Origin of the sequence: Flavonifractor sp. An100, from assembly GCF_002161175.1 — a bacterium.
Lineage (GTDB): Bacteria > Bacillota > Clostridia > Oscillospirales > Oscillospiraceae > Lawsonibacter.
The window spans coordinates 54,565-96,899 of the sequence record NZ_NFMA01000009.1 but is presented as its reverse complement, the minus strand read 5'-3'; the positions used below and the strand labels follow the sequence as shown (position 1 = coordinate 96,899).

Annotated in this window: 35 protein-coding genes and 1 tRNA gene (1 of these 36 running past the window's edge); 33 read left to right on the top strand and 3 right to left on the bottom strand. The window is 56.8% G+C overall.

Annotated features, from left to right (window positions below; all coding sequences use genetic code 11):
• The first annotated feature begins 75 nt into the window (after nucleotides 1-75).
• The 3 genes from B5E43_RS07200 (at nucleotide 76) to B5E43_RS07190 (ending at nucleotide 1,912) form a co-directional block, all read left to right on the top strand.
• Nucleotides 76-480, top strand: a complete 405-nt coding sequence (locus B5E43_RS07200; RefSeq protein ID WP_343214281.1) for an acetyl-CoA carboxylase biotin carboxyl carrier protein subunit — start codon at nucleotides 76-78, stop codon at nucleotides 478-480.
• A gap of 15 nt (nucleotides 481-495) precedes the next feature.
• Nucleotides 496-1,662 (top strand): sodium ion-translocating decarboxylase subunit beta, encoded by a 1,167-nt coding sequence (locus tag B5E43_RS07195; RefSeq protein WP_087395059.1) that lies wholly within the window; start codon nucleotides 496-498, stop codon nucleotides 1,660-1,662.
• Between the two features lie 173 nt (nucleotides 1,663-1,835).
• A tRNA-Arg gene (locus B5E43_RS07190) sits at nucleotides 1,836-1,912 on the top strand.
• A gap of 120 nt (nucleotides 1,913-2,032) precedes the next feature.
• On the opposite strand, the gene B5E43_RS07185 is transcribed toward B5E43_RS07190, so the two are convergent.
• Entirely contained in the window at nucleotides 2,033-3,328 is a 1,296-nt protein-coding gene (locus B5E43_RS07185) for a MarR family transcriptional regulator (protein WP_158098990.1), read from the bottom strand.
• Nucleotides 3,329-3,578: 250 nt separating this feature from the next.
• On the opposite strand from B5E43_RS07185, the gene B5E43_RS07180 reads away from it, so the two are divergent.
• The 10 genes from B5E43_RS07180 (at nucleotide 3,579) to B5E43_RS07135 (ending at nucleotide 17,309) form a co-directional block, all read left to right on the top strand.
• A complete protein-coding gene (locus B5E43_RS07180; RefSeq protein ID WP_242964754.1) occupies nucleotides 3,579-4,955 on the top strand; it encodes a sodium/glutamate symporter in 1,377 nt (458 codons plus the stop codon).
• Between the two features lie 45 nt (nucleotides 4,956-5,000).
• The gene (locus tag B5E43_RS07175; protein WP_087395051.1) at nucleotides 5,001-6,416 is read left to right on the top strand and encodes an amidohydrolase; all 1,416 of its coding nucleotides are present in this window, start codon (nucleotides 5,001-5,003) and stop codon (nucleotides 6,414-6,416) included.
• 65 nt (nucleotides 6,417-6,481) lie between these two features.
• Nucleotides 6,482-7,654 (top strand): amidohydrolase, encoded by a 1,173-nt coding sequence (locus B5E43_RS07170; RefSeq protein ID WP_087395048.1) that lies wholly within the window; start codon nucleotides 6,482-6,484, stop codon nucleotides 7,652-7,654.
• Between the two features lie 213 nt (nucleotides 7,655-7,867).
• Nucleotides 7,868-9,016, top strand: coding sequence for a galactose ABC transporter substrate-binding protein (locus tag B5E43_RS07165; RefSeq protein ID WP_087395045.1), 1,149 nt, complete (start codon nucleotides 7,868-7,870; stop codon nucleotides 9,014-9,016).
• A gap of 157 nt (nucleotides 9,017-9,173) precedes the next feature.
• Nucleotides 9,174-10,673 carry an ATP-binding cassette domain-containing protein gene (locus B5E43_RS07160; protein WP_087395042.1) on the top strand — a complete coding sequence of 500 codons (1,500 nt, stop codon included), beginning with the start codon at nucleotides 9,174-9,176 and terminating at the stop codon, nucleotides 10,671-10,673.
• Nucleotides 10,674-10,688: 15 nt separating this feature from the next.
• Nucleotides 10,689-11,747, top strand: coding sequence for a beta-methylgalactoside transporter (locus tag B5E43_RS07155; protein WP_087395036.1), 1,059 nt, complete (start codon nucleotides 10,689-10,691; stop codon nucleotides 11,745-11,747).
• Between the two features lie 124 nt (nucleotides 11,748-11,871).
• On the top strand, nucleotides 11,872-13,479 hold the full coding sequence (locus B5E43_RS07150) for a response regulator (RefSeq protein WP_087395032.1): 1,608 nt from the start codon (nucleotides 11,872-11,874) through the stop codon (nucleotides 13,477-13,479).
• 80 nt (nucleotides 13,480-13,559) lie between these two features.
• Complete coding sequence (locus tag B5E43_RS07145) at nucleotides 13,560-15,323, top strand: sensor histidine kinase (RefSeq protein ID WP_087395086.1); 1,764 nt, start codon at nucleotides 13,560-13,562, stop codon at nucleotides 15,321-15,323.
• Nucleotides 15,320-16,273, top strand: a complete 954-nt coding sequence (locus B5E43_RS07140) for a substrate-binding domain-containing protein (RefSeq protein ID WP_087395026.1) — start codon at nucleotides 15,320-15,322, stop codon at nucleotides 16,271-16,273. The genes B5E43_RS07145 and B5E43_RS07140 overlap by 4 nt, the downstream gene beginning before the upstream one ends.
• Nucleotides 16,233-17,309, top strand: a complete 1,077-nt coding sequence (locus tag B5E43_RS07135; RefSeq protein WP_087395023.1) for a galactose ABC transporter substrate-binding protein — start codon at nucleotides 16,233-16,235, stop codon at nucleotides 17,307-17,309. The genes B5E43_RS07140 and B5E43_RS07135 overlap by 41 nt, the downstream gene beginning before the upstream one ends.
• Before the next feature lie 52 nt (nucleotides 17,310-17,361).
• Here the strand turns inward: B5E43_RS07135 and B5E43_RS07130 are convergent, their stop codons facing one another.
• Nucleotides 17,362-18,405: an aldose epimerase family protein gene (locus B5E43_RS07130; RefSeq protein WP_087395020.1), complete on the bottom strand. Its 1,044-nt coding sequence runs from the start codon at nucleotides 18,403-18,405 to the stop codon at nucleotides 17,362-17,364.
• A gap of 140 nt (nucleotides 18,406-18,545) precedes the next feature.
• Between B5E43_RS07130 and B5E43_RS07125 the strand changes: the two genes are divergently transcribed.
• The 4 genes from B5E43_RS07125 (at nucleotide 18,546) to galT (ending at nucleotide 23,557) form a co-directional block, all read left to right on the top strand.
• Nucleotides 18,546-19,580: a LacI family DNA-binding transcriptional regulator gene (locus B5E43_RS07125; protein ID WP_087395017.1), complete on the top strand. Its 1,035-nt coding sequence runs from the start codon at nucleotides 18,546-18,548 to the stop codon at nucleotides 19,578-19,580.
• 131 nt (nucleotides 19,581-19,711) lie between these two features.
• Complete coding sequence (locus B5E43_RS07120) at nucleotides 19,712-21,013, top strand: galactokinase family protein (protein WP_242964753.1); 1,302 nt, start codon at nucleotides 19,712-19,714, stop codon at nucleotides 21,011-21,013.
• A 29-nt stretch (nucleotides 21,014-21,042) separates the two neighbouring features.
• Nucleotides 21,043-22,032 (top strand): UDP-glucose 4-epimerase GalE, encoded by a 990-nt coding sequence (gene galE, locus B5E43_RS07115; RefSeq protein ID WP_087395014.1) that lies wholly within the window; start codon nucleotides 21,043-21,045, stop codon nucleotides 22,030-22,032.
• 31 nt (nucleotides 22,033-22,063) lie between these two features.
• Nucleotides 22,064-23,557, top strand: a complete 1,494-nt coding sequence (gene galT / locus B5E43_RS07110) for a UDP-glucose--hexose-1-phosphate uridylyltransferase (RefSeq protein ID WP_087395010.1) — start codon at nucleotides 22,064-22,066, stop codon at nucleotides 23,555-23,557.
• A 71-nt stretch (nucleotides 23,558-23,628) separates the two neighbouring features.
• Here galT and B5E43_RS07105 read toward each other — a convergent pair whose 3' ends face one another.
• Nucleotides 23,629-24,585 carry a LysR family transcriptional regulator gene (locus B5E43_RS07105; protein ID WP_087395008.1) on the bottom strand — a complete coding sequence of 319 codons (957 nt, stop codon included), beginning with the start codon at nucleotides 24,583-24,585 and terminating at the stop codon, nucleotides 23,629-23,631.
• Nucleotides 24,586-24,744: 159 nt separating this feature from the next.
• On the opposite strand from B5E43_RS07105, the gene B5E43_RS07100 reads away from it, so the two are divergent.
• From B5E43_RS07100 to B5E43_RS07025, 16 genes are all read left to right on the top strand, one after another.
• Nucleotides 24,745-25,671: a fumarylacetoacetate hydrolase family protein gene (locus B5E43_RS07100; RefSeq protein WP_087395005.1), complete on the top strand. Its 927-nt coding sequence runs from the start codon at nucleotides 24,745-24,747 to the stop codon at nucleotides 25,669-25,671.
• A gap of 28 nt (nucleotides 25,672-25,699) precedes the next feature.
• Complete coding sequence (locus B5E43_RS07095) at nucleotides 25,700-26,560, top strand: hypothetical protein (RefSeq protein ID WP_143382967.1); 861 nt, start codon at nucleotides 25,700-25,702, stop codon at nucleotides 26,558-26,560.
• A 399-nt stretch (nucleotides 26,561-26,959) separates the two neighbouring features.
• A complete protein-coding gene (gene aroF, locus B5E43_RS07090) occupies nucleotides 26,960-27,991 on the top strand; it encodes a 3-deoxy-7-phosphoheptulonate synthase (RefSeq protein WP_087394998.1) in 1,032 nt (343 codons plus the stop codon).
• A 14-nt stretch (nucleotides 27,992-28,005) separates the two neighbouring features.
• Nucleotides 28,006-29,064, top strand: coding sequence for a 3-dehydroquinate synthase (gene aroB / locus B5E43_RS07085; RefSeq protein ID WP_158098989.1), 1,059 nt, complete (start codon nucleotides 28,006-28,008; stop codon nucleotides 29,062-29,064).
• Nucleotides 29,061-30,308: a 3-phosphoshikimate 1-carboxyvinyltransferase gene (locus B5E43_RS07080; RefSeq protein WP_087394993.1), complete on the top strand. Its 1,248-nt coding sequence runs from the start codon at nucleotides 29,061-29,063 to the stop codon at nucleotides 30,306-30,308. Before aroB ends, B5E43_RS07080 begins: the two co-directional genes overlap by 4 nt.
• A complete protein-coding gene (gene aroC, locus B5E43_RS07075) occupies nucleotides 30,289-31,395 on the top strand; it encodes a chorismate synthase (protein ID WP_087394991.1) in 1,107 nt (368 codons plus the stop codon). Before B5E43_RS07080 ends, aroC begins: the two co-directional genes overlap by 20 nt.
• 34 nt (nucleotides 31,396-31,429) lie before the next feature.
• Nucleotides 31,430-32,581, top strand: a complete 1,152-nt coding sequence (locus tag B5E43_RS07070; protein ID WP_242964752.1) for a bifunctional chorismate mutase/prephenate dehydratase — start codon at nucleotides 31,430-31,432, stop codon at nucleotides 32,579-32,581.
• Nucleotides 32,582-32,583: 2 nt separating this feature from the next.
• On the top strand, nucleotides 32,584-33,813 hold the full coding sequence (locus B5E43_RS07065) for a shikimate kinase (protein WP_242964751.1): 1,230 nt from the start codon (nucleotides 32,584-32,586) through the stop codon (nucleotides 33,811-33,813).
• The gene (gene aroQ, locus B5E43_RS07060) at nucleotides 33,810-34,241 is read left to right on the top strand and encodes a type II 3-dehydroquinate dehydratase (RefSeq protein ID WP_087394988.1); all 432 of its coding nucleotides are present in this window, start codon (nucleotides 33,810-33,812) and stop codon (nucleotides 34,239-34,241) included. Before B5E43_RS07065 ends, aroQ begins: the two co-directional genes overlap by 4 nt.
• A gap of 138 nt (nucleotides 34,242-34,379) precedes the next feature.
• Nucleotides 34,380-35,753: an MATE family efflux transporter gene (locus tag B5E43_RS07055; RefSeq protein WP_087395075.1), complete on the top strand. Its 1,374-nt coding sequence runs from the start codon at nucleotides 34,380-34,382 to the stop codon at nucleotides 35,751-35,753.
• Nucleotides 35,754-36,100: 347 nt separating this feature from the next.
• Nucleotides 36,101-38,470, top strand: coding sequence for an endonuclease MutS2 (locus B5E43_RS07050; RefSeq protein ID WP_087394986.1), 2,370 nt, complete (start codon nucleotides 36,101-36,103; stop codon nucleotides 38,468-38,470).
• A 227-nt stretch (nucleotides 38,471-38,697) separates the two neighbouring features.
• Nucleotides 38,698-38,961 carry an HPr family phosphocarrier protein gene (locus B5E43_RS07045; RefSeq protein WP_087394982.1) on the top strand — a complete coding sequence of 88 codons (264 nt, stop codon included), beginning with the start codon at nucleotides 38,698-38,700 and terminating at the stop codon, nucleotides 38,959-38,961.
• 82 nt (nucleotides 38,962-39,043) lie between these two features.
• A complete protein-coding gene (gene uvrC / locus B5E43_RS07040) occupies nucleotides 39,044-40,900 on the top strand; it encodes an excinuclease ABC subunit UvrC (protein ID WP_087394979.1) in 1,857 nt (618 codons plus the stop codon).
• On the top strand, nucleotides 40,891-41,448 hold the full coding sequence (gene rsmD / locus B5E43_RS07035; protein WP_087394978.1) for a 16S rRNA (guanine(966)-N(2))-methyltransferase RsmD: 558 nt from the start codon (nucleotides 40,891-40,893) through the stop codon (nucleotides 41,446-41,448). The genes uvrC and rsmD overlap by 10 nt, the downstream gene beginning before the upstream one ends.
• Nucleotides 41,445-41,942: a pantetheine-phosphate adenylyltransferase gene (coaD, locus tag B5E43_RS07030; protein WP_087394976.1), complete on the top strand. Its 498-nt coding sequence runs from the start codon at nucleotides 41,445-41,447 to the stop codon at nucleotides 41,940-41,942. Before rsmD ends, coaD begins: the two co-directional genes overlap by 4 nt.
• A gap of 3 nt (nucleotides 41,943-41,945) precedes the next feature.
• Nucleotides 41,946-42,335, top strand: the 5' portion of a protein-coding gene (locus tag B5E43_RS07025) for a hypothetical protein (protein WP_087394974.1). The gene runs 132 nt beyond the window's last position; the window shows 390 of its 522 coding nt (coding positions 1-390); its start codon is at nucleotides 41,946-41,948; the stop codon falls past the right edge of the window.

The following is a 42,335-nucleotide window of genomic DNA, read 5'->3' as shown; positions in this document are numbered from 1 at the left end:
GCTCCCGCCCCTGCCCCCAAGCCGGCCGCGGCTCCCGCCGCCCCCGCTGTGGATGAGGGCGAGCTTGTGGCTGTGATGATGGCTGCTGTGGCGGAGGAGTCCGGGATGTCTCCCAACTCCTTCCGAATCACCAATATCGCTTCCGCTCCTGCTGCTCCTGTTGCGGCCCCTGTGGCTGCGGCTCCCGCAGCTGCTCCTGTTGCGGCTCCTGCTCCTGCCCCCGCTCCCGCCCCTGCGGCTCCTGCCCCCGCGGCTCCTGCCGCCGGTGAGACAGCCGTGAACAGCCCCATGCCGGGCAATGTGTTCAAGGTGGAGTGCTCCGTGGGTCAGCCGGTAAAGGCCGGCGACGTGCTGGTGGTGCTGGAGGCCATGAAGATGGAGATCGAGGTCTCCGCTCCCGTGGACGGCACTGTCAAGTCTGTGGCCGCTGTGGTGGGTTCCACAGTCAACACCGATGACCTGTTGGTCACCATCGGTTGAGAGGAGGGGTGAAGTATGAGTTTCTTTACTGAAGTATTAGTTGCGATTTTCGGAGGCTCGGGCTTTGCCTACCTGCCCACTGACTGGCGCCAGGTTATTATGCTGGTCATTGCCTGTGTCCTGCTGTATTTGGGCATCGGCAAGGGGTTTGAGCCCCTGCTGCTGGTCCCCATTGCCTTCGGTATGCTGCTGGCTAACCTGCCCCTGACCGGTCTGTTCAATGAGCCGGTCTACGACGCGGCCACCCATAGTGGATCCGTAGGCTTTATGTGGGTACTCTATCAGGGCGTTCAGTATGCCATCTATCCGTCCATTATCTTTATGGGCATTGGCGCCATGACCGACTTTGGTCCTCTGCTGGCCAACCCCATGTCCCTGCTGCTGGGCGCTGCCGCTCAGCTGGGCATTTTCACCGCCTTCCTGCTGGCCGTTCTGGTTCTGGGTTTCACGCCCGCCCAGGCGGCTGCCATCGGCGTCATTGGCGGCGCGGACGGCCCGACCGCAATTTTGACGGCTTCCAAGTTGGCCAGTTCCATCTTGCCGGCTATCGCAATCGCAGCCTATTCGTATATGGCGCTGATTCCTCTGATTCAGCCTCCCATTATGAAGCTGCTGACCACCAAGGAGATGCGCAAGGTCAAGATGACCCAGCTGCGTGCCGTCTCCAAGACGGAGAAGATTATCTTCCCCATCGCCGTGACCATCTTCGTCATCCTGCTGATCCCTGATACCGCTCCTCTGATCGGTATGCTGATGCTGGGCAACCTGTTCCGGGAGTGCGGCGTGTGCGACCGTCTGTCCGACACCGCCCAGAACGCTCTGATGAACATTGTGACGATTCCTCTGGGCCTGTCCGTGGGCTTCAAGGCCACCTATGACAGCTTCCTGACTGGTCAGACCCTGGCCATTGTGTTCCTGGGCCTGTTTGCCTTCATGCTGTCCACTGCTGGCGGTGTTCTCTTTGGCGATGTGATGTATGTCCTGACCAAGGGAAAGGTCAATCCCCTGATTGGCTCCGCTGGTGTGTCTGCCGTTCCCATGGCCGCCCGTGTGTCTCAGGTGGTGGGACAGAAGGAGAACCCCGCCAACTTCCTGCTCATGCACGCTATGGGCCCCAATGTGGCCGGTGTTATCGGCTCCGCTGTGGCTGCCGGCTTCATGATCAAGGTGTTCGGTGGCTAATTGTAAGGTTGCAACTATGTTTGCCCATGGGTGTGCCGATGAATATCGGCACACCCATTTTTAATTGGCAATGGGCTAGAAAAAAATTCAAAAAATTCAAAATAGTACTTGCATTTTCCAAATGGGCATGCTATAATAACCAAGCTGTTAAGAGGAACGCCTCTTCCCAGTATGCGGCTGTAGCTCAGTTGGATAGAGTGTTTGGCTACGAACCAAAAGGTCGGGGGTTCGAATCCCTTCAGCCGTACCAAAATGGAGCAAGCGAATGTTCGCTTGCTCCATTTTTTTTGAGAAAAGACTGATCAATCTAATTTTCTCTAGCGTGAAGAAAAGCCACACCGAAAAATGGTGTGGCTTTTTGTTTTAGTTCTTATACAGGCTCTGATGGTTCAACCAGCGCTGCTTTGAAGGGATTGGAAAGAAAGTGGAAGCGGTGCTGTGGCCGGCCCTTACGCTCTCCGTTCGGGGTATCAGTAGCAGGACGAATCAAGCCAAGCTCATGGAGTTTCAGGAGAATCCGGCTGGCGCTGCGGGGTGTTATATTAAGAAGGTGGCTAATGGAGGAGGCAGTAAGGACAGCGGACTGATCAGCCTGGAACAGGCCAACCAGTTTTAATAGGTTTGCTTGGCTGATTCCAATTTTTCGTCCCAACATAATTGCTTTTTCGTTGGAATAACTATAGGTAGGAAGGGAAGGGGAGGAGAGGGGACCAGTAAGAGTCTCGTTGTCTCCCCCAACAAAAAAGCCATCATTTGCACCATGGCGGGTGGCCTCCAAAAGGGCTCGTTCAGCCAAATAGTGACAGCGATCCTCATTGGTGTGCAGGCCAATACCGACGCGAAAAGGAAAATTCAGGCTGCTCTGCAGGCGTAGAATTAAGTTCCGCATATGTTGGGGGGAAGCAGTTTGAGTGGGGCGTTGAGCCGTAAGTTCAAACTGATTTGTGCCAATGGAGATAGAGAAGGAGCGTGCAGCATCCCGACGATAATCCACTAAAAGCTTGTAGAGAGTTGCTTTTCGGTATTCACGCTCTTCTTGCGGACAGTTTTCACCGAAGGGGAGTCGGATCATGACTACAATGTGCTCCATGGGTTCAATTTGATTCAGGCGCAAATCATTCAGGGCCGTTTCAATGGATTCCCGAATCATCACTTCAGAGGGAAATACAGCCAGATAGGGGATGTGCATTTCGTCTAAACGGGGGAGATTATTGATGCTCCGGCTGATGACCAAATCAATTTTTCCCTCATCCCATAACTGCTGTGTACGCTTTGTGATGTGAGCATAATCATAGATGCTGTCCTCGAAGAAAAAAGGCATGTCCTGGGGATCAATGTAGCGCTGCATGTCCATAAAATTGTTTAACGGGGTTAGAAAATCCACAAATACCCGGTTGAGGGGAGTATCTGGATACTGTATTTTGAATTTTAATAAAATAGAGAGGATATCTTTTGTTCCATATGCGGTGAAGGAGCAGGGCAGCTGAATATCGGGGAACCGTTTTCGGATGTAGTGGTACCCCAGTTCTCCAGAAAAGAAAATGACGTCACAGGAGTCTTTACAGTCTGCGTAAATCCAGTCGATGTCCGAAAGTTCATTGTAAATATATTTGTGGAACTTACAGCCAAAATCGTGCTCCGCAATTACCTTATTGATCGGTTCCATAGAGCGGCTTGGGCTGACAATGGCAACAGTAAACATAGATTTTATTACCTTCTGTTCAAGAATTGTTGGGAAAAAGGGATGTTTTGCCCATCATAACATATATTTTTACCAGCGTCAAATGGTGGAAGGGGGCACAGGGTTGACTTTTTCGACAAAAGGTGATATTATGAACAAAGAGTTAAGGACTTAACTAGCGCATGTCCTTAAATGTGAGCTGTGAGAAAGGAAGGTAGAAATTATGACATCAGCAATGCTTACTGATCTCCTGAAAAGTCTGGCTTTGTTGGGCGCGTTCCTGGTTTTGGGCGTGTTCCTGCGTGCCAAGGTGAAGGTACTGCAGAAGACCTTCATTCCTGCCTCGGTTATTGGCGGCTTTATCCTCCTGTTGTTGGGGCCCCAGTGCTTCAACGTGCTGCCCGTTCCGGCCGAGTGGTTTTCCGTCTACTCCCTGCTGCCCGGCGTTTTGATCGTGCCTGTGGTAGCTGCAGTGCCTCTGGGCCTGCGCATCGGCGGCGGTGCCAGCTCTGACACCGATCCCGGCTTCCTGAAGAATGTGGTTCCCCTGATGTTCATTGGCCTGGGTGCCTCCATGTTCCAGTTTGCTGTGGGCTATGGTACTCATGTAGCGTTTTCCGGCGCTTACGATCTGTATGATGTGTTCGGCATTGAGCTGGCCATCGGCTTCGTGGGCGGCCACGGCACCGCTGGTACCTTGGGCAACATGCTCTCTGAGTTGAACCTGCCCTACTGGGAGACCTCTCAGGGTGTTGCCACTACGACCGCCACCTTTGGCATTGTAGGCGGCATCCTCATCGGTATCGCTCTGATCAACTGGGCTGCCCGTCATGGTCACACCGCCCTGCTGAAGAAGCCTGCCGACATTCCGGAACCCATCCGCATTGGCTATGAGCGGGACATTAACAAGCAGGCCTCTGTGGGCCGTGAGACCACCATGTCCTCTTCTATTGACACTGTGGCCTTCCACGCCGCTCTGATCTTCATCGCCTGCGGTCTGGCCTACCTGGTGCTCAAGCTGGTGGCTGGTATCCCCGTTCTCTCTGACATCTCCGTGTGGGCTTATGGCATGATCATGATGTTCATTATTTGGGGCATCATCTGCAAGCTGAAGGTAGACTATCTGGTGGACGGCAAGATCAAGAGCAAGATCTCCAGCTCCTTTACCGAGTTTGCCGTAATCGCTGCCATCGCCAGCCTGCCCATCCAGGCTGTGGCCACTTACATCGTTCCCATTCTGGTCATGGTGGTCCTTGGTTACATTGTCACTACCGCTGTTTTGTTCTTCCTGTGCAAGCGTCTGCTGAAGGGCTACTGGTTCGAGCAGATGATCGGTACCTACGGCATGGCTACCGGCGTGTTCCTCACCGGCGTGCTGCTGCTGCGTGTGTGTGACCCCGAGCTGGAGAGCCCTGCTTTGGCTAACTACTCCCTGTCTTATACCATTACCAGTATTATTTACTTTGCCATGCTGAACATGTTCATCGTCATGCCCATGCAGTCTGGTGCTGTGGTGACCGCTCTGGCGGCTACCGGTATCGCTGTGGCCTGCGTGATTTGCGCTGTGGTGTCCAGCCGAATCTCCTTTGGTAGCAGCTTTAAGGGTAACTGATAGCAAAGGAATCTGTTCTGAGCGCAATCTGTTTGAGGTATCATCATGGAAGATTATAAACAGCTTCTCACAAAACTAAATGAAACCATATGGGATTATGCGGAACTAAAGTTCTGTGAGCACCACTCCGCACAAGCAATGGCTGACGTTATGCGTGACCAGGGCTTTGAGGTGGAGATGGGGCTGGCCGGCATGGACACCGCCTTTACCGCGAAAGCGGGGGCGGGCCATCCGGTGATCGGCCTGCTGGCAGAATTTGATGCTCTGTCTGGTTTGAGTCAGTGCGCTAATGTGGTCCATCCCTGCCCCCGGGAGGGGACAGGGAACGGCCACGGCTGCGGCCACAATCTGCTGGGCACTGCTTCCGTGGGAGCGGCCTTGATGCTTCGGGATTATCTGAAGGAGAGCGGCCGTTCCGGTACTGTGGTACTGGTGGGATGTCCGGCAGAGGAAGGCGGATCGGGCAAAGCCTATTTGGCGCGCGCAGGCGTGTTTGATGGGCTGGATGTAGCGTTGACGTGGCATCCAGGCGGTGGAAATGCAGTTATGACGGGCTCGATGCAGGCCAATTGTCAGGCATATTTCCGGTTTAAGGGCAAGTCCTCTCATGCCGCAGCCGCTCCCTATTTAGGACGCAGTGCCCTGGACGCGGTGGAGCTGATGAATGTGGGGGCCAACTATATGCGGGAGCATATAGAGCCTACTGATCGCTTGCACTATGCGGTGACAGATACAGGCGGAATTTCTCCCAATGTGGTTCAAAACCATGCGGAAGTAATTTATCTGATTCGCTCGACGGATTCGGATAAAGTCAAGGCTTTGTACGATCGGGTGTGTAAAATTGCCCAGGGTGCAGCATTGATGACGGAGACACAGGTGGAGATTGTCTTTGATAAGGCGTGCTCCAATGTCCTTTCCAACTCCGTATTGGAGCAGCTGCTGTATGACAGCATGTGTGCGGTACCACTTCCTCAGTATACGGAGCAGGAGCTGGAATTTGCTCGTGCGATAAAAGAGACCTACCAAGATGTTGATCCGGGAAGCGATTTGTCGCTGCTTGGGGTGACAGGCGCGAAAAAGCGTCAGTTGTCTCAGCGCTATCGGGAGATGCCCATGGCAGATTTTGTTGTGGAGCATCAGCACCAGGATATGAATATCCCTGGTTCCTCGGATGTGGGAGATTGTAGCCATGTGGTACCCACAGCCCAATTTGTAGGAGCGTGCTTTACTCCTGGAACACCGGCTCATTCGTGGCAGATGGTGGCCCAGGGTAAGAGTGGGACGGCAGTGAAGGGAATGCTGTACGCTGCCTCTGTGCTGGCTCATGCAGGCCGGCAGGTGGTGGACGATCCCCAGATTGCAGTCCGTGCTCGGGAGGAGTTTATCCGAGAAACTGAGGGAAAGCCTTATGTTTGTCCAATTCCCCCTGAGGTGCTGCCTAACATGAACGCAAACAGTTGATGGATTCAGTGAAAGGCGCCCTCTGCGGCGCCTTTCGTTTTTGGATGGAAAAGGAGGTATCTCAAATGACGATATTGGAAGCAGCACAACAGATTCAACCCCAACTCGTCCAACTCCGACGGCAGTTCCACGCCCATCCGGAGGTATCTCAGCACGAGCAGGAGACAGCCCGGCGGGTATTGGAAGAGCTACAGGCGATTGGCGGATATACCATTCGTACGGGAATCAGTGGAAATGGAATTTTAGCTGACTTGGAAGGTGGCCAACCTGGACCTAAGGTGGCTCTGCGGGCGGATATGGATGCTTTGCAGATTACGGAGGAGACAGGACTTCCCTTCGCGTCAGAAAATCCCGGAGTCATGCATGCCTGTGGCCATGATAACCATATCACCATGCTGCTGGGAGCAGCTCGTCTGTTGGCCCAAAGGAAGGACCAGCTCAAGGGCAGTGTTCGGCTAATTTTCCAGCCTGCAGAAGAACTCTCGCCGGTAGGCGGGTCCCGAGGCATGATGGCGGCGGGTGCCCTGGAGGATGTGGATGCGGTATTTGGCCTGCACGTGTGGCCGGAGCTGCCCATGGGCACCTTCGGTACAAAGGCTGGCCCTCTGATGGCCAGTTCGGACCATTTCTCCGTCTACATTGATGGCCGGTCCAGCCACGGGGCGAAACCCGATGCCGGTATTGATGCGGTGGTGGCCGGTTCCCAGTTTGTCACAGCGGCCCAGACCATTGTCAGCCGGAATACAGATCCTTTGCAGTCAGCGGTTATTACCATCGGACGGTTCCAGGGCGGAACCCGGTATAATATTGTGGCCGGGGAGTGTGAGCTGGAGGGTACTTGCCGTACCTTTAATCCCAAGATCCGGGAGCTGGCGGAGCACCGGCTGAAGGAAGTGCTGGATGGCGTATGCACGCTGTCTGGCTGTACCGGAGAATTGAAGTATGAGCATGGCTATTGCTCGGTTATGAATGATCCCAAGCAGGCGGATTATCTGTTGAAAACGGCCTCGGAGCTCTTTGGAGCGGAGAAGGCCGTCACAGTGGAGGAGCCGTCCATGTGTGCGGAGGACTTTGCCTTTTATCTGACGGAGAAGCCCGGAGCCTTTGCCTGGCTGGGCACTGCTCTCCCGGAGGAAGAGGCCTGGCCGCTGCATAACTGTCATTTCACTGCACCGGAGGACATCCTCTGGCGAGGTGCAGCTCTGCTTGCCCAATTGGCGTTGGGTATGCCAGGTTAAAAAACAGATTTTAAATCCCCGACGCAACCTGCGTCGGGGATTTTTTTCGACAAAGAAAAAACCACTTGAATGGAAAACTAAGTTTTTTTATAGAATTGAGGAGATTTTTCTATCGTTTTTTTCCTGGATACCATCTACAATAGAAGCGTCTCAAGGGGTTGTCCTGCTTGAGAGAATGAGAAAACTCATCGATAAAATTTAGGAGGAACGAACATGAAGAAGAAACTGGCTCTTGCCCTGGCCGCGGTCATGATCATCGGGCTCTTCGCCGGCTGTTCTGGTAATAGCAGCAGCTCCAGCGCCGGCTCCAGCACTGGTTCTCAGTCTCAGGGCGGTAACTCCGCCAGCCAGGCTGAGGAGCTGAACGTAGGTGTGTTCTACTACAACTTCGCCGACATATACATCACCAGCGTGCGCAACAACATGGACGCCAAGCTCAAGGAGATGGGCGTGAAGTACACCAACTATGACGGCGCCAACACCCAGCCCACCCAGACCGACCAGGTCAACACCGCCATTGCTAATGGTGTGAACCTGCTGATCGTCAACATCGTGGAGACCTCTTCTCCCGACGCCGCTCAGAAGATCTGCGACGCCGCTAAGGCCGCCGATATTCCCGTTATTTTCTTCAACCGTGAAGTGGCTGACGAGGTTGTTAACAGCTATGAGAAGTGCGCCTTCGTGGGCACCGACGCCGCTGAGGCCGGTCACATGCAGGGCGACATGATCGCTGAGTACCTGCTGGCCAACTACGACACCGTTGACCTGAACGGTGATGGCGTCATCTCCTATGTTATGTTCAAGGGCCAGGAAGGCAACGCCGAGGCTGAGTTCCGTACTGAGTTTGCTGTGACCGACTGTAACGAGGCCCTGGTGGCTGCCGGCAAGCCCGAGCTGTCCTTCTATGCCGCTGACAACACCTCCAAGTACCTGGTTGACACCACTGGCGCCTGGTCCGCTCAGGCTGCTACCGACTACATGAACACCATCCTGGCTCAGTACAGCGAGGCCAACGGCAACATGGTTGAGCTGGTAATCGCCAACAACGACGGCATGGCCGAGGGCGCCATCGCTGCTCTGCAGCCCGCTGGCTACAACCTGGGCGAAGAGGGCGGCAAGATGATCCCCGTCTTCGGCGTGGACGCCACCGACTCCGCCAAGGAGAAGATCAACGCTGGCCAGATGACCGGCACCATCAAGCAGGACGCCGAGGGCATGGCCAACACCATCGCCGCTCTGGTGGGCAATGTTCAGAGCGGTTCCGACCTGATGACCAGCATTGACAGCGCCAACGGCTACAACGTGGACGAGAGCGTGGATAAGGTCCGCGTGCCTTACGGCATCTACACCGGCGAGGAATAAGACACAGGAAACGCTTTAGACTCGCCCCTAGAAACCCAACGGACAAGCGGGGATGCTTTGGCAGCCCCGCTTCCCCCGTGGAGCCTCTGCCTGAGCTCCGAAAGAAAAGCGGACTTGAGGCAGCGGCTCCACGCTGAAAATGGAGAGGAGGAACCATATGGATCAGCCGGCATTGCTGGAGATGCGCGGCATCAGCAAAGAATTTCCTGGCGTCAAGGCTTTGGACAACGTAAACCTCACCGTCCGGGCTGGCACCGTGCACGCCCTGATGGGAGAAAACGGCGCAGGAAAATCTACTCTGATGAAGTGCCTGTTCGGCATTTACAGTAAAGACAGCGGAACCATTACTCTGGATGGAAAAGAGATCAACTTTAAAAGCTCCAAGGAGGCCCTGGAAAACGGAGTGGCCATGGTGCACCAGGAGCTGAACCAGGCCCTGACCCGCACCGTGAAGGACAATCTGTGGCTGGGACGCTACCCCAAGATCGGCGGACTGATGGTCAGCGAGCGGATCATGGACAAGCGTACCAAAGAGATTTTCGATACCCTGGAGGTCCACGTCAACCCCAACGCCGTCATGTCTACCATGCCCGTGTCCCAGCGGCAGATGGTGGAGATCGCCAAGGCGGTGTCCTATGACTCCAAGATTATCGTCTTTGACGAGCCCACCTCTTCTCTGACGGAGACGGAAGTGGAGCACCTGTTCCGGATCATCAACATGCTCAAGGAAAAGGGCTGCGGCATTATCTACATATCCCACAAAATGGAGGAAATCCTCCGGATCAGTGACGATGTGACCATCATGCGTGACGGCCAGTGGGTGGCCACCCGTCCGGCCAAGGAACTAACCATGGATGAGATCATCAAGCTGATGGTGGGCCGTGAACTGACCAACCGCTTCCCGCCCAAGACCAATAAGCCTGGCGAGGTCATCCTGGACGTAGAGCACATTGCCGGTAAGTATACCCGCCTGAAGGACGCCACCTTCCAGCTCCATAAGGGAGAGATCCTGGGTATTGCTGGTCTGGATGGTTCCGGCCGCACGGAAGTGCTGGAGAACCTCTTTGGCGCTATGACCCGGGAGGGTGGCACCATTAAGCTCCATGGCAAGGAGATCCAGAACCGTAATCCCCGGGAGGCCATCAAAAACGGCTTTGCTCTGCTTACCGAGGAGCGCCGGGCCACCGGTATCTTCGGGATCCGGGATATCCGGGACAATACCGTGATTTCCAGCTTAAAAGATTATCTGTTGGGCGGAATATGCCTGAGCAATAAAAAAATGACGGAAAAGACAGCGTGGTCTATCCAGGCTATGCACATCAAGACGCCCAGCCAGAAGACCCAGATTCGCTCCCTGTCCGGTGGCAACCAGCAGAAGGTCATCATTGGCCGCTGGTTGCTCACCAAGCCGGAGGTGCTGCTGTTGGACGAGCCCACCCGCGGTATCGATGTGGGCGCCAAGTACGAGATCTATCAGCTGATCATCGACCTGGCTAACGAGGGCAAGGGCGTGGTCATGGTTTCGTCTGAGATGCCCGAGCTTTTGGGCGTGTGTGACCGGATTATCGTCATGTCCGGCGGCCAGGTGGCCGGTGAGGTAGACGCGAAAAACACCAGCCAGGAGGAGATCCTTACCCTGGCGGCCAAATATGTGTAAGAGGGGGAACGTTTCATGAGCAAGGACTCCAAAGAACTCCAGGCCAAGGCCAGCTCCATTAACGGCAAGCAGGTTTTGAACCTGATCCTGAATAACGCACTTCTGATTTTAATGATTATCGCGGTCATCTATATGGCCATTGACAACCCCAACTTCTTAAAGCCCAGCTCTCTGATCAACATTATTTCCCAGACCGCCGCCTATCTGCCGGTGGCCCTGGGCGTGGCAGGTTGTATTGTTCTGACCGGTACTGACTTGAGTGCCGGCCGTATCGTGGGCTTGACCGCCTGCGTGGGCGCCTCTCTGCTGCAGAACCCTGAGTCCACCAATAAGATGTGGACCGGCATCGGCGCCCTTCCCATTCCTGTGGTTATTCTCATCGTTATGGCCATCGGCGGCCTGATCGGCGCCTTCAATGGCTTCTTTGTGGGCAAGTTCAAGCTCCACCCCTTCATCGTCACCCTGGGCACCCAGCTGATTATCTACACCTTCCTGCTGCTGTACGTGAAGATGGGCAACAACAATGGTATGGCCATCTCCAGCCTGGACAAGTCCTACACCGACTTTATCACCGGATCCCTGCCCTTTGCCAAGATCAACGGCATTCCCATCCCCAACTATGTGTGGATTGCTCTGATTTTGACTGCCATTATGTGGTTTATTTGGAACAAGACCACCTTTGGTAAGAACATGTTCGCCCTGGGCTCCAACGAGGAGGCGGCCCGGGTGTCCGGCGTTAACGTTCTGATGACCACCATTATGGTCTTCGCTCTGGCCGGAGCTATGTACTCCTTCACCGGCCTCATTGAGGGAGCCCGCGTGGCCTCCAACACCGCCAACACCGGCTTCAACTATGAGCTGGACGGTATCGCGGCCTGCGTTATCGGCGGCGTGTCCTTCGTCGGCGGCATTGGTAAGATCAGCGGCATTGTCATCGGCGTGCTGATGCTCCGCCTGATCTTCGTGGGATTGAACATGATGGAAATCAACCAAGACCTGTTCTATCTCATCAAGGGTGCCATCATCCTCTTTGCCTGCGCTCTGGATATGCGCAAGTACCTGGTGAAGAAGTAAGAGCAGATTATTCTGACGTGACCAACCACTCTGGCGTCCGTCCGCCCTTTGGCGGATGGACGCCATTTTTATTTTCAAAATAGAGACCATTGTGGTATACTGCATGGTAAAAGGAGGGACTGTCATGGAGCGCTATCGAGTGCTGTTGGCGGACGACGAGGAAGAGATCCGGGTCGGAATCAGCCGCAAAATTGATTGGGAAAGCCTGGGCTTTTTCCTGGTGGGAGAGGCAGAAAACGGGGCGGAGGCACTGGAACTGGCGGAACAGCTGCGGCCGGATGTGGTACTCACCGACATTAAAATGCCCTTTATGGACGGCCTGGAGCTCTGCCGGCGCCTGAAACAGTCCCTGCCCGCGGCCAAAATGGTGGTCTTCTCCGGCTTTGACGATTTTGAATATGCCCGTCAGGCGGTGGGTATGGGAGTGTCGGAGTACATTATGAAGCCCATCAACGCGCCGGAACTCAATGGAGTTTTGACTCGCCTGCGGGAGCAGCTGGAGCAGCAGAGGATGGAGCGCAGAGATATGGAGGCGCTTCGCCGCCGGTATGAGGAGAGTCTGCCGGTGCTGCGGGAGCTGTTCTATACCCGGCTGCTGGACGGGCGGCTGAAGCCCGACCAGATTCAGGACCGCGCGGCCCGTTATGAGCTGGAACTGCCGGAGGGCATTTGGACGGCTGTCTTGGTGCATGTGGACCTGCCCGGGGAGAGTGAGGAAGCGGAGCGGGACGAGCTGTTGCTGTTGTCTGTCCGGGACTTTTTTCAGGAGCACTTCCAGATGGAAGGGTGCGCAGTGCGGTCGATCTTGTATAACGACGCGGTGGCCCTGCTGGTCTATTTAAAGCAGCAGGACCAGATTTATCCGTTGTTGGAGGAACTGGAGCGGGTCTGTGCCCTGACACACAGCTTGTTGGGAATCACACTGACCTTAGGAGTGGGACTGCCCTGCGGCGGACCGGAGGAGTTGTATGCCTCGGCGGAGGGAGCACGGGCGGCGTTGGAATACCGGGTGCTGATGGGAGGAGAGCACATCATCTACATCGGCGACCTGGAGCCCGACCACTCCGCACGGCTCCCCTTTGAAGAGGAGGACCAGCGGGAGCTCTGGGCGGCAGTGAAGCTGGGCAGCGTCAGCCAGGTCAAGCAGGTGATTGGAGGACTGATGGATCGGGTACGGGAAAAGAGGTTATCGTTGTCCCAATGCCACCTGTTTTTCCTGGAGATGGTGACCAGCCTCATTCGGTTAGCCCGGACCGGCGGGGCGGAAGTGGAGGATGTCTTTGGTCCCGGATTTACCGGTGTGGTATCCATCAACGACTTTCGCTCGCTGGACGACCTGGAGGGATGGCTGGAGGGCTGCTGCTTAAAGCTGTGGGAGGTTTTGGGGCGACAGCGGAGTGATTCAGCCTGGAAGACCGTGGAGCGGGCCAAGGAATTTATTGCGGTACACTATGCGGACAGTGATCTGAGTGTAGAGAGCTTGTGTACCCATCTCCATCTGTCTCCCACCTATTTTTCCACCCTGTTTAAGCGGGAAACTGGGATGAGCTTTACCGCCTATGTGACGGAGCAGCGTATGGACCGGGCCGCTCAGCTGCTGCGGGAGACGGATGAGAAGACCTATTTGATTGCGGAGCAGACGGGATATACGGACCCAAACTATTTCAGCTATGTGTTTAAGCGCCATTTTGGTGTGACCCCCTCTAAATTCCGGGGAGGACGGGGGCGGTGAGTGGATTTTGGAAGGGGGAGGGCAGGGTGCGAACTGTTCTCAAAGACCTGGCCGGACGGCTGGCCCAGTGTTATCGGACCATGAGCATCCAAATGGTGATATCCCTGTCCTTCACCACGGTAGCAGTGGTAGGGATGATTGGTATGGGCCTAAGCCTGTTCCTGAGCTTTTCCAATACCACAGCGCGGCTGACCCAAGAAAATAGCCAGCGGGTCTTGTACCAGGTGAACCTGAATTTGGACAGCTATTTGCGGCGGATGATGCGGATTTCCGATACCATGTATTACCGCGTCATCAAATATACGGATTTGACCAATGGCTCTTTGATGGATGGAATGAATTTGCTCTATGAAGAGAACCGGGATGCTCTGGTTTCCATCGCCGTATTTGACTGGGAGGGGGAGTTGGTGTCCGCGGCCCCTGTGTCCACATTGAAGACATCTGCTCAGCCGGAGAAACAGGGCTGGTTTTTGTCGGCCATGGAAAAGATGGAAAACCTGCACTTTTCAACCCCTCATGTTCAACGGCTGTTTGAGGACCCGGATAACCGGTATCGCTGGGTGGTCTCTCTCAGCCGCCATGTACAGCTCACCAGGGGCGGGACCACAGAGGGCGGCGTTTTACTGGTGGATATGAATTTCGCGGGCATTGAACAAGTATGCCAGGATGTGGAGCTGTTCAATGGAGGGTATCTGTACCTGATTGATGGTAGCGGAGAGCTCATATACCATCCCCGCCAGCAGCTGATTTACGCCGGTCTGGCCCAGGAGAATAACCAGAAAGCCGCCACCTATCGAGATGGCACCTATACAGAGACCTTCCAGGGGCAACGCCGGCAGGTGACGGTAAAAACGGTGGGTTATACCGGCTGGAAACTGGTTGGCGTGGTGCCGGCAGAGCGGGTGACGGGGAGTTCCCAGCAGGCGCTGCTGTTTGGCCTGTCGCTGTTGCTGTTCTCTATTTTCCTCATGTCCTTTTTGAATTTCCGAATTTCTGCCCATATTTCCGACCCAATACGCCGCCTGGAGCAGTCCATTAAAGAGCTGGAGGCCGGAAAGGAGAATGTGGAGATTGAGGAGGGCGGCTGCTATGAGGTACAGCGGCTGAGCCATTCCGTACGTTCCATGGTCTCCACCATGCGGCATCTGATGGATGATATTATTCAGCAGGAGAGGCAAAAGCGGCGCAGCGAGCTGGAAGTGCTTCAGTCTCAGATCAATCCTCATTTCCTCTACAATACCTTGGATTCGGTCATCTGGATGACGGAGGCAGGGCGGTATGAGGAGGCCATTCAAATGGTCACGTCCCTGGCCCGCCTGTTCCGTATTGCCTTGAGCCGAGGGAAGAGCCTGATTCCGCTGAGTGATGAGTTGGAGCATGCCCGGCACTATATGACCATCCAGCAGATTCGTTATAAGAATAAATTCACTACTCAAATTACCGCCCAGCCTGGCACGGAAGGACTATATTCCCTCAAACTGATCGTCCAGCCCATTTTGGAGAATGCCATTTACCACGGCATGGCTTCGGCAGAGGATGACGGGCAGATCACCGTGGAGGCCCGGCGGGAAGGCGAGGACCTGGTGATCGACGTATCGGATAACGGTTTAGGTATGCGTCCGGAGGTAGCAGCCTCTCTGCTGGATGAGAACCGTCCGGATGTGCGGACTACCGGGTCGGGTATTGGTGTGCGCAATGTCCACCGCCGAATCCGGCTTACCTTTGGGACTGCGTACGGCTTGACCATTTTCAGTGAGCCGGATGAGGGAACTACGGTTCGGATTCGACTGCCTGCGCTGGAGGAAGAGCAGGCGGCTCAGTACCAGAGGGAGGAGAGGACATGAAAAAGCAGCGGCGAAATGACATGATCCAGCTGGTCATTCTGGTGATTCTGGGTGCGGCCGTGGTTTTGAGTGTCGTCCTGCCCCAATTGCCCCATCAGGACCGAATGGCGTCTTTGATGGAGCTGTCGGTGGTCATCCGGGAGTCAGACAGTACATTATGGTCGAATGTCCGCCTTGGAATGGAGGCGGCGGCGGGAGATTTGGGAGCGGAGCTTCGGTTCCTGACCCTGTCCAAAGCCAATGATAGCCAGGAGCAGGCAAATCTGCTGCGGCGCGAGGTGGAAGGAGGGGCCGGAGCACTGGTTGTAGTGCCGGCGGACCCTCAGAACCTGACAGAGCAGTGGAAGGATGTTGCGGATCCCTGTCCTCTAGTGTGTATGGAATCCTGGATGGAGGGGGCAGATGCCATCGTGGGCCCGGACAATGAAGAATTGGGGCGTGCGTTGGCACAGGTAGTTTTGGAGGATTGGACACAGGGGGTGGTCCTGCTGCTGGATACCGGAGGAAGCAGTACCGGCGTATCCCAGCGCCTACAGGCCGCTAAAGCAGAGCTGGAGGAGAATGGGGTACCGGTGGAAAGCCGGATTGCTTCTCCTGGGGCCCTGCCCCATGTGCTGAGCCCGCTGGTAGAAGAGACGGGCGCGGTGCAGATCATGGCCTTCGAATCGGCGGCCACCGAACAGGCTGTATACGCCAAGGAAAACGGAACATTGCCTCAGCCGCTCTACGGAGTTGGAATCAGTGCCCGAGTGATTGCCGGGCTGGAGCGGGGAGATGTGGCGGCCGTGGCAGCCGTCAGCGATTATGCAGCCGGCTATGTGGCGGCGGAGAGCGCCATCCATTTGGCACGGGGAGAGGCGGCAGATGCAGAGCAATTGCCCTTCTTTGTGGTACGAGGGGAGGATATCTATGATCCGGAAAATCAAAAATTACTCTTCCCGGTCACATAAAGGATGGGGAAGATCACTTTTCCTGACAGCCGTGCTGTGCGTGGGGTTGTTAGCTGGATGCGGTTCTTCCGGCAGCGGGGAGAAGGGGACGCTCCGGGTGGGAGTGGCCTTGTACGATCAAAGTGATACCTTTATCTCTACCGTGGTCCAGGACCTGGAACGTGCGGTCCAGGAGACTGAAGGGGAAGAGGGATTAAAAATCAACCTGTCCGTTGCGGATGGCCGCAGCAATCAAACCACCCAGATGGACCAGATCGATCAATTTTTAAGCCGTGGCTATGATATGCTGTGCGTAAATATTGTGGACCGTACGGCGGCGGCGGTGCTGATCGATAAGGCCCAGGAGGCGGGGGTGCCTCTGATCTTTTTCAACCGCCAGCCAGTGGCCGAAGATATTCAGCGCTGGGATCAAATTTATTATGTAGGAGCCCGAGCGGAAGAGGGCGGGATCCTACAGGGACAGCTGGTGCTGGACGCGTGGCTGCAGAAGCGGCAGACGTTGGACCGGAATGGAGATGGAATACTCCAGTACGGGATGCTGGAAGGAGAACCGGGCCATCAAGACGCCTTGCTGCGGACCGAATATTCCGTAAAGGTACTCTCGGATGCCGGGGTAGAGGTGGAAAAGGTGGTCAGTGATACCGCCAATTGGAACCGAGGGCAGGCGTCGGAGAAGGTTAGCCAATGGCTGGAGGAATTTGGCCCCAGCCTTGAGGTGCTGTTTGCCAACAATGATGATATGGCCTTGGGGGCCATCGATGCCTTTCAAGAGGCAGGGGCAGAGCTACCGTTAATTGTGGGAGTGGATGCCACCGCCCCGGCGCTGGAAGCAGTCAAAGAGGGAACTCTGTATGGAACGGTGCTCAATGATGCCCAAGGGATCTCCCGTGCCATGTTGGATTTAATGCTAGCGCTGGTCAAGGAGGAGGACCCGGAGCAGGCGGTAGGTTTGGAAGATGGACACTATGTTTGGCTGCCCTATCAAAAGGTAACCCAAAATAATCTGAGTGACTTTTTGGAGGGATATCAGCCATAGAAAAAGAAGCAGGCCCCACGGGATTTCCCGTGGGGCCTGTTGTTTAATTGTTCTAATCGATGGAAAAGGAAAAACGGGTGATGTCCTCACGAACGGTCCCGGCAGGGAGCAAACAGGAGGGGAAGTTGGGATGGTTGGGGGAATCGGGGAAAAACTGAGTTTCCAGACAGAAGGCGTACCGGGGACCATAGACGGCGCCGTCCTTGCCGGGCCGTCCGCTGTCCAGAAAGTTGGCGGTATAGAGCTGGATGCCTGGCAGAGTGGTCTCCGTCTTCATGGTGATCCCAGACTGGGGGGCGTGGGCGATGGCGGCGGGGCGCAGGGTGCCAACGGGACCATCCACAACAAAGTTGTGGTCGTAGCCCTTGCCAAACTCCAACTGCTGGAAGGGCTCATCAATATGGGCACCAAGTGGAGTGGCCTTGCGCAGATCCATAGGAGTTCCTTCCACCGAAGCGATGACTCCCGTGGGGATACTGACCGCATCAGCGGGGGTGTATGCCTGGGCAAACAGGGTCAGCTCCTGATCCAGTGCGGAACCCGAGCCCTGGCCCTCCAGGTTAAAATAGGCGTGGTTGGTCAGGTTGCAGAAGGTATCCTGGTCGCAGGTGCTCCGATAGCGCAGGTTCAGCGAGGCTCCCACTAACTGGTAAGTCACTTGGACCTGAAGGCGGCCGGGATAGCCCTCCTCCCCGTCTGGACTGGTCAGGGAGAGAACGGCCCGCTGGGGGGTTAGTTCCTCTACCGTCCAAACCCGGTAGGAGAAGCCGACCACGCCTCCGTGGAGGTGGTTGGGGCCATTGTTGCAGGCCAGGGTGTATTCCTTGTTGTGAAGGGAAAATTTTCCGCCCGCAATGCGGTTGGCGTATCGTCCTACGACGGCGCCCAGGTAACCGTCCTGGGTCTCGTATTCTTGGAGCGTGTCATATCCCAGTACCACATCCCGTTTAACTCCGTTTCGGTCGGGAACAGATAAGGTGCGTAGTGTGGCGCCGAAGGTAAGAATTTGGCAGGAAAGCTGGCCATTGTCCAGAGTGAGCAGGTCCACCGGTTCGCCTGAACGGGTGGTGCCGAAGGGGCGTTTGGAAGGCTGCATGGAGAAACCTCCTTTGAATGATCAGATAAACCTAGTGTACCAGATTAGGGGGAAAAAGGCAAAGAAAACCCGGCAGTCCCCTTGCCAAATGAACGGGGGTATGGTATCTTATTTTTAGTAAAAATTATGGAGGGATAAACGTGGCCACGCTAAAAGAACTGGCAGATCGGACCGGATATTCACCGGCCACCATTTCCCGTATTCTCAGCGGAGACCCCTCGCTGTCAGTAACACCGGAGGCCAGGCGGAAGGTGTTAGAGGAGGCAGGGCGGCTGAACTACAGTGCCACCCGGAGCCGGCGGGGCCGCACGCCCAAGGGGGTGCTTCGGGTGGGAGTGGCGGAGATGCTCACCCCGGCTCAGCAGCTGGACGACCCCTATTACCTCTATCTCAGCGGCTTTGTCCGCCAGGGGTGCTTGGATAAAAAGTATACCTGTCTGGCCATTGAGAGCCGGGGAGAGGGCTTTTTGCCCCCAGAGGGGGAGGGCGTGGACGGGATTGTGGCCATCGGACTATTTACTCCGGCTCAAATTGAATCGTTGGCCGCTCTGAGTCCCAATGTGGTATTTTTAGACTCCTCACCCTTTGAAAGTCGTTTCGATTCGGTGGTTCTGGGCTATGAGCTGGGGATTTCTCTGGCGCTGGAGCATCTCATGGAACTGGGACACCGGCGGATCGGTTTCATCGGTCCGGCTTACAAGCTGGACGACCGCAGGCAGCGGGCGCCGGAGGTGCGGCGGCAGCTGTTCGTGCGCCGGATGGAGGAACGGGGATTGCTGGACCTTGACCTATTGCTGGACTGTCCCATGGAGGCAGAGGCAGCAGCGCAGGCGGTGGGAGAATTTTTGGCAGCCGGCCCTAAGCCGCCTACGGCCTTTTTGTGCGCCAACGAGGAGAGCGCCATTGGTGCCCTGAGAGCGTTGAACGGGGCGGGATTGGCGGTGCCCAAATCCATATCGGTGGTCTCCTTTAACGACACTCCTCGCTCGGCTCTGGTGGACCCACCTCTGACTTCTGTGTCCACCCACGTGGAGGAGATGGCCCGGATCGCCCTTCGGCTGTTGGCGGACCGGGCCTGTCCGGGGGGAAAGGAGCCCCTTCGGACCCTGCCCATCAAGGTGGTCGTGCCCCCCTCTCTGGTGGTGAGAAGCAGCAGCGGACCGGTATGTGAGTAAAAATCCACAGAATGAGAAAGCTGTTTCTGTGCACAGCTACAAAGTTTAAAAAAGGGAAAAATGGTGGTTGAATTTTTACTAAAAATTCAATATACTAAGAACAACCAATAAATTGGATGAGGTGACGAGTGATGAGTTCCTGTGAAGAGCTGCGCCGCGCGCTGACGAGTGGGGAATGTGACCAGGTGCTGGCTGGCCTGTATGCCCTGGATGGGACGGACAGCAGCTTGGCGGCGGCCCGCGCCCGTGCCCTTCGGGCGATCGAGGAGTTTCAAATCAGTTTTGTACCGGCAGAAGGAACGCAGGCCGCTTTGTTCAGCGGACCGGGCCGCACGGAGATCGGCGGCAACCATACCGACCACCAGCATGGCCGCGTGTTGTGCGGCAGCGTGGACCTGGACATGCTCTCTTGTGCCGCGCCCAACGGCCTGGGGATGATCCGGGTGATTTCCGAAGGCTATCCTCCCTTGAAGGTGGATTTGGATCAGCTGCTTCCCCGGGCGGAGGAGCGCAATACCTCGGCCGCTCTGGTACGGGGCGTGGTAGCCAAGGTTCAGGAGCTGGGGTACAAGGTAGGCGGTTTTGACGCATGGGTGACCTCCAGTGTGCTGTCCGGTTCCGGGCTCTCCTCTTCAGCGGCCTATGAGGTACTGGTGGGAAATATTCTCAATCACTTCTTCTGTGATGGGGCCCTTACGCCCATTCAAATTGCTAAAATTGGGCAATATGCGGAGAACGTCTATTTTGGAAAGCCCTGTGGTCTGATGGACCAGATGGGCTCCTCCGTGGGCGGAGCAGTGGCCATTGACTTTGCTGATCCCACGGCGCCGGTGGTACGGAAGGTGGAATATGATTTTTCCCAGTCCGGCCATGCCCTGTGTATTGTGGACACCGGCTCCTGCCATGCCGACCTCACCGATGACTACGCTGATATTACCCGGGAAATGGGGGCGGTTGCCGCCCACTTCGGCAAACAATTTTTACGGAATGTCCCCGAGGAGGAGTTCCGTGCTGCCATCCCCTCCCTGCGGGTGCGGTGTGGGGACCGGGCAGTTCTGCGGGCTTTGCACTATTACAATGACGATCGTCGGGCAGTGGAGGAGGCGGACGCCCTGGAGAACGGGGACTTTGCCCACTTCCTGGAGCTGGTAAATGAGTCTGGTATTTCCTCCGCCATCTATTTGCAGAATACCTGGGCGGTGGCGGACCCCTCCCAGCAGGCCATTCCCGTGGCGCTGGCCATTGGGCGGGAGCTGCTGGACGGGACTGGAGCCATCCGGGTCCACGGGGGAGGCTTTGCCGGGACCATCCAGGCCTTTGTCCCCAATGAGAAGCTCTCCGCCTTTAAAGCGGGTATGGAGCAGCTGCTTGGTCCAGGTAAATGTCATATCCTCCACATCCGTCCTCAGGGCGGCTGTGTGGTGCTGTCTTAATCGGAGTTATTGAAAGGAAGGAACGCGTTATGGCAATTTTGGTACTGGGCGGAGCCGGCTACATCGGTTCCCACACTGTCTATGAGCTCATTGCTGCCGGCCGGGATGTAGTGGTGGCCGACAACCTCCTCACCGGCTTTAAGGCCGCGGTTCATCCCAAGGCCCGTTTCTATCAGCTGGATATCCGGGAACGGGGAGCCCTGGATACCCTGTTCCAGGCAGAGAAGATTGAAGGGGTCATTCACTTTGCCGCGTCCTCTCAGGTCGGGGAGTCCATGTCCAACCCTCTGAAGTATTATGACAATAACCTTTACGGCACTATGGTGCTCCTCCAGGCCATGGTGGCCCACGGAGTGGACAAGATCGTCTTCTCCTCCACCGCCGCCACCTACGGCGAGCCCGAGCGAGTGCCCATCTTGGAGACGGACAAGACCGTTCCCACTAACTGCTACGGCCAGACGAAACTGGCCATGGAGCATATGATGAGCTGGGTGTCCAAGGCTCACGGGCTGAAGTATGTGGCCCTGCGCTACTTCAACGCCTGCGGCGCCCATCCCTCTGGAGCCATCGGTGAGGCCCATAATCCGGAGACCCACCTCATCCCCCTCATCCTCCAGGTGCCCGGCGGCAAGCGGGAGAAGATCTCCATCTTCGGCGACGACTATGCCACCCATGACGGCACCTGCATCCGGGACTATATCCATGTCTCTGACCTGGCCCAGGCCCACATCCTGGCCCTGGACTACCTGCTCAAGGGTGGGGACAACAACGTCTTTAACCTGGGCAACGGGGTTGGTTTCACCGTCAAGGAGGTCATCGACGTGGCCCGGAAGGTTACCGGCCACTCCATCCCCGCTGAGATCTGCCCCCGCCGGGCGGGCGACCCGGCCCAGCTGGTAGCCTCCTCGGAGAAGGCCCGCACCGTACTGGGTTGGAAGCCCCAGTACGACGATCTAGAGACCATTGTTGCCACTGCCTGGGCTTGGCACAAGGACCATCCCAACGGCTACGAGGGCTGAGAGCCCTTCCATCTTCAACGAGGTGATTGAAATGATCGATGCTGCCGTTTCCAAGCTGGCTACCTATGCTTTGCGCACGGGGCTGATTGAGGAGTGCGAATATACTTGGGCCATCAACACCATTCTGGATGTGCTCAAGCTGGATAGCTATACTGATCCCGGCCAGGAGTGGGGAGAGCTGGAACTGGCTCCCATTCTGGATGAACTGATGGACGATGCCCACGCCCGGGGGGTGTTGGAGCAGAACTCTGTGGTCTACCGGGACCTCTTTGACACCGAACTCATGGGCCGTCTCACTCCCCGTCCCGCCCAGGTGATCGCCACCTTCCAGGCCCTGCGGGAGAAGAATCCGGTGGAGGCCACCGACTGGTATTACCGCTTTAGCCAGGACACAAACTATATCCGCCGGGACCGCATTGCCAAGGATATGCAGTGGAAGTCCCCCACGGAGTACGGGGAGCTGGACATCACCATCAACCTGTCCAAGCCGGAAAAGGACCCCAAGGCCATCGCCGCGGCCCGGAACCTGCCCGCCTCCAACTACCCGCGGTGCCTGCTGTGTGCGGAGAATGAGGGGTATGCCGGCCGAGTGAACCATCCCGCCCGGCAGAATCACCGGGTGGTGCCCATCACCATCAACGGGTCCCCTTGGTTTTTGCAGTACTCCCCCTATGTGTACTACAATGAGCACTGCATCTGCTTTAACTCCATCCACACTCCCATGAAAATTGACCGGGCCTGCTTCGGCAAGCTGCTGGACTTTGTGGGCCAGTTCCCCCACTATTTCGTGGGCTCTAACGCCGACCTGCCCATTGTGGGCGGCTCCATCCTGGCCCATGACCACTTCCAGGGCGGCCGTTATACCTTCGCCATGGCCAAGGCCCCAGTGGAGACACCTTTTACCTTCCCCGGTTTTGAGGATGTGGAAGCGGGTATTGTGAAATGGCCCATGTCGGTGGTACGCATTGCCTCCAAGGATCCCCAGCGGCTGGTGGAGCTGGCCGACAAGGTGCTCAACGCCTGGCGGGGCTATACCGACGAGGCGGCCGTCATCTACGCCGAGACCGACGGGGTGCCCCACAACACCATCACCCCCATTGCCCGGAAGCGAGGGGAGAAATTTGAACTGGACCTGGTGCTGCGCAACAACCTCACTACGGAGGAACACCCCCTGGGGCTCTACCATCCCCACGCGGAGCTGCACCACATCAAGAAGGAAAACATTGGCCTCATCGAGGTCATGGGCCTTGCGGTGCTGCCCGCCCGCCTGAAGGAGGAGCTGGCCGCTGTGGCGGACGCTCTGGTCACTGGCGCCGATCTGCGGGCCAGTGAGCTGACCGAGAAGCACGCCGACTGGGCGGAGAGCTTCCGGGACAAGTATACCTTTACCAAGGAAAATGCCTTGGAGATCGTGGAGAAGGAGACCGGTCTGATCTTCGCCCAGGTCCTGGAGCACGCCGGCGTCTATAAGCGCAGCCAGGAGGGCAAGCAGGCCTTCCTGCGCTTCCTGGAGAGCGTGAAGTAAGGAAACAGCTAAGAAAGCGAGAAACCCGTCCTCCCCTACAGGGGGAGGACGGGTTTTTTCGTTGCGATGCATTAGACCAGCAGACCGGCGGGTCCTTTGTGAAGCATATAGTCAATCAAATCCTGTTGTACAGGGCTGGAGGATTTGCTGCGGTAAGACAGGTGGATACTGCGGGTGACTAAAGGGTCATCCAACGTGTAAAATATCACCGAGTCGGTGGGGGCCACGTATTGGGGGATAGTGGAGCGCAGGAAGGTGACCCCCCGGCCCTCGCAGACCAGGTAATAGGCCGTCATCATCTGGGTAAGGTAGAGGGATACGTTTGGGATAAACCCAGCATTTCGGCACAGAGCCTGGGTGCGGGAGTAGCTGTCGTTACCCTGTTTGAGAACCATGAAAGGGGCCTGTCGGAAAGCGATGAGGGGGACGGAGGGCTTGCGATGGCCAGGCTGTTCCCGGGAGAGAAATTGGTTGAAGGTGTAGGCGTAGTCCGCCAGGTCCCGGTTCACCGGGTAGTCGGCGGGAACGGCCAGAACTAACTCCTCCTGGGCCCAGACCACGGAGGTGAGGCCTTTGTCATCCGGGGGGCCAGCCTCCAGAAGAAAGTCCAGTTTTCCCTCCAGCAGTTGGTCGGCCAAGGTAGGAGTAGTGCCCTCGGTGAGGGTGATGGATACCTGGGGATTCTGTTGTCGGAACTCGCTGAGCAGGCTGGGAAGGACATAAGTGCAGAAAAACATGGAACTGCCGATGTGAAGGGCGGTGGAACGGGAGGCACTCATCTCAGCAAAGGTCTGGCGCATCTCTCCCTCAATGGCCAAAATCCGTTCCACCTGGCGGATGTAATATTCCCCGGCCGGAGTGAGGGAGATGGGTTTGGTGTTGCGGTCAAAGAGAGGGAGCTTAAGCTCCTGTTCCACTTTTTTCACAGCGGCACTCAGCCAGGGTTGGGAGACGTGGAGTTTGCGGGCGGCCTTGGAGAAGCTGCGCTCCTGGTAAATGGCATAAATGTATTCTTTGTAATCCAGCATGCTGTTTCTCCATCCTCTCCATACTCCGTCGCTTATGCCAAGTTATCCGACCCCGTATTTTACAAGTCAGGCTCTAGATGGTAAAATGATACTCAATCCCAGAAGTTGTGTCAAGGGATGCCAAAGGCACCCCAAGCGCTGAAGATAGGAGGAAGATCTATGCGTCTGGCAACCATTCGCATCGGCAGCCAGGAGACGGCCGGTATCGTCACGCCCAAAGGAGTCTATCCCATCCAGGCCTTGAACGCGGCCAAGGGTACTGCTTGGGAAACGGAGATGATGGCACTCATCCAGGCAGGACAGATTCCTGGCTTGAACGCCTGGTATCAGGCAGGGGGTAGGGAAGAGCTAGACCATCTGCCTGGTCTGGTGCCCGATTCTCAGGTGATTTATGCCCCTTTATACCGAAATCCCAGGCGGATTTTTGGCATTGGCTTAAATTATGTGGATCATGCGGGGGACATTGGTGCGGCGGCGCCTACGGGATTTCCCGGCAGCTTTTTCAAAATGGCGGATACCCTCATTGGACCGGGGGATGAGATCCACCTGCCGGCATTAAAGGAAGCGCAGCGGACCACAGCGGAGGCGGAGCTGGGCATCATTCTGGGCAAGGACTGCCGGGATGTTTCAGAGGAGAACTGGCAGGATGTGGTGGTGGGCTATACCACCATTTTGGACATGACGGAGGAGTCCATCCTTAAGGGCAACGATTATGTCAGTGGCAATCCGCGGTATCTGACCATTGTGAAAAACTTCCCCACCTTCTTCTCCTTCGGTCCCCACCTGGTGACCCCTGATGAGGTTCCCGACGTGAGAAAGCTGGAGGTACAGAGCGTCCATAATGGCCAGGTCCACGCAAAAAATACGGTAAGCAACATGATGCACCAGCCCTCCAAGCTCATTGCCCTGCACAGCAGCATCCAGGGCTGGTATGCCGGGGATGTGCTGTCCACTGGTACTCCGCGGGCCTTCCCCATTCAGGACGGCGACATGGCGGAGTGCCGCATCTACGGGCCGGACGGTTTTGCTATGGAGCCCCTGGTCAACCCAGTGGTAGATTTGAAGCTGCACCCGGAGCGGCGTTAACGTGACAGGATTATGTGAGGAGGAATACATGATGAAGACAATTTTTACCCTAACATCCGCAGAGTCCCGGCGGCTCATTGCCAAGGCAGTGGTCCAGATGCCCCAGTTCCAGGCAGCCTGGAAGAAGGCCTATGTCCTGCTGGCCGGAGGAACCACCAATGCGTTCATTGCCCAGGAGCTGTTGGGACGGGAGGGAATTGAGCCCGGACTGTGTACCGTGGGTATCAGCACAGACGGACTGCTGTGTGTGACCAATCCGGACAGCCGCAAGAGCTTCCCCAATGTTTTCTACCAGGGCCAGGCGGTGGACAAGACGCTCACCGACGCCCTAAATGACTTCCATCCTGAGACGGTGGTCATCAAAGGGGCCAACGCGGTGGACCCGGAGGGATACGTGGGCGTTATTACCTCCGGCTTTGATGGAGGAACCGTGCCTAAGATCATCGGCCCTGTGACCTCCAAGGGTCTTACCATGATCACCCCTGTGGGCCTGGAAAAGCTGGTGCCCTCGGTGCGTAAGGCGGCGGCTGCCATCGGAGCCACCCACATTGACATTGCCATGGGCGCGGATCCCGGCATGTACTGCCTGGGCAATACCACGGTGGTCACGGAGATTGAGGCCATCAAGATGATCTTCCGTGCCGATGCCACCTTGGTCTGCTGCGGCGGCATTGGAGGCAACGAGGGTGCGGTCACTCTGGCCGTGGACGGCGAAGAGGCGGACATCCGCGCTCTGGTGGAGTTCCTGGAGGAGCAAGTAAAGGGCGAGCCGCCGGTAAAGGGCAACAAGGGAATCTGTGCGGAATGCCGCTATAAATTCTGCCGTTACAATGGGAAAAAGCCGGAAGAGCTCCCGGAGTGGATGAAGAAAAAGGGAATTGAGCGGTAACCAAGTAGCTGTTTTATACCATATGTTCAAGGGTGAGAAGCGGGGGCCTGTTTAAACAGGCTCCCGCACTTTTACGCAGGAAACTGTGAAAAAAAGGGTTGACAAAGGCGGGGAGCAGTGCTATTATGGCCCTAGATTTTTTCTTGAAACAAGGAGTTCCACTTTTATGATGAACCTGTTTGCGGCTTTCTTTTTTGGCTACTTTTACTTTTTTGGCTTTGGTGTCAACAAGGTAAAAGTGCTTTTTGCTGCAAACAATGGGGCGACCACCTTCGCGTAAGACACGAGGGAACCGATCGAATCAAAGCCTGCGGTGAAAACACTTCACCGCAGGCTTTTTTCTCTTCCTGCGTGGAAGGCACCGCGAGAGACTAAAATTGTTTATTGGGAGGCAGAACAATGATCATCATCGTCAAGCAGAATGCCAAAGAGGAACGGATTCAAGATCTGCTGCGCTGGATTGAGGCCCAGAATCTCCGTACCCACGTTTCAGCCGGGGACTATGCCACCATCATTGGAGTTATCGGCGACACCAGTAAGTTGGATGCCGACCTGCTCAGCGGACTGGACATTGTGGAGGCGGTCAAGCGGGTGTCGGAGCCCTTCAAGAGTGCTAACCGGAAGTTCCACCCGGAGGATTCCATCATCGAGGTGGGGGCGGACAAGCAGAAGGTGGGCCACGGAAACTTCGCTTTGATCGCCGGCCCTTGTTCGGTGGAGAGCGAGGAGCAGATCATTTCCGTAGCTAGAAGCGTCAAGGCGGCAGGGGCCACCATGCTCCGGGGAGGCGCCTTCAAGCCCCGCACCTCCCCGTACGACTTCCAGGGCCTGAAGGCAGATGGAATTGAGCTGTTGCTAGAGGCCAAGCGAGAGACCGGATTGCCTATTGTCACGGAGATCATGAATGCCAACCATCTCCCTCTGTTTGAAGAAGTGGATGTGATCCAGGTGGGAGCCCGGAACATGCAGAACTTTGAGCTGCTCAAGGAACTGGGACGCACCCGGAAGCCCATTTTGCTCAAACGAGGCCTAGCCAACACCATCAAAGAACTGCTAATGAGTGCCGAATATGTGATGGCAGGGGGCAACGAGAACATTATTTTGTGTGAGCGGGGGATCCGAACGTTCGAGACAGCGACCCGGAACACTCTGGACTTGTCCGCCGTACCAGTGCTCCACGAGTTGACCCATTTGCCGGTGGTGGTTGATCCCAGCCATGCCACAGGGGTAGCCCGGTATGTCAAGCCCATGGCCATGGCGGCAGCGGCTTGTGGGGCGGATGGACTGATTATCGAGGTCCACAATGACCCGCCCCATGCCCTTTGCGACGGCGCCCAGTCTCTGCGCCCGGAACAGTTTGAAGATGTAGCCCAAGCGGTCCGCATCATTCGAGTGGCAGCGGCCGAGGCGAATGGACAGCAGGACCAATGAGAGGAGACGAGGATATGCAGACCATAACAGTAAACGCTTCCCGCAGCTATTGCGTCCAGATTGGGCCGGGGCTACTGGATCGGGTAGGGGAGCTGTCCGCCCCCCTGGTTCAGGGCCGTAAGGCAGCCGTGGTGTCAGACAGCAATGTGTGGCTCTTATATGGAACGCAGGTGGAACGCAGTCTGACTCAGGCGGGATTTCAGGTCAGTGTCTTCCAATTTCCCGCAGGGGAGAGCTCCAAGAACACCGCCACATTGCTGGAACTGCTCACCTTCCTGGCGCGGGAGGGATTGAGCCGGGAGGACCCAGTATTTGCCCTGGGAGGGGGAGTTACGGGAGACATGGGTGGTCTGGCTGCCGCCCTTTATCTCCGGGGCGTGCCCTGTATCCAGCTGCCCACCACTCTGCTGGCCATGGTGGACTCCTCGGTTGGAGGTAAAACAGCGGTAGATCTGCCGGAGGGGAAAAATCTGGTGGGTACCTTTACCCAACCCCATTTGGTGCTGTGCGACACCCTGACGTTGCAAACCCTCCCCGCTCCAGTTATGGCTGAGGGCTGGGCAGAGGTGATCAAATATGGGATGATTCGAAGCCCGGAGCTCCTTCAGCGTTTGGCGGGAGAGGACCCTGCGGGAGACCTGGAGTGGGTGATTGCCCACTGTGTCACCATTAAGCGGGATGTGGTGGGGATAGATGAGCGGGATACCGGGGAGCGGCAGCTGCTGAATTTTGGCCATACCATCGGCCACGCCATCGAGCGGTGCGGAGGCTATTCCATCTATCATGGCGAGGGAGTAGCCATGGGTATGGCAATTATGACCCGGGCCTGTGTGCGAGAGGGGCTGTGTCCCAAGGAGTGTTGGACGGTGCTGGAATCCCTGTTAAATCGTTTTCACCTGCCACAGACCTGTTCTATGGACAAAAAGGGCCTATTGGAGGCGGCTCGAGCGGATAAGAAACGTCGAGGCGATTCCATTACTCTCATTCAACCCCAGAAAATCGGAACCTGTGTGCTGAACAAAACAGACTATGGAGAACTGTCCCGGATATTGGAGAGGGGGATGGGAGCGTGAGCAGCGTAGTGATTGAGCCCGGTCTCCTCTCGGGGACAGTCACTCCGCCTCCCAGCAAGAGCCAGGCCCACCGGGTGATTTTGGCGGCGGCACTGGCAGAGGGCATCAGCCGGATTGGTAATTTAGCCCTCTCCCAGGACATCCAGGCGACCTTGAACTGTGTGGAGGTCCTTGGGGCAAGGTGGAGCCTGGAGAAAGATGGGACTCTTACCATCCTTGGAATGGGTGGAACATACCGGCCTGGCAAGGAACTGCCCCGGCTGGACTGCGGAGAGTCGGGCTCCACCCTGCGCTTTCTTATCCCTGTTGCCCTGGCGGTGACGGGAGGAGGAGTATTTACCGGACACGGCCGGCTGATGGAACGGCCTCAGGAGCCTTATGCCCGGCTGTTTTCCAAGCGTGGAATCTCATGGAAGCGGGAAGGGGACACAATCATTGTGCGGGGAAGGTTGGAAGCGGGGGAGTACACCTTACCCGGGAATGTGTCTAGCCAGTTTTTTACCGGACTGTTGTACGCCCTGCCCCTGGTGGAAGGTACCTCCTGTATCAGTCCCACTACTCCGCTGGAAAGCTGGGACTACCTGGCGATGACCATGGAGGCATTGGCAGGAGCTGGGGTGACGGTGACAGAGCCCCATGGAAATGTGAAGTCCTTTCACATTACAGGCCCAATGGCTTATCAGGCTGGAGATCATAAGGTGGAGGCTGACTGGTCCCAGGCCGCTTTTTGGTACACGGCTAATTTTCTGGGCAGTCAGCTGACGATTGAGGGGTTAAATCCCTACTCCGCCCAGGGAGATAAGCGGATTGCCTCCTTCTATTGGAAGCTGGCCAGACCGGGTGATGTGGAGCTGGATGTATCGCAGTGCCCTGATTTGGTTCCGCCTCTGGCAGCGATGGCTGCGGTGCGGAACGGAACTACCTGGCTGAGTAACGCCGCTCGGCTGCGGTTGAAAGAGAGCGACCGGCTTTCCGCGGTGGCCCAGGTGCTATCTGCCATGGGGGCTGATGTACAGGAGGGGCGGGACAGTCTCACCATCTGCGGAGTGGAGAATCTGGCGGGCGGCTGCCGGGTGAACTGCCACAATGACCACCGCATTGCTATGATGGCGGCAGTAGCTGCCAGTGCCTGCCAGGCTCCGGTGGAGCTGGAGGGGAGCCACTGTGTGCGGAAATCCTACCCCGCCTTCTGGGCGGAGTATCAGAGATTGGGAGGGAATATTCATGGCCTCATATCTGGGTAAGAATATCCATGTTTCCATCTTTGGCCAGTCCCATTCCCAGGCCATTGGGGTAAGTGTGGACGGTCTACCTGCCGGGGAGCGAGTGGATTTGGATGAATTGGAGCGGTTTTTACAGCGGCGGGCCCCGGGGCGGGACCAGACGGCCACCCCCCGCAAGGAGGCGGACCAGCCTCAAATTCTCTGCGGACTAGTGGATGGGGTGACCTGTGGAGCCCCTCTGGCCGCCCTGATTCAAAATACCAATACCCGCTCCCAGGACTACGAGTTGCTGCGGGATGTGCCCCGGCCAGGCCACGCCGACTATACCGCCCAGGTACGCTACGGCGGAGCCCAGGATGTGCGGGGAGGGGGACACTTTTCCGGCCGTCTCACCGCCCCCCTCTGTATCGCCGGAGGGGTGGCCCTCCAGATCCTGGCCAGGCGGGGAATTGAAGTGGCCGCCCACATTGCCTGGGTGGGTCAGGAGGAGGATCGGCCCTTTGACCCCATTGGGGAGCAAGCGGAAATACTTGACAGACTAAAACGGGCAGATTTTCCCGTTCTTATGCCAGAGGCGGGGGAGCGGATACGAAAGACCATCCTGGAGGCTAAGGCCCTGGGGGACTCGGTGGGCGGCGGAGTGGAATGTATCGTGCAGGGATTGCCGGCCGGGGTGGGAGACCCCGTGTTCGGCGGCATGGAGAGCCGCCTGGCTGCCGCCCTGTTTGGAATCCCTGCGGTCAAGGGTGTGGAGTTTGGGGCGGGCTTTGGTGCTTCCCATATGAGAGGCTCACAGCACAATGACCCCTTTCAGATGACCGCAGAGGGGATCCGAACCGCTTCTAACCGCGCTGGCGGGATTCTGGGTGGTATTACTACCGGAATGCCTCTGGTGTTCCGGGTGGCGTTTAAGCCAACCCCCTCCATTGCCAGGGAGCAGGACAGTATTTCCCTCTCTCGGGGGCAGGCAGTCAAGCTCCGGGTACCTGGTCGCCACGACCCCTGTATCGTCCCCCGGGCGGTGCCGGTGGTGGAGGCAGCGGCGGCGCTGGTGGTGCTGGATGCCCTGCTGGACAGTCCAGCCCGGCTAGAAATGAAAAATGTATAGATGATCGTGTTGAAGATGTTAGGAGGAATAACATATGGATAAGGATTTGGAACAGCTGCGGGCAGAGATCGATGGTCTGGACCAGCAAATTGTGGAGCTGTTCAAAGCCCGCATGGAGGCGGCCGGAGAGGTGGCCGGCTATAAGAAGGAGCACGGTCTTCCGGTGCTGGACGCAGGTCGGGAGCGGACTTTGCTGAATAAAATTGCCCAGCAGGCGGGAGAGGAGCTGGGAGACTACGCCCAGTCGGTGTATCGTACCCTGCTCTCGGTGAGTCGCTCCTATCAAAACAGTAAAATTGGCGGGGAGTCCAAGGTATATAGAGGAATCCGGGCGGCTCTGGAGACCACTCCTCAGCTCTTTCCTCAGCGGCCCACAGTAGCCTGCCAGGGGATCGAAGGGGCTTACTCTCAGATCGCCTGTGACCGGCTGTTCAAGGCTCCTTCTATTCTGTATTTCCAGACCTTCGACCATGTGTTCAAGGCGGTGGAGAGCGGGATGTGCCAGTACGGTATTCTGCCCATTGAGAACAGTACGGCCGGTTCGGTTAAGGCGGTGTATGACCTGATGCTCCGCCACAATTTCTACATTGTTCGCTCCGCCCGGCTGAAGGTGAGCCACAACCTGCTAGCCAAGCACGGGGTAAAGAAGGAGAACATTAGGGAGGTCTACTCCCATGAACAGGCCATCAACCAGTGCGCAGGCTATCTGGCGGCTTGGAAGGGCGTAAAGGTGACCGTGGTGGAGAACACGGCGGTGGCCTCCCAGATGGTGGCCCAGTCGGAGCGGACCGATGTGGCCGCCCTGTCCTCCCGGTTCTGCGGGGAGCTGTACGGTCTGGATACCTTGGAAGAAAATGTCCAGGACCATGATAACAACTATACCCGCTTCATCTGCATCTCCAAAAAGCCGGAGATCTATCCCGGAGCCGACCGCACCTCTCTGATGATGACCCTGCCCCACCGTCCGGGTTCGCTGTACAATGTGCTGGCCAAGTTCTACGCATTGAATCTGAATCTGCAAAAGCTGGAAAGCCGTCCACTGCCCGGACGGGAGTTTGAATTTATGTTCTATTTCGATCTGGAGGCTTCGGTCTATGCCCCTGAGATGGAAAAGCTGTTCCGGGATCTGGAGGGGGAGAGCGAGCAGCTGCGGTATCTGGGCACCTATAACGAGGTCATCTGCTGACCATGGAGAAGCTGGAATATGGGCTAATTGGGGAGAAACTGGGGCACAGCTTTTCCCCCGCCATCCACCGCAGACTGGGGGACTATGACTACCGGCTAGTGGAGCTGTCCTCACAGGAACTGGGACCCTTTCTGGAGGAGGGGGAGTTCCGGGGGTTGAATGTGACCATCCCCTATAAAAAGGCGGTAATTCCCTACTGCCGGGAGCTGACGCCCCAGGCCCGGCACATCGGCAGTGTAAACACCATTGTGCGCCGTCCCGATGGCACTCTTTTGGGCCACAATACCGATTACGACGGCTTTTCCTATCTGCTGCGCCGGGTGGGAGCCCAGGTGGCGGGCCGAAAAGCCCTGGTGCTGGGCAGCGGAGGGGCCTCGCTCACTGTGCAGGCGGTGCTCCGGGACCTGGGTGCTGGGGAGGTAGTGGTGATCTCCCGCACGGGAGAAAATAACTATGAAAATCTCTCTCGCCACCGGGATGCCGCTGTGCTGGTCAACGCCACTCCGGTGGGGATGTACCCCAAGGAGGGGATGTCTCCCGTGGACCTGGAAGGATTCCCCGTGCTGGAGGGAGTATTTGATCTGATTTATAACCCGGCTCGCACCAGCCTGCTCCTCCAAGCCCAGGACCGGGGACTTCTCTGGTCTAACGGTCTGGGGATGCTGGTGGCCCAGGCCAAAGCGGCGGCGGAGCGGTTTATGGGAGTCTCCATTCCCGATGAGCGGGTGGAGGAAATTACCCGGGAAATGGAGCGGGAGAAGCAGAATCTTGTTCTCACCGGAATGCCCGGCTGCGGCAAAACCACCGTAGGCCAACGGCTGGCCCAGCGATTGGGGCGGACCTTTGTTGACACAGACGCCCTGGTGGAGGAGCAGGCCGGCTGTAGCATTCCGGAGCTCTTTGACCGGGAGGGGGAGGAGGCCTTCCGCCGCCTGGAGCACCAAGTTCTGTGCCAGGCATCCCGGGAACAAGGCCGGGTGATCGCCACCGGAGGCGGGATCGTGACCCGGCAGGAGAACTGGGGACCTCTGCGGCAGAACGCCCAAGTGATCTTTTTGCGGCGGCCCTTGGAAGATCTTCCTATACAGGGCCGGCCGGTGTCCCAACGTACTGGCCTGGAACAGCTGTATCAAGAACGGCTGCCCCTCTATGAGAGGACGGCGGACTGGACGGCCGACAACACCACAGTGGAAGAGGCTGTGGATGCAATCATAAGGAGATGGAACCAATGAAGCTATTGGTGATCAACGGACCCAATTTGAATCTGCTGGGGATCCGGGAGCCCGAGATCTATGGCAGACAGGACTACCAGGCTCTCACAGCATTGATTCATGAGACATGTGCTCTGCTTGGAATTTCAGTTGAACTGTTTCAGTCCAACCACGAAGGGGCAATTGTGGACAAAATTCAGCAGGCCTATGGGGAGAAGGACGCCATTGTGATCAATCCTGCCGCCTATACCCACACCAGCGTGGCTATTTTGGACGCCCTAAAGGCTGTGGGACTGCCGGCAGTGGAGGTCCATCTGTCCGATGTGAAGTCCCGAGAGGAGTTCCGCCAGCGCTCCTATGCGGGAATGGCCTGTGAGAAGACGGTGATGGGAAAGGGCTTTGACGGCTATGTAGAGGCCATCGAGTACCTCAACGAGCGGTATGGATGACAGGTGGAAAACGGGGGCTTCCGTTTTTGTAAAGAATGTGTTAAACTGAATAATACGACGAACGACTTCGGCAAGAAACCGCTGGTGGCCTGATCCGCCGGCGGTTTTCCTTTGAAGATGGGAAGGAGGAACATGCGGTTGGATCGAGACCAGAATGATTTTTCAAAAGGGAGTATTTCCAGTAATATTTTGGTACTGGCGCTTCCCATGACTGCGGCCCAGCTGGTCAACGTGCTGTACAGTGTGGTGGACCGGATCTATTTGGGACGACTGCCGGGAAGCAGCCACTTGGCCTTGACGGGCCTTGGCGTGACGATTCCCATTGTGTCCATTATTATGGGGCTGGCCAATCTGTGCGGTACAGGTGGAGCGCCCCTGTGTTCCATCTGCCGCGGTCGTGGAGACGATGAAGAGGCAGAGAGGATCATGGGAAATTCTTTTTCTCTGCTGATGATCTTGGGGGTAGCGGCGACCGCCTTCTTCTTGGCACTGAAAACCCCCATTTTATATCTGTTCGGAGCCAGTACTGAGACCTTTCCCTATGCAAATGACTATATGACCATCTACCTGTGCGGGACTCTGTTCGTGATGATCAGCCTGGGCATGAACCCATTTATTAACTCCCAGGGCTTTGGAAAGATCGGCATGATGACCGTGGTGCTGGGAGCGGCAGTGAACATTATCTTAGACCCTATCTTCATCTTTCTGTTCCAGATGGGGGTGAAGGGAGCGGCTCTGGCCACGGTGATTTCCCAGGGGTTGTCCGCCGTGTGGGTCCTTCAATTTTTAACCAGCCGGCGTGCGCTGCTACGGCTGCGGGTGAAGTGCCTGGGCATGAATCGGAAGAGGACCGGGCAAATCATCTCTCTGGGGCTGTCCGGATTTTTCATGAATATGACCAACAGTTTGGTGCAGGTGGTGTGCAACGCTACGCTTCAGAGCTACGGGGGAGACCTCTATGTGGGCATCATGACCATCATCAACTCCCTCCGGGAGGTCTTCATTATGCCGGTCCATGGCCTGACCAACGGCTCCCAGCCGGTAGCGGGTTTTAACTATGGGGCTGGCCTGTACGGCCGGGTTCGGGAAGCCATTCGCTTTAGCGTGATTGGAACCGTGCTCTATGCCGGACTGTTCTGGGCTGCGGCCATGGGGGTGCCGGGGCTGCTGATTCGGGTGTTTAACAATGAGCCTGAGGTCATTGCGGCCGGAATCCCGGCCATGCGGATTTATTTTGGTTTGTTTATTCTCATGTCCCTGCAAATAGCCGGACAGGGCGTGTTTGTGGGACTGGGCCGGTCAAAGCAAGCGGTATTTTTCTCCCTGCTGCGCAAGGCGGTTATTAACGCCCCCCTGACGGTGATTCTGCCCATCTGGATGGGAACGACGGGCGTGTTTGTGGCGGAGGCGGTGTCTCAGCTGATTGGGGGACTGGCCTGCTTTGCAACCATGTACTGGACGGTTTACCGCCCCTTAGGCCGGATGAAGGACAGAGAACCAGCTGCTATATAAACGAGGTAAAACGGGACTGAGCGCCGACCCTAAGTCGGCGCCCAGTCCCGTTGAATTGCAGATTGCTTTTTAGGGAAATGATAAGGAAAAAGACCGCAAAATTACCAGGAGAAAGAATCTTTGGGGAGAAAACGGTCCCAGCCGAGGTTTGGTCCAGGCCGTGGGTGTTGCACTTGTTCCCTTGCTTCGGCTTTATTGTAAGGCATTTCAGGGGCAGTTTCTACCAAAGCGGGTTAAAATATAGGTTAAATGTAGGGAAGGATATCCACCTCTTGCCAAAGCGGTCCCTTTATGCGACAATAAAGAGGAAGGAAATCCCATCCATGATCCATATAGGAGTTTAAAATATGAGCGAATTGTTTGAAAAATCCATCCAAACCCTGGAGCTGCCCCGGGTATTGGAGCTTTTGGCCGGGTGTGCGGTGACGGATGAGGGAAAGCAGCGGTGCCTGGATCTGCGCCCGAAGACGGACCGGGACGATGTGGAGCGGGCGCAGCAGGAGACCTCCGCCGCTGTGAAGATGTTGATCGTCCGCGGTACCCCTGGTTTTTCCGGAATTAAGCCGGTGTCCGCCAGCCTGCAGCGGGCGGATATGGGGGGGAGCCTGTCTACCCGGGAGCTGCTGGATATTGCGGCAGTGCTGCGCTGCGCCCGTGGGGCCGGAGAATATGGCGGAAGTGAGGAGAAAACAGCTATCTCCCATCTCTTCCGGGCGCTGACCCCTAACCGGTTTTTGGAGGAGAAGATCACCGGTTCCATTGTGGGGGAGGAGGAGATTGCCGACTCGGCCAGCCCGGAGCTGGCCTCCATCCGCCGCCATATGCGGGCCACAGAGGCCAAGGTGCGGGACATTTTGCAGAAGCTGATCTCCTCCAACCAGTCCAAATACCTTCAGGAGTCCATCATTACCATCCGTTCCGACCGGTATGTGGTGCCGGTGAAGTCAGAGCATAAAAACGCCATCCCCGGCCTGGTCCACGATGTGTCCTCCTCGGGCTCTACTTTCTTTATCGAACCTATGGGGGTGGTGAAGGCCAACAATGAGCTGCGGGAGCTGGCCGCCAAGGAGAAGAAGGAAATTGAGCGGATTTTGGCCGAGCTGTCAGCAGAGTGCGCCACCCATAAAGAGGACATTTTGGAGGACTACCGGCTGCTCATTTGGCTGGACGAGATCTTTGCCCGGGCCCAGCTGTCGGTCAAATTGGGATGTAGCGAGCCAAAACTGTCTGACAAGTATTTACACTTGCGGGGGGCAAAGCACCCCCTGCTGGATCAAAAGAAGGCGGTGGCCAATGATCTGGAGCTGGGGGAGCACTTTGATACCCTGGTGGTTACCGGCCCCAATACCGGAGGAAAAACGGTTACCTTGAAGACCATCGGTCTCATCACCCTGATGGCCCAGTGCGGGCTCCATATTCCGGCCAAGGACGACTCCACCGTTCGGATCTATGAGCGGGTGCTGGCGGATATCGGGGATGAGCAGTCCATTGCCCAGTCCCTGTCCACCTTCTCCTCCCATATGACCAATATTGTGGGAATTTTGGAGGAGGCGGACTCGGATACCCTCATCCTCTTCGATGAGCTGGGGGCGGGTACGGACCCTGTGGAGGGAGCGGCATTGGCCGCCGCCATCATTGAGTCGGCCCGGGGATTGGGCGCCCAGGTGTGTGCCACCACCCACTATGCCGAGCTGAAAGTGTACGCCATGACCACGGCCGGCGTGGAGAATGCCTCCTGTGAGTTTAACGTGGAGACTTTGGCCCCCACCTACCGTCTGGTATTGGGGATCCCCGGAAAGTCCAACGCCTTTGCCATTTCCCGCCGTCTGGGCCTTCCGGAGTATATCATCGAAAAAGCGGCTGCCCGACTGGATGCGGAAAATGTGCGCTTTGAGGATGTGCTCACCCGTCTGGACCAACAGCGCCAGGAGATGGAAAAGGAGCGGGAGGCGGCCAAGCGGCTGAAGCTGGAGATGGAGCAGTCGGCCTCCAAGGCCCGGGAGTATCGGGCCAAGCTGGAGGCGGAACGGGCCAAGGTGGTGGAGAAGGCCCAGGCGGAGGCCCGGGCAATCATCGAGGAGGCCCGGGCAGCCAGTGATTTGGCCCTGTCTGAGCTCAAGGAGATCAAAAAGCGTCAGGATAAGCTGGATTGGCAGCAGGTCAACGACACCCGGGCCGAAGCCAGACGCCTGCTCAATGAGGCGGAACGAAATATAGGAGGCTCTGCACCTGAGCGGGAGGCGCCTCCTCCCACCCGGCCCGCTGTGGTAGGGGATACGGTGGAACTGGTATCCATGGGCACCCGGGCCACGGTGCTGTCCGTCAATAAAGACGGAGTTCTCCAGCTCCAGGCTGGAATTTTGAAGATTACCGCCAAGCAGGATGAGGTGCGGGTAGTGGAAGGGGAGACCAAGGCTCAGCGGGAAGCCAAGCGAATCATCACCCGGGCCCAGCACACCCTTCGTACAGCCGCCGTGCCCTCTCAGGTGGACCTGCGGGGCATGATGACGGACGAGGCAGTAGCGGTATTGGAGCGTTTTTTGGATACGGCCATGATGGGGAAGCTGGAGACGGTGACCATTATCCACGGCAAGGGTACTGGAGCAGTGCGGACAGCCGTGCGGACTTATCTCAAGCGCAGCCGCTATGTAAAATCCTTCCGTCCCGGCCGTTACGGGGAAGGGGAGGACGGAGTTACCGTCGTGGAACTGAAATGAATTGCTTTTGCCCATGTTGGGGTGAAAATGAACTGGAAAGGACCTTGTTTCCAGGGAGAGATGGGAAGAAACTTCTTAAAATTGGGAAATTTTCGCAGAAAAACTTTTTACACACTCGTAATTTTTGGTTAAAAGCAATGTAATATTTGTGAAAAATGTCATTGACGGAATTGGGATAAATCTGGTATGCTAATGACACATAATACGACGAGGCGGAGGTACAGCATATGTATAGTCAGGAAGCAGTCGTGAATAATCAGGTCGGCCTGCACGCCAGACCCGCTACTTTCTTTATCCAGAAGGCCAATGAGTACAAGAGCTCCATCTGGGTGGAAAAAGAGGAGCGCAAGGTGAACGCCAAGAGCTTGCTGGGTGTACTGTCCCTGGGGATCGTAAAGGGCACCCCCATCAAGTTGATTGCGGATGGCCCCGATGAGAAGGAAGCGGTCGAGGCGCTGTACAAGATGATTTCTTCTGATTTTTCCGAGTAAGCCGATTACCAACTAAAGGCACCGCTTAGCGGTGCCTTTTTTAGTCGTTGTGTTGGAAGATGCTGGGAGAGGAGGCGATCCATTGACCTTTGATGAACTCAAGGAAAAGGCCCACAGCCTGCCGCTGAAGCCGGGCGTGTATATTATGCAGGACGCGAAAAATACGGTAATTTATGTGGGCAAAGCCAAAGCCCTGAAAAATCGGGTGTCACAATATTTCCAGGACTCCGCCTCCCACACAGAGAAGACCAGGGCCATGGTGTCCCAGATCGATCATTTCGATGTCATCATCGCCGACAGTGAGTTTGAAGCCCTGGTGCTGGAGTGTTCCCTGATCAAGCGGCACCAGCCCCGGTACAACATTCTGCTCAAGGATGGGAAGGGCTATCCCTATATCCGTCTGTCCAACGAGGCCTATCCCCGTTTTTCTCTGGCGGGGAAGGTGGCGGAGGATGGGGCCCGTTATTTCGGCCCTTACGCCAGCCGGCACAATACCCAAGCCATTATTGACGCCCTGCGGGGTGCCCTGCGGCTGCCCTCCTGCAACAAGAAGTTCCCCCGGGATATTGGGAAGGAGCGCCCCTGTTTGAACTACCACATGGGAAAATGCGACGGTTACTGCAGGGGAGACGAGCTCAAGGAGCAGCACGACCAGGCCATTGCCCAGGCGGTGAGCCTGCTGGAGGGACGCTTTAAGGAGGTTCAGGCTGACCTGACCGCGGAGATGGAGCAGGCGGCGGAGGAGCTGCGCTTTGAGCGGGCAGCGGAAGTGCGGGACCGGCTGCGGGCCATCGAGCTTTTGGGAAAACGGCAGAAGGTGATTGCCGGTTCTCTGGCGGACACCGATGTCACCGGCTTTTTCCGGGGTACGGCGAAGAGCTGCTTTGTGGTCCTCCACTATGTGGAGGGGGAGCTGGCGGCCAAGGAGTTCGATTTGCTGGAAACCCCGGTGGAGGAGGACGAGGAGGGGGTACTCTCCTCTCTGGTGCGGGAATACTATGTGGGCCGCACCCGGCTGCCCAAGCAGATTTTATTGCCCTGTGAGCTGCCCGACCAGGTTCCGCTGACCCGCATGCTGTCGGAGCAAGTGGGCTACCGGGTGGAGCTGGTTACCCCTCAGCGGGGGGCGAAGATGGATTTGATCCGTCTGGCGGTCCAAAATGCCCAGGAGGAGGTGGCCCGGGCCACCACCCGGGAGGAGCGGCAGAGCAAACTGCTAGAGGCGTTGGGCCGGATGCTGGGCCTAGAGGAGCCGCCCAGGCGGATGGAGTCCTATGACATCTCCAATACCGGGGCCAGCGACATTGTGGCCTCCATGGTGGTGTATGTGGACGGAAAGCCGCTGAAGCGGGACTACCGCCGCTTTAAGCTGAAGGATATGACAGGGCCGGATGACTATGCCTCCATGGAGCAGGTGCTCACCCGCCGCTTTCGCCGGTATCTGGATGGAGATGAGAAATTCGACCAGTGTCCCGATCTGTTGCTCATCGACGGCGGGCAGGAGCATGTAAAGGTGGCCTCCCGGGTGCTGGAGAAGCTAGGACTGAATATTCCGGCCTTTGGTATGGTGAAGGATGACCGCCACCGCACCCGCGCTCTGGTCCACCCGGACGGACGGGAAATCGGAATCCAGGCCATTCCGGCGGTCTTTGCTCTGATCGGGCAGATCCAGGAGGAAACCCACCGGTTTGCCATTGAGTACCACCGTCAGCTCCAGGCTGGCCACGTCAAGACCTCGGTCTTGGATCAGATTCCTGGAGTGGGGGAGAAGCGCCGGCAGCAGCTGCTCAAGCATTTTAAGAGCGTTAAGGTGGTGAAGGGGGCCTCCCTGGAGGAGCTGCGGACGGTGGTTCCTCAAAACACAGCCCTGTCAGTCTATCTATACTTTCACAAGGAAGAGAATCCTGAAACAAGAAAGGAAGAGAATGGATGCGAGTGATTTCCGGCTCCGCCCGGGGCAGACGTCTTAAGGAGCTACAGGGTATGGATACCCGCCCCACCACCGATAAGGTGAAGGAGTCCATGTTTAATATTATCCAGTTCGAGATCGAGGGGCGCAAGGTGCTGGATCTGTTTGGAGGGACCGGGCAGCTGGGCATCGAGGCGCTGTCCCGGGGAGCATCCCACTGTGTGTTTGTGGACCAGCGGCGGGAGGCTGCCGCTCTGATCCGGGAGAATGTGAAGACCTGCGGTTTTGGAGAACAGGCACAGGTGGTGCAGGGGGATGCGCTGTCCTTTTTGTCCGGGTGCCGGGAGAAGTTTGACCTGATTTTCCTGGATCCCCCTTACCAAAGCGATTTGCTGGCAAAATGCCTGGAGACCATCACAAGGTTTGACATTCTTCGGGAACATGGTATAATACTGTGTGAAAGTGGGACGGAATGGACCCTTCCGTCTCTGGAGCCCCCCTATGAACCGGGGCGTGAATACCGATACGGCAAGATTAAGCTGAGCCTTTGCCACCGGTTGGGGAGTGAGCAGCGATGAGTATAGCCATTTATCCCGGCAGTTTTGACCCTGTGACGCTGGGCCATCTGAATATCATCAAGCGGGCGGCCGCCTGCTTTGATAAGCTGATTGTCTGCGTGATGATCAATTCCAAAAAGCAAGGGATGTTTACCCCGGAGGAGCGAGTGGAGCTGCTGCGGCGTGCCACGGAGCGGTTTCAAAACGTGGAAGTGGATTTTTCCAACGAATTGCTGTCTGCTTATGCCAAGCGCCGCCGGGCCCATGTGGTGGTGAAGGGCCTGCGGGCGGTGTCGGATTTTGAGCAGGAGGTCCAGATGGCGGTTATCAACCGCAAGCTGAATCCCCGTCTGGAGACCATGTTTTTGGCGTCCAGTGAGAAATATACCTACCTCAGCTCCACCATCGTCAAAGAGATGGCCCGGTATGGGGCCAATCTGGCAGATTTTGTCCCCCGGGAAATTGTAGACGATGTAAACCGGCGCATGAAGGAATTGGAACGAAAGGAAGTGTGACGGATGGCGAGCGGTGTAGAAGAACTGCTGGACATGCTGTTTGAAATGATTGACGAGGCGAAAAACGCCCCTCTCTCCAGTGATAAGTGCGTTATCGAGCGGGACCGGGCTCTGGACCTGATCGACGACATCCGCAGCCAGTTCCCTATGGAGCTGGGTGAGGCCCGGAAAATGATGGCCAACCGGGCAGAGGTGGTGGCCTCCGCAAAGCGGGAGGCAGATGCCATCCGAAAGGCGGCAGAGGATAAGGCCCGGCAGCTGCTTTCAGAGGATACCATTACCCTCCAGGCCAAGCAGCGGGCCAACGAGATGGTGCAGCAGGCGGAGGAGCGCAGCCGGGAGCTGAAGCGCTCGGCCAATGAGTACTGCGAGGATGCCCTTCGCCGCACCGAG

Bases quoted from the DNA above. Each gene is read 5' to 3' on its own strand.
- B5E43_RS07200 (WP_343214281.1), top strand. From the start codon at position 76: ATGATGGCTGCTGTGGCGGAGGAGTCCGGGATGTCTCCCAACTCCTTC.
- B5E43_RS07195 (WP_087395059.1), top strand. From the start codon at position 496: ATGAGTTTCTTTACTGAAGTATTAGTTGCGATTTTCGGAGGCTCGGGC.
- B5E43_RS07185 (WP_158098990.1), bottom strand. From the start codon at position 3,328: ATGGAACCGATCAATAAGGTAATTGCGGAGCACGATTTTGGCTGTAAG.
- B5E43_RS07180 (WP_242964754.1), top strand. From the start codon at position 3,579: ATGCTTACTGATCTCCTGAAAAGTCTGGCTTTGTTGGGCGCGTTCCTG.
- B5E43_RS07175 (WP_087395051.1), top strand. From the start codon at position 5,001: ATGGAAGATTATAAACAGCTTCTCACAAAACTAAATGAAACCATATGG.
- B5E43_RS07170 (WP_087395048.1), top strand. From the start codon at position 6,482: ATGACGATATTGGAAGCAGCACAACAGATTCAACCCCAACTCGTCCAA.
- B5E43_RS07165 (WP_087395045.1), top strand. From the start codon at position 7,868: ATGAAGAAGAAACTGGCTCTTGCCCTGGCCGCGGTCATGATCATCGGG.
- B5E43_RS07160 (WP_087395042.1), top strand. From the start codon at position 9,174: ATGGATCAGCCGGCATTGCTGGAGATGCGCGGCATCAGCAAAGAATTT.
- B5E43_RS07155 (WP_087395036.1), top strand. From the start codon at position 10,689: ATGAGCAAGGACTCCAAAGAACTCCAGGCCAAGGCCAGCTCCATTAAC.
- B5E43_RS07150 (WP_087395032.1), top strand. From the start codon at position 11,872: ATGGAGCGCTATCGAGTGCTGTTGGCGGACGACGAGGAAGAGATCCGG.
- B5E43_RS07145 (WP_087395086.1), top strand. From the start codon at position 13,560: ATGAGCATCCAAATGGTGATATCCCTGTCCTTCACCACGGTAGCAGTG.
- B5E43_RS07140 (WP_087395026.1), top strand. From the start codon at position 15,320: ATGAAAAAGCAGCGGCGAAATGACATGATCCAGCTGGTCATTCTGGTG.
- B5E43_RS07135 (WP_087395023.1), top strand. From the start codon at position 16,233: ATGATCCGGAAAATCAAAAATTACTCTTCCCGGTCACATAAAGGATGG.
- B5E43_RS07130 (WP_087395020.1), bottom strand. From the start codon at position 18,405: ATGCAGCCTTCCAAACGCCCCTTCGGCACCACCCGTTCAGGCGAACCG.
- B5E43_RS07120 (WP_242964753.1), top strand. From the start codon at position 19,712: ATGAGTTCCTGTGAAGAGCTGCGCCGCGCGCTGACGAGTGGGGAATGT.
- galE (WP_087395014.1), top strand. From the start codon at position 21,043: ATGGCAATTTTGGTACTGGGCGGAGCCGGCTACATCGGTTCCCACACT.
- galT (WP_087395010.1), top strand. From the start codon at position 22,064: ATGATCGATGCTGCCGTTTCCAAGCTGGCTACCTATGCTTTGCGCACG.
- B5E43_RS07105 (WP_087395008.1), bottom strand. From the start codon at position 24,585: ATGCTGGATTACAAAGAATACATTTATGCCATTTACCAGGAGCGCAGC.
- B5E43_RS07100 (WP_087395005.1), top strand. From the start codon at position 24,745: ATGCGTCTGGCAACCATTCGCATCGGCAGCCAGGAGACGGCCGGTATC.
- B5E43_RS07095 (WP_143382967.1), top strand. From the start codon at position 25,700: ATGATGAAGACAATTTTTACCCTAACATCCGCAGAGTCCCGGCGGCTC.
- aroF (WP_087394998.1), top strand. From the start codon at position 26,960: ATGATCATCATCGTCAAGCAGAATGCCAAAGAGGAACGGATTCAAGAT.
- aroB (WP_158098989.1), top strand. From the start codon at position 28,006: ATGCAGACCATAACAGTAAACGCTTCCCGCAGCTATTGCGTCCAGATT.
- aroC (WP_087394991.1), top strand. From the start codon at position 30,289: ATGGCCTCATATCTGGGTAAGAATATCCATGTTTCCATCTTTGGCCAG.
- B5E43_RS07070 (WP_242964752.1), top strand. From the start codon at position 31,430: ATGGATAAGGATTTGGAACAGCTGCGGGCAGAGATCGATGGTCTGGAC.
- B5E43_RS07065 (WP_242964751.1), top strand. From the start codon at position 32,584: ATGGAGAAGCTGGAATATGGGCTAATTGGGGAGAAACTGGGGCACAGC.
- aroQ (WP_087394988.1), top strand. From the start codon at position 33,810: ATGAAGCTATTGGTGATCAACGGACCCAATTTGAATCTGCTGGGGATC.
- B5E43_RS07050 (WP_087394986.1), top strand. From the start codon at position 36,101: ATGAGCGAATTGTTTGAAAAATCCATCCAAACCCTGGAGCTGCCCCGG.
- B5E43_RS07045 (WP_087394982.1), top strand. From the start codon at position 38,698: ATGTATAGTCAGGAAGCAGTCGTGAATAATCAGGTCGGCCTGCACGCC.
- rsmD (WP_087394978.1), top strand. From the start codon at position 40,891: ATGCGAGTGATTTCCGGCTCCGCCCGGGGCAGACGTCTTAAGGAGCTA.
- coaD (WP_087394976.1), top strand. From the start codon at position 41,445: ATGAGTATAGCCATTTATCCCGGCAGTTTTGACCCTGTGACGCTGGGC.